We start from the raw sequence: 54,284 nt of genomic DNA, 5'->3' as shown, positions 1-54,284 counted from the left end.
CCACCAGGAAGATGAAGAACACCACCACGTGGGTCTTGTGGCGGCGATTGTCGTTGGCGCGCAACAGCGGGCGGATCAACAGCATCGAGGCGCCGGTGGTGCCGGTAAAGCTCGCCAGCAGCGTGCCCAGGCCGAGGAAAGTGGTGTTGACCAGGGGGGAGCCGTGCAGGTTGCCGCGCAGAAAGATGCCGCCGGCCACGGTGAACAGCGCCACCAGCAGGATGATGAACGGCAGGTATTCCAGCAGCAGCGTGTGCAGCAGTTCATGGCCGGTGGTGCCGGCGCCGTGCTGCAGGGCGAACGGTACGGCGAACAGCAGCGCCCAGCCGGCGGTGATCTTGCCGAAGTGATGGTGCCACAGGCTGGGCGCCAGCAGCGGCAGCGTGGCGATCGACAGCAGCAGGCCGGCAAACGGGATGGCCCAGACGCCGGAGAGCTCGGCGCCGTTGACGCTGGCGTGGGCGGCCAGCGGCAGCGCCCCCAGCAGCCAGGCCAGCGCCCCCCTGCGGGAGAGGAGAGAAAGCATGGGTAATGTCCCCTGTGTGGTGTTGTTCTAAAAAAAAGCGCCAGTGTAACAGGGGGCGAGGCGGGAGTGCCAAGCCGCAGCGTGGGGGATCTCTAGCGTGGCGGAGGCGAGTTGCGGGGAAGGTAAAAAAACAAAAAAGCACCAGCGTGGCTGGTGCTTTTTGCGGAATCCTGGCGTCCCCACGGGGATTCGAACCCCGGTTACCGCCGTGAAAGGGCGATGTCCTAGGCCTCTAGACGATGGGGACAGCTGGCGCACCCGGAGCGATTCGAACGCCCGACCCTCTGGTTCGTAGCCAGATACTCTATCCAACTGAGCTACGGGTGCGTTGTTGGCGTCCCCACGGGGATTCGAACCCCGGTTACCGCCGTGAAAGGGCGATGTCCTAGGCCTCTAGACGATGGGGACACTGCTGGCGCACCCGGAGCGATTCGAACGCCCGACCCTCTGGTTCGTAGCCAGATACTCTATCCAACTGAGCTACGGGTGCGCTGTTTCTCTTCAGACAGAGGCGTCTTTCGAGAGAGGCGGATTCTATAGAGCCCGCTTAAGGCTGTCAAGCGTCGTTGGGCATTTTGTGCGCGAGTCAGTACAATGAACGCAGCCCCATGTCGCGCCGATTCCTCCCATGACCTCCTGCTTCGCGCAAGTCGATTGCAACAACTTCTACGCTGCCTGCGAGCGGGTGTTCAACCCGGCGCTGGCCGGCCGGCCCGTGGTCGTGCTGTCGAACAACGACGGCTGCGTGGTGTCGCGTTCGGCCGAGGCCAAGCGGCTCGGCGTGCCGATGGGGGCGCCGTACTTCGCGATAAAGGCGCAGCTGCAGCGGGATGGCGTGGCGGTGTTCTCGTCCAATTACGCGCTGTACGGTGATCTCTCCAGCCGCGCGATGCGATTGCTGGCTGGCTACGCGCGGGCGCAGGAGGTGTACTCGATCGACGAGTGCTTCCTGGACCTGAGCGGCGAACCGGAACCGGCGGCACTGGCGCAACGCATGCGCGACGAGCTGCTGCGCGGTCTCGGCCTGCCGGCCTGTGTCGGGCTCGGCCCGTCCAAGACGCTGGCCAAGCTGGCCAATCATCTGGCCAAGCAGGATGCGGCGCTGGGCGGCGTGCTCGACTTGGGCGTGCTCGACGCGGCAGCGCGGCTGCAGCGCTTGGCCCCGGTGGCGGTGGAGGAGGTGTGGGGCATCGGCCGGCGTCTCGGCGAGCGGCTGCGGCTGACCGGTATCGGCACGGCACGACAGCTGGCCGAGACCGAGCGCGACTGGCTGCAGCGGCGCTTCGGCCTGGTGACGATGCGTATCGCCGACGAGTTGCGCGGGGCCTCCTGTCTGGCGCTGGAGTCGGTGCTGGAGCCGCGCCGCTCGGTGATGTCGACCCGTTCGTTCGGGCGTCCGGTCAAGGCGCTTTCCGAGCTGCAAGAGGCCGTGTCGATGCATGCCTGCCGCGTGGCCGAGCGCCTGCGTCGCCAGCGCTCTCTGGCGCACTTCCTGCGCGTCGGCATCCGTGCCGGTCTGCCCGGCAGCGGGCGCGGCGCCGACGCCAGCGAAACCGTGGCGCTGTTGCCGCCGTCCAACGATAGCCGGGTGCTGGCACGTGCGGCGCAACAGGTGGTGGCGCGGCTGTGGCGGGCCGGCGTGCGTTATCACAAGGCCGGGGCGATGGCGTTCGAGCTGGTGGAGGAGGGGCGGGCGCAGGCCGACCTGTTCGCCGGCGACCCGCTCGACGCCAAGGGCGCGCGCCTGATGCAGGCCATCGACGCCATCAACCAGCGCATGGGGCGCGGCACGGTGCGCCTCTTGGCCGAAGGCACGACGCAGCCCTGGCGCATGAAGCAAGACCATCTTTCCCCCTGTTACACCACCCGCTGGGACGACATCCCGGTGGTGAAAGCGAACTGAGCATGCTGTTTGAGCAACCCTGCGCCATTGTCGACCTGGAAACCACCGGCGGGCACATCACCCGCGACCGCATCACCGAGATCGGCATCCTGCTGATCGACGGCGAGCGCATCGAGCGCTACGAGACGCTGGTCAACCCCGGCCAGCCCATCCCGCCCTTCATCGAGAACATGACCGGCATTTCCGACGCCATGGTGGCCGAGGCGCCGCCGTTCGCCGAACTGGCCGCAACGCTGCTCGACAAGCTGCAGGGGCGGCTCTTGCTGGCGCACAACGCGCGCTTCGACTACGGCTTCCTGAAGAACGAATTCAAGCGCGCCGGTCTCGTGTTCCAGAGCGAGGTGCTGTGCACCGTCAAGCTGTCGCGCCGGCTCTATCCGCAGCATTTCAAGCACAGCCTCGACAGCCTGATCGAGCGCCACGGCATCGTGCTGGCAGACCGCCATCGCGCCATGGCCGACGCGCTGGCGGTGTACCACTTCCTCGAAGCGGCGACCGCCGAGCTGGGCCCGGAGGCGGTGCTGGGGGCGGCGACGGACCTGTTGGCGCCGACCGCCTTGCCGCCGGGACTCGACCCGGAACTGCTCGACAGCCTGCCGGACGTGCCCGGCGTGTACCTGCTGCTGGGCGACGACGAGCAGCCCCTGTACGTCGGCCGCGCCACCAATCTGCGCCGCCAGGTGCTGGCGCATTTTCACGCCGACAAGGCGCACGGCAAGCCGGTGCACATCGCCGAGCCGATCCGCCGCGTCGAATGGTGCGAAACGCTGGGGGAGTTCGGCGCCTCGCTGCTGGAGCTGCAATGGCTCCGCGTCTACCGGCCGCGCCACAACCGGCGTGGAGGAGTGGGCGACGAGCTGTGCTCGATCCAGTTGGGCGAGGGGGCGGACGGCTTCGTGCGGCCGCGCATCGTGCTGGCGCACGAACTCGACTTCAGCCGTACCGCCGACCTGTACGGCCTGTTCCGCCATCCGCGCGAGGCGCGCAAGATGCTGCAGGACATGGCTCGTGCGCAGGGCCTGTGCCAGGCCGTGCTGGGGGTGGAGCAGGTCACCAGCCGCAAGGGCGCGCCATGCGGCGGCTACCAGGCCGGGCTGTGCCGTGGCGCCTGCATCGGGCGCGAGCCGGCGATGCAGCACAATACCCGGCTGATGTCGGCGCTGGCCCGGGTGCGGGTGAAGAACTGGCCGTTTCCCGGTGCGGTGGCGGTGGTGGAGTGGGACGAGGTGACCGGCGAGCGCGTCGAGCACGTGTTCGACCGCTGGTGCTACCTGGGCACGCGCCATGCCGCCAGCGAGGAGCTGAGCGGCCGGCCGAGCTTCGATCTGGACAGCTACAAGCTGTTCAGCGCCTACATCAAGAAGGCCACGCCGGCGAGCGAGCTGCGCCTGCTCGACGAGGGCGAGCTGGTGTTTGCCGGCGTGATCGGCTGATCCCTGCTCGTCTTGGATGCGATGACCTTGTCGGTGTGCGTGGCATGCAGCCTCAGTCGTGCATGGCGAGGAAGCCGCGCAGCCGGTTCTCGATGATGCGCGGGTTCTCGCCGTGGCCGATGGCGACCAGCCCCTCGACGATCAACTCGCGCATCGCCACTTCGGCCGCCACCAGGTTCTTCAGCTTGTTGGCAATCGGCAGGAACAGCAGGTTGGCCGAGCCGACGCCGTAGATGGTGGCGACGAAGGCCACGGCGATGCCGGAGCCGAGCTTGGACGGGTCGGACAGGTTTTCCATCACGTGGATCAGCCCCAGCACCGCGCCCAGGATGCCCATGGTCGGCGCGTAGCCGCCGGCCGACTCCCAGATGCGCGTGGACTGTTTGCGCGAGTGTTCGAACATCGAGATTTCCACTTCCATCACCGAGCGCAGCGTCTCCGGCTCGGTGCCGTCCACCAGCATCTGCAGCGCCTTGCGGTTGAACGGGTCGCGCTGCTGGGCGACGTAGCCTTCCAGCGACAACAGGCCGCCCTTGCGCGCGCTCTGGCTCCAGTGGATGACGTCGCGGATGGTCTTCTCGTGATCGAATTGCGGCGGCTGGAACACCCAGCGCGCCATGCGCAGCCCGGTCATGAACTGCTTGGGCGTGCTCTGCAGCATGACGGCGCTGGCGGTGCCGCCAATGACGATCATGAAGGCGGTCAGTTGGAACAGCGAACCGATGTGGCCGCCCTCCAGCGCCTGGCCGACGACGATGGCGGCCAGCCCCCCGATGATGGCGATGATGCTGATCTTATCCAAGACGGGTTTCCGTTGTTGTGGTTGTTCTTGGTGGCGTCAGGTGGCGCTATAGCCACTCCCTGAGCTTGGCCCGCACGCGGGCGATGGCATGGCTATGCAACTGGCAGACGCGTGACTCGGAGACGCCGAGCACCGCGCCGATTTCCTTCAGGTTCAGTTCCTGTTCGTAATACAGCGCCATCACCAGCTGGTCGCGTTCCGGCAGCGCCTTGATGGCATCGACCAGCGCCGCACGGAAGTGGCCGTCGGCGAGGCTGGCGAGCGGGTCGACGGCGTTGTCGTCCGCCACGTTGGTCACGGCATCGCTTGCTTCGCCGTCGTCGTCCAGATCGCCGAAATGCTGCAGCGACACCCCCTTGCACTCGCCCAGCATGTCCTGGTACTCGGCCTGCGGCAGGCCGAGGAAGTCGGCGATTTCCGACTCCAGCGGCGGCCGACCTTCGCGCTGTTCCAGCTGATGGATGGCATCCTCGATCTGCTTGGCCTGGCGGCGTGCCTGGCGCGGCAGCCAGTCCTCGCGCCGCAACTCGTCCAGCATCGCGCCGCGGATGCGCTGGCTGGCGAAGGTGTCGAATTGTACTCCCTGCATCGGGTCGAATTGGCGCGCCGCCTCGATCAGGCCGATGATGCCGACCTGGATCAGGTCGTCCAGTTCGACCGAGGCCGGTAGCCGGGCAATCAGCAGTTTGGCGATCTTCTTGACCAGCGGGGCGTGGGCCTCGACGTCGATCTCGCCCTGGCCCAGGGTGCTGGCGTACGCCCTGCGTTTCAGCGATGGCAGGGTCATCGTGTCTTTCCTCCCTCGGCCCAGTCACGCGAGGCCGCGATCAGTACGTCCATGAAGCCGGCCTCCGGGCGCGTGGCTTCGGGTGAATGCCATTGCGGCAGCATCGCCGCCAGCTGGGAAAAGGCGATGGCCGACTCGCTGTCGGGGAAGGCCTCCATCAGCGGCCGGTGCAGGCTGCGGCTGCGCGTGACCGCGGCGTCTTCCGGCACGAAGCCGACCCAGCGCAGCGCTACATTGAGAAACTCGCCGGTGACGCCGGACAGCCGCCGGAACAGCTCGCGCGCCTCCTCCAGCTGGCGCACGCGGTTGACCAGCACGTTGAAGCGCTGGCGGCCGTACAGCGTGGCCAGCCGCTTGATGGTGGCGTAGGCCATGGTCAGCGATTCCGGCGCCGGCGTGAGCACCAGCACCAGGTTGTCGGCCACGCTGGCCGGTACCGGATCGTGTGCCGGGTTGGGTACATCCACCAGCAGCGTGTGGCAGTCGCGCTCCAGGGAGCCGAATTCGCTGCCCAGCCGCAGCCAGAGCTGGGCCGAGAAGCGCGCACGGTCTTCCGGCCGCGCGTACAGGTTGAGCAGGCTCACGCCATGGCGCGACTGCGTCATCATGGTGTCGAGCCCGCCCGGCCCGACCATCTGCGTCTCCAGCGTCGCGGTGGTCGGCACGCCGAGCCGGCGCGCCAGCTGCTGTCCCGCTTGGCAGTCGATCAGCAGCGGCCGGCAGCCGGCCCAGGCGAGCCCGGTACCGAGCCCGGCCACCAGCGTGCTGATCCCGCTGCCCTCGGCGCCGACAAAGGCGAAGCTGGGGGCGCGGACCGGCTGGGCGGCGAGACGGCGCAGACTGGCGGCTTGATCCTGCATGTCACAACCAGCCGGCCTGGGCGGCGTTCATGATCGGCAACTCGTCGCCTTGCAGCGCGAACGGCGAGTTCTGTTGCGGCGAGCGCATGGCGCGGTCGATCAGGAAGGCAGCGTTGGCCAGGTGCAGGTCTTCCGGCACGCGCTGGCCGTTGGTGATGTAGAACATCTTCAGCCGGTTGCGAATGATCACGTCCAGGGCTGGTCCCATCGCCACGCTCTCGTCGATCTTGGACAGGATGCAGCCGGCCAGCCCATGACCACGGTAATGCCGCACCACGTCTTCCAGCGTGTGGCCGTCGGCATTGGCGGCCATTAGCAGGATGCGCTGGATCTCGCGTCCGGCGCCGTCGAACATCTGGGTCTGGGCGGCGACGCGGGCATCGCGCTGGCCCATGCCGACGGTGTCGATGAACACGATGTGGCGCGAGGCCAGGTCGGCCAGCGTCAGCTGCAGCTCGGATTCGTTCTGGATCGAGTACACCGGCACGCCGAGGATCTTGCCGTAGATGCGCAACTGGTCCTGGGCGCCGATCCGGTAGCTGTCGGTGGTGATCAGCGCCACATGCTGCGCGCCGAACTTCATCGTGGCGCGCGCGGCGAGCTTGGCCACCGTGGTGGTCTTGCCGACCCCGGTCGGGCCGACCAGCGCGTAGACGCCGCCGCGTTCCATCACGTCGCGGTCGGCGTCGGCGCACTTGAGGTTGTGCATCAGCGCCGAGCGCGCCCATTTCAGCGTCACGTCGCCCTGGTACTGCGCCGGCATCTTGTCGATCAGCTGGCGGATCAGCGTGGCGCTCAGGCCGGCCGCCAGCAGGTGCTTGAACAGCTCGATGCGATTCGGCGTGCGCTCTTCCATGTCCGACCAGGCGAAGCTGGCGAGCTGGCTCTGCAGCAGGCTGCGCAGCAGCTTGATCTCTTCGCCGATGTGCTTGAGCTCCTGCGACACTTCCTCGGGCTCTTCCGCCGGGGGCGGAGAGGCCTTGACGGGTGCCGGCGCGGCCGGCGGCAAGGGCTGCTGCGGAGCCGCTGCCGGGGGCGGTGGCGTCTCCCGGCGCGGCGGGAAGGCGGCGCTGGCCGCGAGCTGGGCGGGGGTCGGCGCGGCGGGAGCGGGGGGCTCCAGCGGTTCCACCGGCAGCGCGTAGGTGCGCGCCAGGGCGCGGTTGACCGCGCCGCCTCCGGTCGGGGCGACCGGCGCCGGCACGTGGCGCGGCGGATGCTTGCTGGTCGACGTGGACAGGGTGGTCGCCAGGTTGGCGACATCGGCATCGGCCACGGCCATGATTTCCACCCCGCCGCCCATGGTCGGACGGTTGGACAGAATGAGCGCGTCGGCGCCCAGCTCCTCACGGACCTGTCTGAGCGCATCGCGCGTGGTTTTGCCGAAGAACTTTTTGACCACCATCTACCGTTAGCCTTTTGTCAGCCTTTGCTGCCCCCGATGACCGCAATTATACGAATGGATTTATTGTCCGGTATTTCATTATGCGAGATCACGCGCAACTGCGGGAGAGCCCGCCGCAAAAAACGCGCCAGCAGCGGGCGTAGCCCCGGCGGCGTGAGCAGCACCGGATTGTAGCCCTGGTTCTCCATCTGCTCCGATTGCTGGGCGGCGCTGGCCAGCAGGTTTTCGGCGAGGCCGGGTTCCAGCCCGCCGCCGGCCTTGGACTGCACCGCCTGCAGCAGCACGTTCTCCAGCGCCGGGTCGAGCGTCATCAGCGGCAGTTCCGCCTCGCCCGGGAACAGCTGCTGGATGATCACGCGCGACAGCGCGGTGCGCACGGCGGCGGTCAGCTCGTCGACGTCCTGCGTCACGCCGACGTGGTCGGCCAGCGTCTCGAGGATGGTGCGGAAGTCGCGGATGTGGATGCCGTCGGTCAGCAGGTGCTGCAGCACCTTCTGCAGCGTGCTCACCGACACCACCTTGGGCACCAGGTCCTCGACCAGCTTGGGCGATTCCTTGGCCTGGTGGCTGATCAGCGCCTGCACTTCCTCGCGGCCCAGGAGTTCGGCGGCGTGGGTGTTGAGCAGGTTGGAGAGGTGGGTGGCGACCACGGTGCTGGCGTCGACCACGGTATAGCCCAGCGTCTGCGCCTCGTCGCGCTTGCCCGCGTCGATCCAGACCGCCGGCAGGCCGAAGGCCGGGTCGGTGGTGGCCAGCCCCTTCAGCTCGCCGCTGACCCGCCCCGGGTTGATGGCGAGGAACTGGCCGATATAGGCCTCGCCGCTGCCGATCTCCACTCCCTTCATCAGGATGCGGTAGGCGTTCGGCTTGATCTCCAGGTTGTCGCGGATGTGCACCGCCGGCACCAGGAAACCCAGCTCCTGGGCGATCTTCTTGCGGATGCCGCGGATGCGCCGCAGCAGCTCGCCGTCCTGGTTGCGGTCGACCAGCGGGATCAGCCGGTAGCCGACTTCCAGCCCGAGCTGGTCGACGTGCTGCACGTCGTTCCAGCTGACTTCGGCCATCTGCTGTTCGCTGGGCGGCGGCGGGGCCGCCTTGGCGAGCTGCGCCTGTTGCTCTTGCGCGCGCTGGCGCTTTTCCATGGTCCAGCCGAGGCTGGCCAGCAGGCTTGCGATCAGCAGGAAGGCGAAGTGCGGCATGTTGGGAATCATGCCGATGATGCCGATCACCGCGGCGGTGATGTACAGCACCGACGGCTTGGTGAACAACTGGCCGAGGAATTGCTCGGACAGGTCGCGCTCGGTGCCGACGCGCGACACCACGATGCCGGCGGCGGTGGAGATGATCAGGCCGGGAATCTGCGCCACCAGGCCGTCGCCGATGGTCAGCAGGGTATAGGTCTCGGCGGCCCGGCTCACCGCCAGGTCGTGCTGCACCACGCCGACGATCAGGCCGCCGACGATGTTGATCAGAATGATCATGATGCCGGCCATGGCGTCGCCGCGCACGAACTTGGAGGCACCGTCCATGGCGCCGAAGAAGTTGGCCTCCTCGGCGATGGTGGAGCGGCGCTTGCGTGCCTCTTCCTCGCCGATCAGGCCGGCGTTGAGGTCGGCGTCGATCGCCATCTGCTTGCCGGGCATGGCGTCCAGCGTGAAGCGCGCGCTCACTTCGGCGATGCGGCCGGCGCCCTTGGTGATCACCACGAAGTTGATGATGGTCAGGATGACGAACACCACCACGCCGATGGCGACGTTGCTGCCGACCAGGAAGTGCGAGAACGACTCGATCACCTTGCCGGCGGCGTCGGGGCCGGTGTGGCCCTGCAGCAGGATCACCCGGCTGGAGGCGACGTTGAGCGACAGCCTGAGCAGCGTGGTGACCAGCAGCACCGACGGGAAGGCCGAGAAGTCCAGCGGCTGGCGCACGTTGATGCCGACCAGCAGCACGATCACCGACACCGCGATGTTGAAGGTGAAGAAGATGTCGAGGATGACCGGCGGCAACGGCAACACCATCATCGTCAGGATGAGGATGATCAGGACCGGGCCCGCCAGCCGGGTCAGATTGAAGCGTTTCAGTTGCTCGAGAATGGTATCCATGCCCGCTTAAGGGTTAGCTGTCGGCGCCGCATCTTGCTGGCGTTTGCTTTCGGGGTCAAGGTCGGCGGGCACCTCGACGTTCTCGGGGTAGACCGGCGCCAGTCCGCCGTTGTATTCGTACAGCTTGAGCTGGTAGACGTAGGCGAGCACCTGCGCCGCCGCGCCGTACAGGCGGGAGGGCACTTCGTCGCCCGGTTCGGCGTTGAAATACAGCGCACGGGCGAAGCTCGGCACGCGCATCACGGTGATGCGGTGCTCGCGGCCGGTCTCGATGATCTTCTCGGCCAGCTTGAGCCGGCCCTTGGCGACCACCTGCGGCGCGCGCATGCCCTCGGTGTACTTGAGCGCCACGGCGTAATGGGTCGGGTTGGTCACGATCACGTTGGCCGACGGAATCTCCTGCATCATGCGCCGCTGCGCGGCCTGGCGCTGCAGTTGGCGGATACGGCCCTTCACTTCCGGCGAGCCTTCCTGCTCCTTGTATTCCTGCTTGACCTCTTCCTTGGTCATGCGCAGCTGTTTGTGGTAGTTCCAGATCTGGAACGGCACGTCGACCACGACCAGCAGCAGCATGGCGCCGACCACCAGCAGGAAGGTGTGGAAGGTCAGTTCCATCATCTTGCCCAGTGCCGTTTCCAGCGGCATGGAAATCAGGCCGATCAGCTCGGTGCGCTCGTTCCAGATCACCCAGGTGGCCACGCCGCCGATCACCATGCTCTTCAGGATCGCCTTGAGCGCCTCGGTCAGCGCGCTGAGCGAGAACATGCGCTTGATGCCGTGGGCCGGGTTGAGCTTGGACAGCTTGGGCTCAATGCTCTTGAAGGTCAGGTTCCAGCCGCCGACCAGCAGCGGGACGACCGCCGCCACCAATGCCAGCCCGCCGAAAATGGGCAAGAGCTGCAGCAGGGTATCGATCAGGGATTCCTTGAAGCGCAGCAGCACTGGCTCGGTGTGCTGCACCATGTCGTGGTCGAAGGTGAACAGCCGGCGCATCAGTTGCATGATGAAGTCGCCCAGCCGTTCTCCCTGCATCATCAGCAGCGCCACGCCGGCCATGGTGACGGCGAACGTCGATAGCTCGCGCGAGCGCGGGATGTTGCCTTCTTCGCGGGCTTGTTGCAGTCGCCGTCCGGTCGCAGCTTCTGTTCGTTCGAGGTCGGAATCTTCTGCCATGGGGGCGTTATCGCTGCATCGTTATCTGGGGTAAGGGCGGCAGCCGCTAGCCTACCATGATTCATTCAATGAGCTATGGAGTTACCTTTTTTCCATTCAGTGCCTTGAACTGTTGGAATGGCGAAATGGCGCGCACGTTTGCAATCAATTGTTTTTTATGTTTTTTTATGTAAAATTTTTGATATAATTTGGGTTTTTGCGTCCCCCAAAAACCCAGTTGGCATGAGACAGTACCTCGACCTGATATCACATGTGCTTGAGCACGGTCATCAAAAATCCGATCGTACCGGCACCGGTACGCTGTCCGTTTTCGGCTATCAGATGCGTTTTGATCTGAAGGAGTGGTTTCCTCTAATAACCACCAAGAAGCTGCACCTGAAATCCATCGTGCACGAACTGCTGTGGTTCCTGAAGGGCGACACCAATATCCGTTACCTCAAGGACAACGGCGTGTCGATCTGGGACGAGTGGGCGGACGAGAACGGCGACCTGGGACCGGTCTACGGCTACCAGTGGCGGAGCTGGCCGGCGCCGGATGGGGGTCACATCGACCAGATCGCCAAGGTGGTCGAGATGATCCGCAAGAATCCGGATTCGCGCCGCCTGATCGTCTCGGCCTGGAACCCGGCGCTGGTCGACAAGATGGCGCTGCCGCCGTGCCACGCGCTGTTCCAGTTCTACGTCGCCGATGGCCGGCTCTCTTGCCAGCTCTACCAGCGCTCGGCCGACATCTTCCTCGGCGTACCGTTCAACATCGCCTCGTACGCGCTGTTGACGATGATGGTGGCGCAGGTGTGCGGCCTGAAGCCGGGCGAGTTCGTGCACACGCTAGGCGATGCGCATCTGTATCTCAATCACCTCGAACAGGCCAAACTGCAATTGCAGCGCGAACCGCGCCCGCTGCCGACGATGAAGATCAATCCCGACGTCACCGACCTGTTCGCCTTCCGCTTCGAAGACTTCACGCTGGAAGGTTACGATCCGCATCCGCACATCAAGGCCAAGGTGGCGGTATGACGACACCCTGCATCACCCTGGTGGCGGCGATGGCGGCCAACCACGTCATCGGCATCGACAACCGGCTGCCCTGGCATCTGCCCGAGGACCTCAGGCATTTCAAGGCGGTGACACTGGGCAAGCCGGTGATCATGGGCCGCAAGACCTACGACTCGATCGGTCGCCCGCTGCCGGGACGGCGCAACATCGTGGTGACGCGCCAGCAAGGCTGGTCGGCGGCGGGAGTGGAGGTGGCGCACAGCCTGGAGGCGGCCCTGGCGCTGGTGGCGGCGGCCGAATCGGCCTGCGTCATCGGCGGCGCCGAGCTGTACCGCCAGGCCCTGCCGTTGGCGCATCGTCTGGAGCTGACCGAGATTGCCGAGGCGTACCAGGGAGATGCCCATTTTCCGGCCTTCAGCACCGAGGAATGGCGCGAAGTGCAGCGCGAGACGCACCGCAGCGAGCAGGGTCTCGGCTACGCCTTCGTGAGCTATCAGCGCGCCTGAGCGCGCTAGCCCTACCGACAGCGCCGCCCTGGGCAGAGCCCCCCGGCGGTGTGCGCTCGTTCAGGCCACCCCTTCCAGCGCCTCGGCCGAGGCGGCGGCGAGCCGGCCGTAATCGGCGCCGAATTGACCCACCATCTCCTTGAGACGGGCGGTGTCGCGCGCGATGATGGTCTTCAACAAATCTTCCAGAAAGGCGTAGGTGCGCTCCAGTTGCGGCGAACCGGCGCGCAGGATGGCATACAGGCAGCGCTGGGTCAGCGGCAGCAGGTCGCGCAGCGTGCTTTCGATGTAGTGGTTGTCGGCAAAGCCGTACAGCGCCTGCAGGAACTCCACTCCCTGCTGGTAAAAGCTTTGGATGTCGTTGTTCTGGCGGCTGTGCTCCAGCTGTCCCAAGAGTTCGAAGAAGCGGGCCAGGTCGTCGTGCTGCCACTGCCGCGCCATATTCTCCACCACCGTCTCCAGCAGCAGGAACCACAGGCCGAAGAAATCGCGCACGTCCCTGGCGCTGATGCTGGCCACCATGGCGCCGCGGCGCGGATAGATGCAGACCAGATGGCGGCGCTGCAGGATCAGCAGCGCTTCGCGCACCGAACCGCGGCTGACGTCGAGCTCGCTGGCGATGCGCAGCTCCTGTATGCGTTCCCCCGGCTGCATTACGCCGAGGATGATCTGGTTGCCCAGGTGCTGGGCAATCTGCTCGGTAAGTAAATCGTTAGCCTTGAACCTCATGCGTGTTCTCCAGAAAAGAGCCTCGTGATCTGTCTTATTGTGCCCGGCAGGCAGGCCTCGGCTTCCCTGTCAAAGGGGGCTGCCGACCGGATGGATCGTCAAGGGCGATAGTGTAGCCGGAGCCGTGGCGGATGTGAGAGAAGGGGGGGCGATCGGGTCGGAAATGCCGACGTCGCTGTCGTTGCCAGGCAAAACGGCAGCGTCCGGCCGGGGCTCACTCGCCGATGAGCTGGCGGAAGGTGCGGCGTGCGAAGACCAGATCCTGCCAGCTCTTGGCCTTGTCCGGCAGGTTGCGCAGCAGGTAGGCCGGGTGGAAGCTGACGATCAGCGGAACGCCCTGGTAGCGGTGCAGCTTGCCGCGCAGGCGCGCGATGCTGTCGGTGCTGTCGAGCAGGGTCTGCGCGGCAAAGCGCCCCAGTGCCAGGATCAGGGTCGGGCGGATGTGCTCGATCTGCTGGCGCAGGTAGTCCTGGCAGGCGACGATCTCGTCGCCCGACGGGTTGCGGTTGCCGGGCGGGCGGCACTTGAGCACGTTGGCGATGTACACGTCGCGCTCGGTGTCGAGCCCGATGGCGGCCAGCATGTTGTCGAGCAACTGCCCGGCGCGGCCGACGAAGGGCTTGCCTTGCCGGTCCTCCTGTTCGCCCGGCGCTTCGCCGATGATCAGCCAGCGCGCCTGCGGATTGCCGCGGCCGAACACCGTCTGGGTACGCGTCTCGCACAGCCGGCAGCCGGTGCAGTTGGCGACCGCCTTTTCCAGCTCGGCCCAGCCGAGGAGCGGCTTGGTGGGCATAGCTGGAGTGGGAGAGGGCCGCTTGGCTTCTGCAACGGGCTCGAAGGCGGCCAACTGGGGGGCTGAGGTGCTGGCCTGGGTGGCTGCGGGAGCCGAGATCGCGGTCGGGGCGGGGGGCGTCTCTGCGGCGGTCGGCATGCCGGCCGGTTCTTCTGCCAGGGTATCGGCTGCAGGTGGCAGTCGCCGCGCCGGGTGATCGGCAAACCAGTTCCCACGCGCGAGCCAGTGCGGGCCGAGGCCGATGACATCGCCGATCAGCTGGCGGCGATTCATAGCCCGATCTCCATCAGCACGGCGTGTTCGCGACCGGTCGCCGTCGGGTAGTAGTGCTTGCGCAGGCCGGTTTCGGCAAAACCGCTCCTGGCATAGAGCGCACGAGCCGGACGATTGCTTTCCCGGACTTCCAGGAAGAGCCGGGTGCAGCCCTGGCGGCGCAGCCGCTCCCGCAGTTCGCCCAGCAGCACCCGTCCCAGCCCTTGTCCTTGCCGCTCTGCGGCGATGGCGATGGTCAGCAGTTCCGCCTCGTCCAGCACCGTCATGGTGACCGCGTGGCCGCCTAGCTCGCCGTCGATTTCAAGTAGCAGGAAGGCGTGGCCGGCCGCCAGCGAGTCATGGTACTGCCGCTCGCTCCAGGCATGGGCGGTGGCGGCCGCTTCCAGGGCGGCCAGTGCGGGCAGGTCGGCCGCGGTGGCCGGGCGGAAGGTGATCATCGCTGGCGCGCCTGCTGCTCACGGGTGGTCAGCGCCACCTTGTTGCGGACGTAGAGCAGATCCGCCTCGCGCGGGGGCAGGCTGGCGTAGCGCCCGCTCTGCGCCAGGCGCAGGTAGCTTGCGGCGTGCGGGCGGATGTCGGGGTGGATCGCACCCAGTTGCCGGCCCCAGCGGGTGTTCGTCAAGACCGGATAGGCGGCGAAGCCGTCGCCGGCCCCGACCCAGCCGTCGCCCGCCAGTGCCAGCTCGGCATCGGCCTGGTCCGGATCGATCAGCAGGATGGGGGACAGGCGGTGACCGGTGCCGAGGTCGTAGCTCGCCAGGTAGGCCTGCTGCATGCGGGCATCGGTGCAGGCCACGACGCGGGTCGCGCCGGCCTGTTCGGCCACGCTGTCGAGGGTGGGGATGGGAATGACGGGGAGGGAGGCGGCAAAGGCCAGTCCCTGAGCCAGGCCGCAGGCGATACGCAGCCCGGTGAACGAGCCTGGGCCCTGGCCGTAGACGACGCCGTCGAGATCGCGCAGCGTCAATTGGGCCTCACGCAGCAGTTCCTGCACATGGGGCAGGGCCTGTTCGGCATGTTTCTGGCCAACGCGCTCATGAAACACGACGGTCTCTCTATCGCTGGAGACGGCAAGCGACAGGAAGTCCGTCGAGGTATCGATGGCAAGCAGTTTCATGGCGTTTCCGGAAGGCCGACGGGGAAAAGCCATGAATTATAAGCCCAGTTCCTCCACCCAGGCGAGCGCGTCGACGTGCGCCTGATTGAACTGTGCCGGCGACAGCCCCAGTTCCCGGCACAGCAGGGGCACCTGGAGCATCTCCTTGTCCTCGCTGGCCTTGGCCAGGCGGAGGAAGGGGGTGAGGTTGTCCGGCTGGTCGAGGAGCACCTGTTTGAACTGCTCGGAGAGTTGGATGTGCTCCAGCACTGTGGGCATCGGCATGTCGAACAGCACGTCGAGCAGGCTGAACATGCCGATAACGAACAGTGATTCGCAGACGTCGTGGGATTGGCCGAGCGAAGCGCCCAGCAGCTCCATGAAGCGGGCCCGGGTGATGGCGGTCTTCTGCAGGGCCGGGGGCGTCTTGCCGTCTTCGTTGGCGGTGACCAAGAGCAGGGTCAGCCAGCGGTAGAGCCGCTTGTAGCCCAGCACGGTGACGGCATGGTTGAACGAGCTGATGGTGGTGTTGAGGCCCGCCGCCGCCGAATTCACATAGCGCAGCAGCTTGTAGGACAGCGCGACGTCACGCTTGAACACGGCCTCGACGTCCTTGACCTCGGCATCCATGCGCAGCAGGTTGAGCAATTCCAGCGTGTGCGCGAAAGAAGGATGGATCACTTTGGCCGACAAGGTTTCCGGCTTGGCGAAGTAATAGCCCTGGAAACCGTCCATGCCCAATTCGCGGCAGAGATGGAAGTGCTCGTGCGTTTCCACCTTCTCGGCGATGCGGATCACCGGGTAGCTGCGCACTTGGGCGGCCAGCATCTGGAAATCGCTGGCGCTATGCGCCTGCACGTCCAGTTTGACGTATTTGGCGTACTCCAGCAGGCTGGCCGACGGCGCTCCGAACGAGAAGCCGTCCATGGCGATGCCGAAGCCCTGCGCATGCAGGTACTTGATGCGGGCGATCAGCTCGTTGGAGGGGGCGATGTCCGGCGTCAGGTCGAGAATGACGCGGCGCGCCGGCAACAACTCCAGGAACTCGCTGGCCAGCATGGCCTCGCCGACGTTGATGAAAGCCAGCTTGTTGCCGATGAGCCAACTGGTGCCCATGTTGTGCAGGGTATTGACCAGGACCTGGGTATCGGCCTGGAGGGCGGCGAGCTGGCCGGCGTTTTCCGCTTCGAGAGAGGGGCGGAACAGCAGCTCGTAGCCGATGAGCTGCTGGTTCCGGTTCAGGACGGGCTGGCGTCCGATGAAGGCACTGGTTGTTGTCATTAGGTACCATTCAGATTGCTTTACTTCACAGCGTGATCAACTCGGAGGTCTTGACCACGCCTCCCATGCCGTCCTTCGCTGTCAGCAGGTCTTCCATATCGAGTACCAGCACCACCGAGCCGTCGCCCGACAAGGTGGCGCCGGCCACGCCTTTGGGGCGGATGTTCTGCAACGGCTTGATCACCACGTCGTCGCGGCCGACGAAGGAGTCGATGGCCAGGATGAAGGAGCGCTCCGCCGACTGCATCAGCACGCCGAAACCCGGTCTCTGGGTCGGTGCCCAGCCGAGCAGGCCCGCCAGGGTCTTGAGCGGCAGGATCTCGTCGCGCACGACGATGGTGGGATTGCCGGACACTTCCTGGATCGCTTCCGGATCGATGGTGATGATCTCCCGGACCATGGCCAGCGGCACGGCGAACGGCTGGTTGCAGGCGCGCACCACCAGCACCGGCAGGATGGCCAGCGTCAGCGGCAGCGAGATACTGATGCGGGTGCCTTCGCCGGGGATCGAATTGATGTCGATGCGGCCGTTGAGCTTCTGGATGTTGGTGCGCACCACGTCCATGCCGACGCCGCGGCCCGAAACGCTCGAAATCTGGTCCTTGGTCGAGAAGCCGGGCAGGAAGATCAGCTGCAGGCACTGTTTTTCGTCCAGCGAGTTGGCCGTTTCGGCATCGATCAGGCCTTTCTCGACCGCCTTGCGGCGCAGTGCGTCGGCGTTCATGCCGCGGCCGTCGTCGGTGATCTCGATCAGGATATGGTCGCCGACCTGCTCGGCGGTCAGCTGGATCAGCGACTGCGGCTTCTTGCCGGCGGCGATGCGCTCCTCGGTGGATTCGACGCCGTGATCGACGGCGTTGCGCACCAGGTGCACCAGCGGATCGTTCAGATCCTCGATCATGGTCTTGTCGAGTTCGGTCTCCTCGCCGCTGAGCACCAGCTCCACTTCCTTGCCGAGCTGGCGCGCCAGGTCGCGCGCCAGGCGGGGATACTTCTGGAACAGCCGGCCGATCGGCTGCATGCGGGTCTTCATCACCGCGTTTTGCAGGTCCCCCACCAGGAGGTCGAGCTGGCTGATGGCCTCGTCCAGCGAGCGCAAGGTATTGCTGTCGTTGTTGCCCTGCAGGATCTCGGTACGCAACGTGGTGAGGCGATTCTTGGTCAGGCCGATCTCGCCGGACAGGTTGAGCACCATGTCCAGGCGATTAGTGTCGATGCGGATGGTATTTTCTTGCCCGCCGCCGGCCGATTTGGGGACGCCTACGGTCTTGGCAGGTGCCGGCGCCCGGCTGGCTGCCGGCGCGGCGGCAGCCGCCGGTTCGTGCTCTGTTACCAGTGCGACGGCCGGCACCTCCACCGCGGGGCGGGCCGGGGCGGCGGCAGGCGCAGGAGCTGGGCTGCTGGCTGCGGGGATGACGGCCTGATAGAGCGTATTCCAGTCCGGCTCGCCGCTACGCTGGGGTGCGCTGGCCGCCAGCGGCGGTGCGGCAGGCGCCGCTTGCTGGGGTGGCATCCGGCCGGACAGGACGGCGTCCAGCGCCGAGAGCAAGCCGCCGTCGGCGTCCCTGGGCATCAGTCCCTGACCGAGGGTGCCGAACATGTCGCGCACCGTGGCCGTGGCGTCCAGGATCACGTCCATGACTTCGGGGTTGAGCTGGAGTTCGGCGTTGCGCAGCTTGTCGAACAGGTTTTCCGTGCGGTGGCACAGCGTCACCATCGGGGCCACGTTGAGGAAGCCGGCGCCGCCCTTGATGGTGTGAAAACCGCGGAAAATGTCGTTGAGCAAGGCGCGGTCTTCCGGTCTTTTTTCCAGTTCGACCAGCTTGTTGTCAACGTCCGAGAGGAGGTCGTTGGATTCCATCAGGAAGTCCTGCAACAACTCTTCCATGCCGCCGAATTCGCTCATTTTTTACCCCGCACCGTTATTGTCATGTTCTTGTTGCGACCCGCAGGGCTCAGAAGCCGAGGCTTTCCAGCAGGTCGTCGACTTGTTGTTGGTTGGTGACCACGTCGCTGCGCCCTTCCGGGTTGACCACCGGGCCGTTCAGCAGGGTCGGGTCGATTTCCGTTTTCTTTTCTTCCGGTGAAAATTCGATCAGGAAGGCCACGAGGTCGGTCTCGATGGCCTTGACCATGTCTGTCATCTTCTTGATGACCTGGCCGGTCAGGTCCTGGAAGTCCTGCGCCATGACGATGTCGAGCAGTTGCGCGCTGGTGGCCTGGGTCCGGTCCGGCACGTTCTGCAGGTAACGATGGGTGTCTTGGCTCAGCTGGCGGAACTCGTCGACCGATAACTGGTTGGCGAACAGCCGGCTCCAGCGGTCTGACAACCGCTTGGCGTTGCTTTCGAGTTCGTCCTGGATCGGCTTGGCGATGTCGGTGGCGTTGAGCACCCGTTCCGCCGCCGATTCGGTCAGCGTGGAGATGTAGGAGAGGCGGTCGCGGGCGTCGGGAATGGCGTTCGCGACGCGTTCGAGCGATTTGTCGTAACCCATGTCGCGCAGCGCACTGTGTAGTTTGCGGGTCAGTTGCCCGATCTGTTCGTACATGACCGACGGGTTGCCCTCGGGGGCCGAGGCGGATGCCGCGCTGCTGTCGGCCTCGCTGGCGATAGATGGCGTGCCGGCCTGGTGTTGCTTGGCGATGCTGTCAAACAGCGCCTCGAGATCCGGGCTGTCTCCGCTTTCCAAAACGTGGTTTGGCACGATAAATCCTCCTGAATACTGGCCCGACAAGCCGTGCAGTGGTTTTTATTTGTTTATTGCCTGAAAGATCTTGTTCAGTTTTTCTTCCAGCGTGGCGGCAGTGAAGGGCTTGACGATGTAGCCGCTCGCCCCAGCCATGGCCGCTTCGATGATGTTCTCGCGCTTGGCTTCCGCCGTGATCATCAGGAACGGCAGGGGCTTGAGCTGCTGGTCGGCGCGAACGGCCTTCAGGAGCTCGATGCCCGTCATGTTGGGCATGTTCCAGTCGGAAACGATGAAGTCGAAATGTTGCGTCTTGAGCTTGTGCAGAGCGACTTGGCCATCCTCGGCTTCATCGACGTTGGTAAATCCGAGTTCCTTGAGCAGGTTGCGCACGATGCGTCTCATGGTCGAGAAGTCGTCCACCACAAGGAAGCGAAGATTCTTGTCTGTCATCGAGGGTTATCCTGAAGTTGTCAATGATTCCTGGCCGCTATTGTAGCGATTACCTTTGCAGGAATGGAATCAAGGTTTCGGCCAAGACGGCAGGGTCGAATTTGGCGACATAGGCATCGACGCCGACGCTCGAACCCATGGCGCGGTTGGCGTTGGACGACAACGAGGAATGCATCACGACCGGGATGCCGTTGAAGCGGTGGTCGGACTTGATCAGACGGGTCAGCACGTAGCCATCCATTTCCGGCATTTCGGCGTCCACCAGGATGGTCTTGAGGTTGTCGTGCAGCGGTGTGCCGTCGCTCTGGTGGCGGTTGGCCAGTGCCTGCAGGCGTTCCCAGGCTTCGCGCCCGTTGCTGGCTTGCTGGAACTTGATGCGCATCTTCTCCAGCACGCCGGTGATTTCCTTGCGTGCCACCACGGAGTCGTCGACGAAGAACACGTACTGGTCGGCCTCCAGCTGGGCGGTCGGCAGTTCGGGCAGGCGCGGTTCTCCCACCACGCTGGCCAGGATCTGCTCGACGTCGAGGATCGAGACCAGCTTGCCGTCTTCCAGTTCGGTGATGGCCGTGATCAGGTTCATGCCGTTGGCCGAAATCCCCTCGGCCGCCGAGGCGCTGCTGCCCATCATGTTGTCGGGCGAGCGGACCTTGTCCCAGTCGACGCGGATGATCCGGTCCACCGAGTCCACCAGGAAGGCCTGGGTGCTCTTGTTGAACTCGGTGACGATCATCGTTTCGTACTTCTTGCCGGGTTCGTTCGCGCCGATGAAGCGGGCCAGGGAAATGATCGGGATGATGTTGCCGCGCAGCGAGAGCACGCCTTCGACGCCGAACGGCATGTTCGGAGTCTTGGTGATGGCGGGGGTCTGCGAGACCTCGCGCACCTTGAAGACGTTGATGCCGAAGGTTTCCCGCGTGCCCAGCGAGAACAGCAGGATCTCCATCTTGTTGGAGCCGACCAGCTTGGTGCGGGCATCGATATTGGCGAGCAGGGTAGCGTCGGTTGACATGTCGAACCTTTCCCGATTTTTTGAGTACGATCGTCAGGCGCGGGTTATTTGCCGATATGCAGCATTTCGCGCAGCTTGATCGCCAGTTTTTGTGCTTCGAATTTGGACACGTAGGAGTCGACGCCGACCGATTCGCCGAGCTTCTGGTTGGAATTGCCCGACAGCGAGGAGTGCATCAGCACCGGGATGCCGGCAAAGCGCGGGTCGCTCTTGATGAGCTTGGTCAGCATGTAGCCGTCCATTTCCGGCATTTCCACGTCGGTGAGAACCAGGTGGATGATGTCGCAGAGCTTGCGGCCGGACAGGTCAGCCTGGGCGGCCATCTTCTGCAGTTCATCCCAGGCGCGCATGCCGTTGATGGCGTAGGCGTATTTGACACCCATGGCCTCCAGGGTGCGTTCGATCTGCTTGCGCGCGACGACCGAGTCGTCGGCGAAGAAAATCATGCGTTCTTCCTTGATCGGCTCGATGTTCAGGAAATGATGGGCGTCGTCGGAGAGCGAGGTCTCGGCCAGGACTTTTTCCACGTCCATCATCATGACCAGGGTGTTGTTGAGCTCGGTCACGGCGGTGACCAGGCCGCCCATGCGGTTGGTGATCATTTCCGGCGGCACGCGCATGGCGGACCAGTCCAGCCGCAGGATGGTGTCCACGGCCTCGACCAGGAACCCCTGGGTGTGGCCGTTGTATTCGGTCACGATCATGATCTCGGGCTTCTTGTCGGTGACGATGCCGGCGTACTTGGCCAGATCGATGATGGGCACGAGCGCGCCGCGCAGGCTGACCATGCCTTCCACCGAGGAGGGCATTTCCGGAGCGGAGGTGATCTCAGGGGTGCGCATGACCTCGCGCACCTTGAACACATTGATCCCGAAAACTTCCTTGCGCCCGGTCCGTTGGTCTTCTCCGAGAGAGAACAGCAGGATTTCGAGCTTGTTGGTGCCAGCGAGCTTGGTGCGGGCATCAATTTTTTTTAGAAGTTCTGACACGGAAACCTCCGCTGCATCGTGTTTTTGGGGGTATCGTCGAAGTCTCGATACGCCAGTTATTCGGGTGTCTCGGGGGCCATGGGCGCCGATCAATATGGCAAATGTACCCCAGATTGGCTTAACCGGTTTGGATAATTATCATACCGATTAATCGATTTTTACAAATGTGTCGGAGTAAATGACAAAAATTGTTTCAAACTTGCACGACCAGCAAACCCTGGAGCAGGCCTTTGCCCAGTTCAACGCCGTTTCCGGCCAGCTGATCGACGCCTACAACCAACTGCAGGGGCAGGTCAACGTACTGAATGCCCAGCTGGACGAGGCCAACAACGAGCTGAGGCGGCAGCTGTCCAACAATGCCGCGCTGGCCGAGCGGCTCGGCATGCTGCTGGAGGCCCTGCCGGCCGGCGTGGTCGAGCTGTTGGCCGATGGCCGGGTGCATACCGAGAACTCCGCCGCCGAGACGATGCTAGGCGCCTCGGTTCGAGGCCGGCTCTGGGCGGAGGTGCTGGCCGGCTTTCTGCCGACCGGTATTGATAACACCTTCTTGTTACCGCGTTGCGGCGAGCAGCCGGCGCGGCGCATCACACTGCAGTATCAGGATCTACCCGAACTGGGCGGTCAGATTGTGTTGTTGCATGACGTGACCCATCTGCATCAGCTGTCCAGCGAACTCGCGCAGCAGCAGAAGCTGGCCTCGATGGGCAGCATGGCGGCGTCGCTGGCGCATCAGCTGCGCACACCGTTGACGACCGCCATGCTCTACACCGCCAACCTGCGTCAGCCGGGCTTGGGCGAGGCGGAGCGCGAGCGTTTCATCGACAAGAGCCTGGCCCGTCTCAAGGCGCTGGAGGGCCTGATCCAGAACATGCTGGGCTTTGTCCGGGGGCAGGTATCCGAGTGTGAATTGCTCGACATGGCCGGCTTGGTGGAAGAGGTGCGTGCCGTGGTGCAGCCGCACTACGCCGCCCGGGCGGTTCGGCTGGAGTGTGACTTTGCGCTGGATTCCGAGGCGCGGGTTGCCGGCGATCGCAAGGCGCTGGCCGGGGTGCTGGTCAATCTGCTGGATAACGCCCTGCATTTTTCCGGCGAGGGCCAGCGGGTCGGTCTGAGCGCACGGCAGGAGGGGGGCGAGGTGCTGGTGAGCGTGGATGACGAGGGACCGGGGGTGGCCGACGAACTGCTGGAGCGGGTGTTCGAGCCGTTTTTCACCACGCGCTCGGGGGGCACCGGACTGGGGCTCGCCATCGTCAAGAAAGTGGTCGAGGAACTGCACGGCAGCGTGCACGCGGGCAACCTTGACGCTGGCGGCGCTTGCTTCACGGTGCGCCTGCCGCTGGCGTGAGCCGCGCCGCGAGCTGATCCTAACTCCGCGGATCTTACTCTTCCAGGTATTGGGTCTTGTCGGTGACCTTGGCCCAGTCCTCGTGATCGGGCAGGGGGTCTTTCTTGGTGGCGATGACCGGCCAGACCTTGGCCAGCCTCTCGTTGATTTCGATGAAGTGCAGCTGATCGGCCGGCACGTCTTCTTCGGCGTAGATGGCTTCGACCGGGCACTCGGCGACGCACAGCGTGCAGTCGATGCACTCGTCGGGGTCGATGGCGAGGAAATTGGGACCTTCGTGGAAGCAATCGACCGGGCAGACGTCGACGCAGTCGGTGTATTTGCATTTGATGCAGGCTTCGGTTACAACGTAGGCCATCGCGGTTTCCTCTGGCTGTTCAACGCTACTATTCCACAGTCTAGTCAATTTTGCCGCCGTTTGATTTTCCCGGCCGTTCCCGATGACCTCTTCCTTCGTTCCTTCCGTCCCCTACCGTGGCCGCTTTGCGCCCAGCCCGACCGGTCTGTTGCACGCCGGCTCGCTGACCACCGCCGTCGGCAGTTATCTCGAGGCATATAGCCGGGGGGGTGAATGGCTGCTGCGCATGGAAGACCTCGACCCGCTGCGCGAGATGGCGGGAGCGGCGTCGGCCATCCTGCACACGCTGGAGGCGCTGGGCTTCGAATGGGATGGCGAGGTGGTGTACCAGAGCCGGCGCCATGAGCTGTACCGCGCCGCGCTGGATCAGCTGATAAGGGATGGCTTGGCGTACGCTTGCGCCTGCACCCGCAAGGAGATCGCCATGCACGCCCAACGCGGGGTGGATGGCTTCGTCTACCCGGGTACCTGCCGTGATGGCTGCCCATCGGATCGCCCCGGCCGGGCCTGGCGCTTGCGTGTGGCGCCGGGCGAGACGGTCTTCGTCGACCGGCTGCAGGGGGAGTACCGCCAGGAACTGGAGCGCGACATCGGCGACTTCGTGCTGCTGCGCGCCGACGGCTTTTGGGCTTATCAACTGGCGGTAGTGGTGGACGACGCAGAGCAGGGGGTGACCGATATCGTGCGCGGGGCCGATCTCTTGGTGTCGACGCCGCGCCAGATCGCCGTGCAACGGGCGCTGGGGGTGGCGACGCCGAGCTATTGCCACCTGCCCCTGATGGTCAACGCCGCCGGCGAGAAGCTGTCCAAGCAGACGCTGGCGCCGGCGATATCGCCTGAGGCGGCGGCCGAGGAGCTGCGCCGGGCGCTGGTCCGGCTCGGCCATGTGCCGCCGGCGGAGTGCCATGATCTCGCCGAACTGTGGGCATGGGCGCGGACCAACTGGTCGCTCGCGCGGGTGCCGGTGGGGCCGGTAGCGGTGTGAACCGGGTTTCGATCATACTGGCGCGCCAAGGGATTCGGACGTAGGAATAAGGCAAAATGACGTGGCGTCGCGCCGACATAATCGCGCTTGCTGCCGTGTTCGGCTTGCCAGACCGGCGGCCAGCGCCGATAATCTGGCCCCATCTAGCAGGAGAGAGTGGCCGCACAAGCCGGCCACCGCCGAAGGCGCAAGTGCACCCGCAATCGCTCAGGCAAAAGGACTGCGAGGATCGGGCCGTCGCTCCATGAGCGGCCCGCCGAATCTGGAGAGCGGCGCCTGGTTCCAGGCGTCCACCGAAGGGGCTAACGGCCGTGCTGCAGCGGCCGGAAAATCTCAGGTGTAGGGACAGAGGGGTGTATTGAAGGATGAACGCACCCTTAAGGACTCCGCATGACGGCCCCGAAACGTACCCCCCTGTTTGACGAACACCTCGCCGCCGGCGCCAAGATGGTCGACTTTGCCGGCTGGGAAATGCCCATCCACTACGGCTCGCAGCTGAAAGAGCACGAGCAGGTGCGTAGCGACGCCGGCATGTTCGACGTCTCCCACATGACGGTGATCGACATCACCGGCGCCGACGCCAAGGCCTGGCTGCAGAAGCTGATCGCCAACGACGTCGCCAAACTGGGCTTCGAGGGCAAGGCGCTGTACTCCGGCATGCTCAATGCCGATGGCGGCGTGGTCGATGACCTGATCGTCTATCTCACTTCCTACGGCTATCGCATGGTGGTCAACGCCGGCACCACCGACAAGGACCTGGCCTGGATGGAGCAGCAGAAGGCCGGTTTCGACGTGAGCCTGAACGTGCGCCGCGATCTGGCCATGCTGGCGGTGCAGGGCCCCAACGCCATTGCCAAGGTCTGTGCGGTCAAGCCGACGCTGGCAGACGCTATCAAATCACTGAAAGTCTTCCAGGGTTTGCCTGCAGGCGACTGGTTCTTTGCCCGAACCGGCTATACCGGCGAAGACGGCCTGGAAATCATGGTGCCCGCCGCCGAGGCGCCGACCTTCTTCCGCGAACTCTTGACCGCCGGCGTGGCGCCGATTGGCCTGGGTGCGCGCGACACGCTGCGCCTGGAGGCCGGCATGAACCTGTACGGCCACGACATGGACGAGACCGTGTCGCCGCTGGCCGCCGGCATGGGCTGGACCATCGCCTGGGAGCCGGCCGAGCGCGATTTCATTGGCCGCCGCGCGCTGGAAGCGCAGAAGGCCGCCGGTGTCGCCATGAAGCAGGTCGGCCTGGTGCTGGAAGGCCGCGGCGTGCTGCGCGAGGGCCTGAAGGTGGTGGTCGAGGGTGCCGGGGAAGGCGTCATCACCAGCGGTACCTTCTCGCCGACGCTGAAGCATTCCATCGCCATCGCCCGCGTGCCGGCCGCCACCGGCGAGACCGCGCTGGTCGATCTGCGCGGCACGCTGACCGAGGTGCGCGTGGTCAAGATGCCGTTTGTTCGCAACGGCAAAAAAGTCTTTAATTAAGCCGAAGTATCCGGACTGAGTGGAGGCTGGCGCGGCCGGCTTCCGGACAAGGCCGCAAGACCTTGTCATGACCCCTTTTTTTACATTGGAGATGCAGTAATGAGCCAGATTCCCGCCGAATTGAAATACGTATCCAGCCACGAATGGCTGCGTCTGGAAGAGGACGGCACCGTGACTGTGGGCATCACCGAGCACGCCCAGGAGCTGCTGGGCGACATCGTGTTCGTCGAGCTGCCGAAAGTGGGCGCCGCCCTGGGCGAAGGCGAGCAGGCCGGCGTGGTCGAATCGGTCAAGGCCGCTTCCGATATCTATTCGCCGATCGAAGGTGAAGTGGTGGAGGTGAACGAGGAGCTGGAAGCCGCGCCGGAACTGGCCAACAGCGAGCCGTACGGCCAGGGCTGGTTCTTCAAGCTCAAGCCGGCCAACGCCGCCGACCTCGACAAGCTGCTGAGCGCCGACGAGTACGCTCAGGAAATCGGCGCCTGATCGAGCCGTGCCGGCCTCGCGCCCCTGGGCGTGGGGCCTTTGCTTTTACGGGCCGGCAGCGCCGGTCCATAGTCTTCTTGCATCCGGATACTTGCAACATGACACTCTCTACCCTGTTTAATCACGACGAATTCATCGCCCGCCACATCGGCCCGTGCGAGACCGAAAAGGCGGAAATGCTGGCCGCTGTCGGCGTCAGCTCGCTGGAAGAGCTGGTGGCCCAGACCGTGCCGGCCAACATCCGTTTCAACCGCGCGCTGGACCTGCCGCCGGCCGAGCGTGAAGCCGACGCGCTGGCCGATCTGAAAGCGATCGCCGGCAAGAACGTCGTCAACAAGTCCTTCATCGGCCTGGGCTACTACCCGGTGCTGACCCCGGGTGTGATCCTGCGCAACGTGCTGGAAAACCCGGGCTGGTACACCGCCTACACCCCGTACCAGGCCGAAATCGCCCAGGGCCGCCTGGAAGCGCTGCTGAACTTCCAGCAGATGATCATCGACCTGACCGGTCTGGAAGTCGCCAACGCCTCGCTGCTCGACGAAGCCACCGCCGCCGCCGAAGCCATGGCGATGGCGCGCCGCGTGTCCAAGTCCAAGTCCAACCAGTTCTTCGTCGACCGCCGCGTGCTGCCGCAGACGCTGGACGTCATGAAGACCCGCGCCGAGTACTTCGGCTTCGAACTGGTGCTGGGCCATCCGGAAGAAGCGGGCAACGGCGACTACTTCGGCGCACTGTTCCAGTACCCGGGCGAGAGCGGCGAGCTCTTGGACCTCACCCCGTACATCGCCGCCGCCAAAGCCCGTGGTGCGCTGACCATCGTCGCCGCCGACGTGATGGCGCTGGTGGCGCTGAAATCGCCGGGCGAGATGGGCGCCGACGTGGCGGTGGGCAACACCCAGCGCTTCGGCGTGCCGATGGGCTTTGGCGGCCCGCACGCCGCCTACTTCGCGTTCAAGGACGACATGAAGCGCTCGGCGCCGGGCCGCATCATCGGCGTGTCGGTCGACGCCAAGGGCAAGACCGCGCTGCGCATGGCGCTGCAGACCCGCGAGCAGCACATCCGCCGCGAAAAGGCCAACTCCAATATTTGTACCTCGCAGGTGCTGCTGGCTAACATCGCCGGCATGTACGCGGTGTACCACGGCGCCGAGGGCGTGAAGCGCATCGCCGCGCGCATCCACCGTCTGGCCGCCATCTTCGCCCATGCGGTGAAGGCTGCCGGCGGCAAGCTGGTGTTCGACCGCTTCTACGACACCGTGCAGGTCGACCTGGGTGCCAAGGCGGCCGAGGTCTACGCCGCCGCGCTGGCCGCCGGCATCAACCTGCGTGACGCCGGCAACGGCGTGCTGGGCGTGGCCTTCCACGAAGCCGCCAGCGAAGCCGACCTGGCCCAGTTGATCGAGATCTTCACCGGCAAGACGGCCGACATCGCCGCGCTGGATGCCGCCGCTGCCGACGCCATTCCGGCCGCCTTGAAGCGCGAATCGGCCATCCTGACCCACCCGGTGTTCAACACCCATCACAGCGAACACGAGATGCTGCGCTATCTCAAGAAGCTGGAGAACCGCGACCTGGCGATGAACCACTCCATGATCAGCCTCGGCAGCTGCACCATGAAGCTCAACGCCACCAGCGAGATGATCCCGATCACCTGGCCGGAATTCGCCGACATGCACCCGTTCGCCCCGCGCGACCAGGCCGCCGGCTACCTGGAAATGATCGAGGGCCTGCAGCAGCAGCTGATGGCCATCACCGGCTTCGACGCCATCTCGATGCAGCCGAACTCTGGCGCGCAGGGCGAATACGCCGGCCTGTTGGCCATCCGCCGCTACCACGCCAGCCGTGGCGAGGCGCACCGCACCGTGTGCCTGATCCCGCAATCCGCGCACGGCACCAACCCGGCCACCGCGCAGATGCTGGGCATGCAGGTGGTGGTGGTGAAGACCGACGAGAACGGCAACGTGGACATGGCCGATCTCAAGGCCAAGGTCGAGCAGCATGCCGCCAACCTGGGCGCGCTGATGATCACCTATCCGTCCACCCACGGCGTGTTCGAGGAAGGCATCAAGGATATCTGCGAGATCGTGCATGCGGCCGGCGGCCAGGTGTACATGGACGGCGCCAACATGAACGCGCAGGTGGGCCTGACCCGCCCGGCCGACATCGGCGCCGACGTGCTGCACATGAACCTGCACAAGACCTTCTGCATCCCGCACGGCGGCGGCGGCCCGGGCATGGGGCCGATCGGCATGAAGGCCCACCTGGCGCCGTTCATGGCCAACCACGTGGTGTCCGAGGTGCCGGGGGCCGTGGCCGGCCAGAGCGCGGTGTCCGCTGCGCCGTTCGGTTCCGCTTCCATCCTGCCGATTTCCTACATGTACATCCGCATGATGGGTGCCGAGGGCATGAAGCATGCCACCGAAATGGCCCTGCTGAACGCCAACTATCTGATGCAGAACCTGTCGGCGCACTACCCGGTGCTGTATACCGGCCGCAACGGCCGCGTGGCGCACGAGTGCATCATCGACCTGCGTCCGCTCAAGGCCGCCTCCGGCATCACCGAGGTGGACGTGGCCAAGCGCCTGATGGACTACGGCTTCCACGCTCCGACCATGAGCTTCCCGGTGGCCGGCACGCTGATGATCGAGCCGACCGAGTCCGAGTCCAAGGCCGAGCTGGACCGTTTCATCGCCGCAATGGTGGCCATCCGCCAGGAAATCGACAAGGTGCAGAACGGCGTCTGGCCGCTGAACGACAACCCGCTGGTGAACGCCCCGCACAGCAAGGCCGACATCGCCGGCGACTGGGACCGCCCGTACAGCCGCGAGGAAGGCTTCTTCCCGCTGCCGTACGTGCTGGAGAACAAGTTCTGGCCGAGCGTGAACCGCATCGACGACGTCTACGGCGACCGCAACCTGGTGTGCAGCTGCCCGTCGGTCGAAGAGTACGAGTAAGTTGTCAGGATAGGGCGAGGCAGGCTTCCATTCTGCCTCGGCCCGCCTTTGCCGCTGCAACGGCTCCCCTCGGGGAGCCGTTTTCGTTGGTGGGGTCCGACCTTGCCGGGGGCTGCCGCCGGGTCTAGTCTGCAAAAATCCCTTTGGTGTCTGTTGTCCGCCTGCCCTTGTGGCCGCGCTCCGGCAAGGAGATTCCGCATGACCCAGTCTACCCACGAAGTCTTCAACCAGCCGCCGCCTCTGGTCGACTACAACCTGTTCACCAGCGATGCCGCCTTGCAGGAAGGCATCGTGCGCGAAGGTGCGGCCTGGGCGCGCGAGCAGCTGAGCTACTGTGGTGCCGAACTGGGCCGCCGCGAGAGCTTCGAGCAGGGGCGGCTGGCCAACCTGTATCCTCCGCTGCTGCACTGCTTCGACGCCCAGGGTTTCCGGCGCGACGAGGTGGAGTTCCACCCCGCCTGGCACGCGTTGATGCGCGGCATCGTCGACCGCCGCCTGCACTGCGCGCCGTGGGTTGATCCCCAGCCGGGCGCGCACGTGGCGCGCGCCGCCGCCTTCCTGCTGCAGGCCCAGGTCGAGGCCGGCACGCTGTGTCCCACCACCATGACCTTCGGCGCGATTCCCGTGCTGTCGCAACACGCCGGCCTGACGCTGGACTGGCTGCCGACGCTGTGCAGCCGCGACTACGACGAGCGCGACCTGCCGTTCGGCCAGAAGCGCGGCGGGTTGATCGGCATGGGCATGACCGAGAAGCAGGGCGGCTCCGACGTGCGTGCCAACACCACGCGGGCCGAACCGACGTCCGACGGCAGCTACCGCCTCACCGGCCACAAGTGGTTTTTCTCGGCGCCGCAGAGCGACGCTCACCTGGTGCTGGCGCAGGCTCCCGGCGGCTTGTCGTGCTTCTTCATGCCGCGCTGGCTGCCCGACGGCCAGCGCAACGCGATCCGGCTGCAGCGTCTCAAAGATAAGCTCGGCAACCGCTCCAACGCTTCGGCCGAGGTGGAGTTCGAGGCTGCCTACGGTGTGCTGCTGGGCGAGGAGGGGCGCGGCGTGCCGCTCATCCTCGAGATGGGCGGCCATACCCGGCTCGACTGCGTGCTCGGCACCGCCGGGCTGATGCGCCAGGCGCTGTCGCAGGCGGTGCATCACTGCCGCCATCGCCGGGCCTTCGGCCAGAAGCTGGTGGAACAGCCGCTGATGCAGAACGTGCTGGCCGATATGGCGCTGGAGGTCGAGGCCGCCATCGCCCTGGCCCTGCGCCTGGCACGCGCCGGCGATGCGCCGGACGACGAGGGCGAGACGCTGCTGCGCCGCCTCTTGATCCCCGCTGCCAAGTACTGGGTGTGCAAGCGCGGGCCGGAGCTGGCGGCCGAGGCGATGGAGGCGATGGGCGGCAACGCCTACATGGCGGAGAGCGTGATGGCGCGCATCTACGCCGAGATGCCGGTCAATTCGATCTGGGAAGGGGCGGGTAACGTGATGTGCCTCGACGTGCTGCGTACCCTGGCCAAGTTGCCGCGCGCGCTGGACGCGCTGCTGGCGGAGCTGGCGCGGGTGCCGGGGCGCCATCCTGCTTACCGCCACGCGCTGACGCGGCTGGCCGACGGCCTGCGCCGGCCAGCGCTGCAACAGGAAGCCGACGCCCGGCGCCTGGCGCGCCAGTTGGTGCTGCTGATGCAGGCGAGCCTGCTGCTGCGCTACGCGCCGGAGCCGCTGGCCGAGGCGTTCTGCACCTCGCGCCTGGGCGAGGACTGGGGCGGCGGCTTCGGCGCCTTGCCGCCCTCGCTGGCGCTCGCGCCCATCGTCAAGCGGGCGTTGCTCCTCTGAGCCGAAGACGGCAAGGGATTGGGATCGGCGGCCGGGCTCAGCCCGTCCTCAGCCAGAGCAGCAGGCTGGCCAGGGCGACCGCCAGATGCAGCCAGGCGCGCCAGCGGAAGGCGCGGGCGTTGTCCCGCGGCGAACGCGTGGCGATCAGGTAGGGCCGGCCGTCGGCCGGTGGCTGCAGGTGCAGCGTCAGCGGGGTGGCGGCGAGTTCCCGCTGCTGTTGCCGCACCTCGCGTTCGGCGGCGGCGCGTGCCGCCAGCCATTCCTGCTCGTCGAGGGTGCCACTGCGGTCGAGATCGAAGCGGCGCAGCAGCGCCGGCTGGTCGCGCTTCCACTCCGACAGCCGCTCGGACACGTCGCGCCGTGCGAGGTCCGCCGATGTGTCGCCGCCGATGGCGATCAGCTCGCCGATGACGTAGAGTGGGTCGTCGTCGGCGATCCATTCCTCGCTACAGAGGTATTCCTTGTCCCGCCAGCGCGTGCGGTGGGCGGCGTGAATCTCGGCCCGTTCCGGGTCGACCACCACCTCGCCACGGCCGTCCTGCAGCAGGAAGGTGGCGTGGCTTTCCTCCCGCTGCTCCGGCTCGAGCGGGCTTTCCCGGCTGGCATGGCGGCGTTCCCAGCGGTACCAGACGCAGCGCCGTCCGCTCAGCGTGCTGCAGAGCGGCGCGCGTTCGTGACTGCGTGCGCGGCCGAACAGTTCGACGTAGCCCAAGGCCACCGAACCGGTACGCGAGGTGGGGGTGTCGGCGATCAGCCGATAGCGGCGGTAGTTGAGCCACCAGGCCGTGAGGCCGAGCATCATGCACAGTGACAGGGCGAGCGGATAGGGCAGGGCGGGCTTGAGCTTGGCACCGAGCCACAGAAGCGCGGGGTAGCCGGTGAAGGCCAGCCAGCCATGGCCGGTCAGGCGGCGGATCAGCTGTCGTTTCACTTAACGCTGGAACAGTGCTGTCAGATCGACATCGCGCGTCTCGGCGGCGGCAAAGCGCAGCGGCGTGGCCGGACGGAAACCGAACAGCCGGGCGACGAACACGTCCGGGAACTGTTCGATGCGCACGTTGTTGAGGTTGACCGCTTCGTTGTAGAGTTCGCGCCGGTCGGCGATGTTGTCCTCCAGTTGGCTGATGCGTTGCGCCAAGTGGGAAAACTGCTGGTCGGCCTTGAGCTCCGGGTAGGCCTCGGCCACGGCGAACAGCTGGCCGAGCAGGCCGGCCAGTCCGCCTTCCAGTTCGCCGAGCCGGCCGATGTTGCCGGCACGCGCCGCTTCCGAGATGGCGGCGCGCGCCTCCATCACCTTGATCAGCGTGGTCTGTTCGAACTGGGCATACTGGCGGCACACTTCGACCAGCTTGGGCAATTCGTCGTGACGCTGCTTGAGCAGCACGTCGATGTTGGCCCAGCACTTGCCGACCTGATGCTTGAGGCCGACCAGCGCGTTGTAGAGGAGGGCCGCGTACGACAGCGGCAGGGCGAGCAGCAGCAGGAACAGGATCAGTTTCATGGGCTATATCCATTCGGGGAAATCAATCATGTCATTGGCAGTATGGCATGACGCTGCGCTGATGCGCAGAGCATGCGAGGAGAGGCTATGCCCAGCCTGAGCATCATCGGTGCCGGCCGGCTGGGGCGCACGCTGGGTCGGCTGGCGCGTGATGCCGGTTATACCGTGGTCGACGTGCTGTGCCGCGACGCCGTGCATGCCCGTGACGCCGCCGGCTTCATCGGCGCCGGGCGCGCCGTAAGCCAGTTGACCCAGCTGGCGCCGGCCGAGCTCTACCTGCTGGCCGTGCCGGATGCGGCGATCGCCGACACGGCACACGCGCTGGCTGAAGTCGGCGTGCTGCCGGCCGGGGCGCTGGTGTTCCACGCCAGTGGTGCCGGCGAGGCGAGTCTGCTGGCGCCCTTGGCCGAGTGCGGGGTACGCATCGGCAGCCTGCACCCGGCATTCTCGTTCGCCGAGCCAGCGCGTGCCGTGACGGGATTCGGCGGCACGCTGTGCGCGTTGGAGGGGGAGGAAAGCGTCTGCAGCGAACTGGAACGGCTGGCCGAAGCCCTCGGCGGACGCCCGTTCCGGCTGGCGCCGGGCGGCAAGGCGGCGTACCACGCCGCGCTGTCGATGGCGTCCAACTACCTGGTGACGCTCAACGCCCTGGCGCTGCAGGTGGCCGCCGGGGCGGGCATCGACGCGGCGGTGGCATCGCAGCTGGTCGGCGGGCTGATGCGCCAGACGCTCGACAACACGCTGGCGCTGGGACCGGCTGCGGCGCTGACCGGACCGATCGTGCGCGGCGACGCCGGCACGGTGGCGCGCCATCTCACCGCCATCGGCGACGCGCTGTGTGCCGATGCCTACCGCGCCATGGGGCGGGCGACGCTGCGGCTGGCGGGAGAGCGGCTGGATGAGGCGGCGCGGGAGAAGCTGGCGGGGCTGCTTGCACCCCGTGCGGGCTAACGGACAGCTTGGCTGAAGTCTTGGACCAAGCTGGCGTCGGCGAGGGCTCAGCCGGCGTGGATCACGAACAGCGCCGGGCGCTTGTGGAAGTCCGGCGCGTCCTTCGGCCAGTCCTTGACGCGCCGGCTGACGATGGTCTGGCTGGGCAGCGTCAGGTCGGCCGCCACGCACAGCCGCGTCGCCGGGCTCAGCGTCTCGCGCAGCTGTTGCAGCAGCGCGTTGTTGCGGTACGGCGTCTCGATGAAAATCTGCGTCTCGTTGCGCTGGCGCGAGCGCTGCTCCAACTCCTTCACCGCCTTGGCGCGCTCGGCCGCGTCCACCGGCAAATAGCCGTGGAAGGCGAAGCACTGGCCGTTGGCGCCGGACGCCATCAGCGCGAGCAGAATCGACGACGGCCCGATCAACGGCTCCACGCGGAAGCCCTTCTCGTGCGCCAGCGCCACCAGCTGTGCGCCGGGGTCGGCCACCGCCGGGCAGCCGGCTTCTGACACCAGGCCCAGGTCGTGGCCCTCGGCCAAGGGTTGCAGCAGCGCCGCCACCTCGGCGGGCTTGGTGTGCTCGTTCAGCGTGGACAGCGTCAGCTCGCGGATCGGCGTGGTCACGCCGAGCGCCTTGAGGTGGCGGCGCGCGGTCTTCTCCGCCTCCACCACAAAATGGGTGATGTGCAGCACGCGGGCGCGCTCCGGCTCGGGCAGCCAGGGCGTGGCCTCGTCGCCGAGCGGGGTGGGGATCAAAAACAGCGTGCCGGCCATCACAGGATCTCCACGCCTTCGTTGTTCAGCATCGTCACCAGCTCGAACAGCGGCACGCCGATCAGCGAATTGGGATCGTCCGACTCGATGCGGGCGATCAGCGCGCCGCCCAGCCCCTCGCTCTTGGCGGCGCCGGCGCAATGCAGCGCGTCCGGCTCGCGCGTCAGGTAGTGGCGGATCTGCGTCTCGGACAGCTCGCGCAGCGTCACGCGCGTCAGCCCCACCGTCTCCTGTACCCGGCCGGTGGCGGTATTCACCAGCGCCAGCGCCGAATGGAACAGCACGGTACGGCCGCTCATCCACTTCAGCATCTCCACCCCACGCTCGAACTCGAGCGGCTTGCCGATCTGCTGGCCGTCGAGCAGCGCCACCTGGTCCGAGCCGATGATCAGCGCCGCCGGAAAACGCCCTGCCAGCGACTCGGCCTTGGCGCGCGCCAGGCGCGTGGCGGTCATGAGCGCGGTCTCGTCGGGTAGCGGGGTTTCGTCGCAATGCGGCGCCACGGCCTCGAACGGCAGGCCCAGGCGCGCGATGATCTCGCGACGGTAGGGAGAGGTGGAAGCGAGGACAATCTGCATGGTGTGAATGCTTGATTCTTTTGACAAATCGGGGAGGCGAATTATATCATGCGAGGTTTATGTCTAAACCGATTTTGATCGATCCGCTGAAGTTTGCCCGCGAGGGCCGCTCGCAGACTGGCACCCTGGCCATCGCGGCGCTGGATCCGCGCGTGCACGACGATCTGTCCGATACGGGCGGTGAGGTAGTCTATACCCTCACCGGCCATGTCGACGCCTTGCGTCGTGCCGTGCTCAGACTGACACTCGACGCCACGATCTCCGTGCGCTGCCAGCGTTGTCTGTCCAGCATGCCATATGTGCTCAAGACCGACTCCTCGGTGACGCTGTTCACCGACGAGGAGAAGCTCGAGGCGGCCTGCGAGGCCGACGAAACGCTCGACGCCATCATGGCCGAGCCGGAGTTGGACGTGGTTCGGCTGGTCGAAGACGAAATCATCATGGGCTTGCCGCTGTCGCCGAAGCACGACGATTGCGGTACGGATGCCCTGGAGCGCGCCAAGGCCGACAAGCCGAATCCGTTCGCGGTGCTGGCGGCGCTCAAGGGAACCAAGTCCGAATAAACCGGATTCGTGTAATAGAATCTACTTGAAATTCTTAGGAGTTGACCATGGCCGTTCAACAGAACAAAAAGTCCCCGTCCAAGCGTGGCATGCACCGCGCCCACGATTTCCTGACCGCCCCGGCGCTGGCCGTTGAGCCGACCACCGGTGAAGCCCACCTGCGTCACCACATCAGCCCGAACGGTTTCTACCGTGGCCGCAAAGTCGTAAAGACCAAGGGCGAGTAATCGCTTTTTCCCCGCACAAACTTTACCTGTCAGATAACAACAGGTAGGTTCACTACCGTACACGTTGATGACTATCACCGTAGCGGTTGATGCAATGGGCGGTGACGTTGGCCTCAAGGTCACCGTCCCGGCATCGATCCAGTTTCTCCAAGACCATCCCGACGCTCGACTCATTCTTGTAGGTGACCAGACCGCCCTCGAGGCGGAATTGGCGCTGCATGCCGCCGTCGCGCGCGACCGTCTGCGCATCCATCACGCTTCCCAGGTGGTGGGCATGGACGAATCGCCGCAGCTGGCCATGAAGAACAAGAAAGACTCGTCGATGCGGGTGGCGATCAACCTCGTCAAGGAAGGCGAGGCGCAGGCGGCCGTGTCGGCCGGCAACACCGGTGCGCTGATGGCCACCGCGCGCTTCGTGCTCAAGACCATTCCCGGCATCGACCGTCCGGCCATCGCCAAGCTGTTGCCCACAAGCAAGGGCACCAGCTGCATGCTGGACCTGGGCGCCAATGTCGACTGCACCCCGGCGCAACTGCTGCAATTCGGCATCATGGGCTCCGAGCTGGTGTCCAGCCTGTCCGGCAAGGCCAGCCCCACGGTGGGCCTGCTGAACATCGGCTCCGAAGACATCAAGGGCAACGAGACCGTCAAGCAGGCCGCCGAGCTGCTGAAAGACGCCGAACTGAATTTTTACGGCAACGTTGAAGGCAACGACATCTACCGCGGCACGGTGGATGTGGTAGTCTGCGACGGATTTACCGGCAACGTGGCGCTGAAGACCTCCGAGGGTCTGGCGCACATGATTGCCTCCTTCCTGCGCGAAGAATTCACCCGAAGCTGGTGGACCCGGTTGTGTGCGCTGGCCGCCATGCCGGTCCTGAACCACTTCAAGAAACGGGTGGATGCCCGCCGCTACAACGGCGCGAGCCTCTTGGGCTTGCGCGGTATCGTGGTGAAAAGCCACGGCGGCACCGACGCGCTGGGATTCCGGTACGCGCTGGAACAGGCTTGCGAGGAGGCCGGTTCCAACGTGATTGCTCACATCGCCGAGCGGGTTGCACAGCAACTAGAACACATCAAGCAATCCGAGGCAGCAGCGAACTGAGACACATGGCCTATTCACGCATTCTCGGCACCGGCAGCTACCTGCCGCCGACCGTGCTTACGAATGCGATGCTGGCTGAGCGCGTCGACACCAGTGACGAGTGGATCGTTTCCCGTACTGGTATCCGCGCCCGCCACATCGCCGACGAGCAGGAAAAAACCAGCGACCTCGCGCTCAAGGCGGCCCGGGCCGCGCTGGCCGACGCGGGCGTCGCAGCCGATGAGATCGACCTCATCGTGGTGGCGACCACTACCCCCGACATGGTGTTCCCCAGCACCGCCTGCCTGCTGCAGGAAAAGCTCGGCGTGCACGGCTGCGCCGCGTTCGACGTGCAGGCGGTGTGCGCCGGCTTCATGTACGCGCTGATTACCGCCAACAACTACATCAAGTCCGGCATGGCCAAGAAGGCGCTGGTGGTCGGGGCCGAGGTGATGTCGCGCATCCTCGACTGGGAAGACCGCCGCACCTGCGTGCTGTTCGGTGACGGCGCCGGTGCCGTGGTGCTGGGCGAGTCGGACGAGCCCGGCATCCTGCACGCCAAGCTGGCGGCGGACGGGCGCTACAAGGACATCCTGAACACCCCGGCGCAGATCGCCGGCGGCAAGATCCAGGGCATGCCCTACCTCAACATGGATGGCCCGGCGGTGTTCAAGTTCGCCGTCAAGGCACTGTCCGACATCGCCGAGAAGACCCTGGCCGAGGCCGGCGTGAGCAAGGATCGGGTCGACTGGCTGGTGCCGCACCAGGCCAACCTGCGCATCATCGAATCGACCGCCAAGCATCTGGGGCTGCCGATGGAGCGCGTGGTGGTGACGCTGCCCGAGCAGGGCAACACCTCTGCCGCCTCGATCCCGCTGGCGCTGGACGTTGCCGTGCGCGACGGCCGCATCAAGCGTGGCCAGACCGTGATGCTGGAGGGCATCGGCGGCGGCTTCGCCTGGGGCGCGGTACTGCTCACCTTCTGATGACACAAGCACGCCAAGGCGTGCGCCTCCCGAGGTTGACGCGCCGCGCGCGTCGGGACGGCGCCCCTTGGCGTTCCTCGTTCCTGACGTTTTCTTGGGAGATTCACCATGTCGTTTGCCTTCGTTTTCCCGGGCCAGGGCTCGCAAAGCCTCAACATGATGGATGGCTTTGCCGACCTGCCGGTGGTGAAGCAGACCTTCGACGAAGCCTCGGCCGTGCTCGGTGACGACCTGTGGGCCATGCTCAAGGCCGAATCGGCCGACGCCATCAACGCCACCATCAATACCCAGCCGCTGATGCTGGCGGCCGGCGTCGCCACCTGGCGTGCCTGGCAGGCCGTTGGCGGCGCGCAGCCGGCCGTGGTAGCCGGCCACAGCCTGGGCGAATACAGCGCGCTGGTCGCCGCCGGGGCTTTGAGCTTTGCCGACGCGGTCAAGCTGGTGCGCCTGCGTGCCCAGGCGATGCAGGAAGCGGTGCCGGCCGGCGAAGGCGCGATGGCCGCCATCCTTAACCTGTCCGACGACGACATCCGCGCGGCGTGTGCCGAGGCGGCGCAGGGTGAGGTGGTGGAAGCGGTCAACTTCAACTCGCCGGGCCAGGTGGTAATCGCCGGCGCCAAGGCCGCCGTCGAGCGCGCCATGGAGCTGTGCAAGGCCAAGGGCGCCAAGCGCGCGCTGCCGCTGCCGGTGTCGGTGCCGTCGCACTGCGCGCTGATGAAGCCGGCAGCCGAGCGCCTGGCCGCCGCGCTGGCCGAGGTGGAGATCAAGGCGCCGGCAATTCCGGTGCTGCACAACGCGGACGTGGCGAGCTACAGTGACCCGGCGCAGATCCGCGATGCCCTGGTGCGCCAGCTCTACAGCCCGGTGCGCTGGACCGAGACGGTGCAGAAAATGGCGGCCGACGGCATCGTGCAACTGGCCGAGTGCGGTCCGGGCAAGGTGCTGGCGGGCTTGGCCAAGCGCATCGACGGCAACGTCAAGGGCCTGGCGCTGACCGATGCGGCGGCGCTGGAAGCGGCGCGCCAAGAGCTGCAGTAAGCCTCTGGTTTGCGGTAAAAAAGAGACACTTTCCCCGCTGCCGTCTGGAATGTGCGGCGGGGCATTTCGAGGAGAGAGTTGATGAGTCTGCAGGGTAAAGTGGCGCTGGTGACCGGCGCTTCCCGCGGCATCGGTGCGGCCATTGCCGACGCGCTGGCGGCCGAGGGTGCCAAGGTGATCGGCACCGCCACCTCCGAGAGCGGTGCCGCCGCGATCGGCGAGCGCCTGGCGGCGCAGGGCGGCGTGGGCATGGTGCTCAACGTCGGTGAGGAAGGCGCCATCGAGGCGCTGGTCGACACCATCGCCAAGGAGCATGGCGACATCGCCATCCTGGTCAACAACGCCGGCATCACCCGCGATGGCCTGTTGATGCGCATGAAGGACGAAGACTGGGACGCCATCATGGACACCAACCTGAAGTCGGTGTTCAAGGCCTCCAAGGCCGTGCTGCGTGGCATGATGAAGGCGCGCTGGGGCCGCATCGTCAACATCGCTTCGGTGGTGGGCGCGATGGGCAACGCCGGCCAGGCCAACTATGCCGCCGCCAAGGCGGGCATCATGGGCTTCACCAAGTCGATGGCGCGCGAAGTGGGCAGCCGCAACATCACCGTCAACTGCGTGGCGCCGGGCTTCATCGATACCGACATGACCCGCGCCCTGCCGGAAGCGCAGCGCGAGGCGCTGGTGCAGCAGATCGCCCTGGGCCGCCTGGGCGATGCCAAGGATATCGCCGACGCCGTGGCCTTTTTGGCGTCGGATCGCGCGGCCTATATCACGGGCCAGACTTTGCATGTAAATGGTGGCATGCTGATGCCCTGAACCTCCCTTTCATGGGCGGTTGGAGCATTTAGGTAGGCTACTCTAAATTTTTTTTGTAGAATACTCGGGTTTTGTTATCCCGAATCAGAAAGGTAAAGGGTTAATACAAATGGAAAACATCGAACAGCGCGTCAAGAAGATCGTTGCCGAGCAACTGGGCGTGAACGAAGCCGAAGTGAAAACCGAGTCTTCCTTCGTCGACGATCTGGGCGCTGACTCCCTGGATACCGTTGAACTGGTGATGGCTCTGGAAGAAGAGTTCGAGTGCGAAATTCCGGATGAAGAAGCCGAGAAGATCACCACCGTTCAGCAAGCGATTGACTTCGTCAACGCTCATCTGAACAAGTAATTCTTTTTGCTGTACCCAGGGACCTCTGCCCGATAGCGCCTGGCGCTCGCAGCAGAGGTCCTTTTTGTTGGCGGCTTCGAAACGGGTGCCTGTGTGCGCCCCGGTTTTGTCTGACCTGGGTGCGGCCGTTTCGAAACAATCGGGAGAACGCCCTCCCTGCCTTTGCGGAGAAAGCCCCGTGACCAAACGTAGAGTAGTAGTAACCGGCCTTGGCCATGTGTCCCCGGTGGGCAACGATGTTGCGTCCGGCTGGGCCAACCTGCTGGCCGGCAAGTCCGGCATCGGCACCATCACCCGCTTCGATGCCAGCGACCTGGCGTGCCAGATCGCCGGCGAAGTGAAAGATTTCAATATCGGCGACTATATTTCGCCGAAAGACGCGCGCCGCATGGACGTGTTCATCCATTACGGCATCGCCGCGGCGTTCCAGGCGATCGCCGACGCCGGGCTCGAGGACATTCCCGACCTCGACAAGACCCGTGTCGGCGTCAACATCGGTTCCGGCATCGGCGGCTTGCCGCTGATCGAGGAGACCGGCGTGGCGTTGATGGAAGGTGGCCCGCGCAAGATCGGCCCGTTCTTCATTCCCGGTTCGCTGGTCAACCTGATCGCCGGCCACGTGTCGATCATGAAGGGCTACCAGGGACCGACCTACGGCATCGTTTCGGCCTGCACCACCGGCGCGCACTGCATCGGTGACGCGGCGCGCCTGATCCAGTACGGCGACGTCGACGTGATGGTGGCCGGCGGCGCCGAAGGCGCCATCTCGCGCCTGGGCATCGGCGGCTTTGCCGCGATGAAGGCGTTGTCGACGCGCAACGACGATCCGGCCTCCTCGTCCCGCCCGTGGGACAAGGGCCGCGACGGCTTCGTGATGGGCGAGGGCGCCGGCGTGCTGGTACTGGAAGAGTACGAACACGCCAAGAAGCGCGGCGCCACCATCTACGCCGAGCTGGTCGGCTTCGGCATGAGCTCGGATGCGTACCACATCACCGCGCCGAACAGCGACGGTCCGGCACGCGGCGTGAAGAACGCCCTGCGCGACGCCGGCATCAATCCGGACGAGGTGGATTACGTCAACGCGCACGGTACCTCCACCCCGTTGGGTGATGCCAACGAGACCACCGCGCTGAAGATCGCCTTCGGCGACCACGCCAAGAAGCTGGTGGTGAACTCGACCAAGTCGATGACCGGCCACCTGCTGGGCGGCGCCGGCGGCGTCGAGGCGGTGTACTCGGTGCTGGCGCTGCACCACCAGGTGTCGCCGCCGACCATCAACCTGTTCGAGCAGGATATCGAAGGCGGTTGCGATCTGGACTACGTCGCCAACACCGCGCGCGAGATGCCGATCCGCGTGGCGATCTCCAACTCGTTCGGCTTCGGCGGCACCAACGGCACGCTGGTCTTCAAGCGCGTCTGAGCGCTCTGAGCTTCGATTGACAGTCAAAACCGCTGCGTTACACTCGCAGCGGTTTTTCTTTTTCGGCCCGCGTCGACCCGACGCGGGCCCAGGACCGGTCATGTTTACCGAACGACTCGACTTTTCCCCCGATCTCCTGGCCTTGCACGCCGCCGATCGGGCGCATTTCCCCTACCTGCTGATGTCCTCCGGCGAGCAGGGCTGGGATATGCTGTTTGCCCTGCCGGGAGAGACCCGGCTGTTTTACGACGGCGAGGGCGGCGCGTTCCTCGACGCGGTGCGCGCCATCACCCCGCAGCCGGTGGTCAATCCGCACGGCCTGCCCTTCGTCGGCGGCTGGTTCGTGTTCCTCGGCTACGACCTGCTGTCGGAGTTCGAGCCCAGCGTGCCCACCGGCGTGCCGGACAGCTTCCCGCTGGCGGCGCTGGCGCGCGTGCCGGCCGCCGTGCTGATCGACCGCGCCACGCAGCAAGGCTGGCTGGTGGCCGAAAGTGCCGAAGGCTTGCAGGCCTTGCGCGCCAAGATGGCGGCGGCGGAGCCGTTCACGCCGCGCCCGGTGGCCTTGCAGCATCTCAGCGAGGGTGACCCGTCCTGGTATACCGACGCGGTGGTGCGCCTCAAGCGCTACATCCTCGAAGGCGACGTGTTCCAGGTCAACATCTCGCGCGGCTGGCGTGCCACGCTGGCGGACGGGGTGCGCGCCGCCGACCTGTTCGCCGCGCTGCGCTGCGCCAACCCGGCGCCGTTCTCGGCGCTGGCCGACTTTGGCGCTGCCCAGATCGTCAGCTCGTCGCCGGAGCGGCTGGTACGGGTCAAGGACGGCTGGGCCGAGACGCGGCCGATCGCCGGCACCCATCCGCGCTCGCCCGATCCGGTCGAGGACGCGGCGCTGAAGCAGCGCCTGATTTCCAGCACCAAGGAACGCGCCGAGCACGTCATGCTGATCGACCTCGAACGCAATGACTTGGGCCGCATCAGCCAGCCCGGCACGGTGGAAGTCAACGAGCTGATGGCGGTGGAAAGCTACGCCTACGTGCACCACATCGAATCGAACGTGCGCGGCAAACTGCGCCCCGAGGTGGCGCCGGTCGACGTGTTCCGCGCGCTGTTCCCCGGCGGCACCATCACCGGCTGCCCCAAGGTGCGCACCATGCAGATCATCCGTGAGCTGGAGGCCGGTGCGCGCCGTGCCTACACCGGCAGCCTGGGCTACCTGAACCGCGATGGCAGCATGGACCTGAATATCCTGATTCGCACCTTCATGCAGGAGGGCCAGCAACTGCGCTTCCGCGCCGGCGGCGGCATCGTGGCGGATTCCGATCCCGAGCGCGAACTGCAGGAGACGCGCCACAAGGCACGCGGCCTGTTGCGTGCGCTCGGGGTGGAGCAAGCCTGATGACGGTGCTGATCGACGGTGTGCCGGGCGAGCAGGTCTCGGCGCTGGACCGCGGCCTCGCTTATGGCGACGGTGTCTATCGCACGCTGGAACTGGTCGCTGGCCGCCCGCGTTTGTGGCGCTGGCAATGGCAGAGGCTGGCCGACGATTGCGTGCGACTGTGCCTGCCGTTGCCGGATGAGTGTCTGGTCCTGGCTGAATTGGAGCAGGCTGCGGCCGGCCTCGAGCGCGCCGTGGCCAAGATCGTGCTGACGCGCGGTGCCGGTCGGCGCGGCTACGCCATGCCGGCTGATGCGGTGCCGACGCGCATCGTCTCGGCCAACGCCTGGGCCGGCTATCCGACCGAGCTGGCCGAGCAGGGGGTGACGGTGCGTCTGTGCGAGCTGCGCCTGGGGCTGCAGCCGCGGCTGGCCGGCATCAAGCACCTCAACCGGCTGGAGAACGTGCTGGCGCGTTCCGAGTGGAGCGATCCGGCCATCCACGAGGGGCTGCTGCTCGACAGCGAGGGCTATCTGGTCGAGGGCACCATGAGCAATCTGTTCCAGCTGCGAGGCGGAGAACTCGTTACCCCCTTGCTCGATCGCAGTGGCGTGGCCGGCGCGCTGCGCGCCTGGGTGTTCGACAACGCCCCGGCGCTCGGCCTGGTGGTACGCGAGGCGCGCCTGACGCTGGACGATCTCGACAGCGCCGAGGCGGTTTTTCTCTGCAACAGCCTGATCGGACTGTGGCCGGTGGTACGGCTGGACGGGCGGACCTGGCAGATACCGGAAATCCTGCGAGCGCTGGCCGCACGTCTTGCCGTGGCCAGTTGAGTGGCGGAGCGGCTAGCCGCGGTCATTTCACCGCATTGAGCACTCTTCCGGGGGGGGGGGGGGGGGGCTGGCTTGCAGGCCGCGGCGCTTAGGGTGCCCGTGGCAGGTCGTCGAAACTTGCCGCATTACGCAGAGATCCGTCAGCTTCTCTCCAGCGTGCCATCCACCCCATCGAACGGCTGAAACCACTCGGCATGGCGCGCACCGACCAGCGCGCTGATGCCGTGGCGCTGCTCCGCCTCGACCAGCGCGGCGGCGAACGCCGTGTCATCGACGATGCCCTCGTACACTTCCATCCAGGTGGACGGATCGTCGCGTCGGCGCAGCAGCCGCGCCGTCACCCCGCAGCGGGCGCCCAGTTCCTGCTGCAGCGCCAAGAGACGCCGGTGCAGGTCGGCGTCGAAGCCGGCCACCTTGTAGTACAGGTACAGCGCATGTGTCATCGTGTTCTCCCTGTGCAGTGGATCGGCTACGGGCCGGCAGCCGTGCCGCAAAATCGCTTATGATAGACCCTTTAGAGCCTGTTCAAGGTCTTTTTGCGGCTGCGGCCGGGTTCTGCCGGATGCAGCGCGAGAAGAGAGTCCCGCCGCAGTGTCATTCACTGCCAGGGACGAACGACAACGCGATGCGCTGGCAGTACCCGGCCCCGAAGGGCTGGCCCGGCAAACAGCCAGCTGCGGTGTTGGACGTCTTGACCTTAGAATGACTAAGGTCTGCGCCGTCCGCCTAGCATCTGGCCATTTGCCGGGCCAGCGCAGTCGAAAAAAGACCTTGAACAGGCTCTTCCGATAGTTCATGCGCCGCGCCGGCCTGCCGGGGTGGCCTTGCCGGGTTGAAGGGGAAAAACGGTGCAGCAAGGCATCAGGACCTTGGTGGTGGTCGGAGTCGGTCTGATCGGCGGCTCTTTCGCGCTGGCGCTCAAGCGCGCCGGCCTGGTCGAGCGCGTGATCGGCGTCGGCCGCACGCTGGACAACCTGCAGCGCGCGCTGCAGCTGGGGGTGGTCGACGAGATCAGCCAGGATCCGGGCGCGGCGGTACAGCAGGCCGACATGGTGCTGCTGGCCACGCCGGTCGGGCAGATGGGCGCGCTGCTGGCGGCCATGGCCGACACCCTGCCGGCGCACACGATCGTCACCGACGCCGGCAGCACCAAGAGCGACGTGGTTGCGCTGTTCCGCCAGCACCTGCCGAACCAGCTGGCGCGCTGCGTGCCGGCGCATCCGATCGCCGGTTCCGACCTGTCCGGCGCCACCGCCGCCCAGTACGGCCTGTACGAGAACCGCAAGGTGGTGCTGACGCCGCTGGCCGAAACCAGCGCCGACGCCAGCGAACAGGTGAGCCGCTTGTGGCAGGCCTGCGGCGCCAAGGTGCACGTGATGAGCGCGGCCGAGCATGACGCCGTATTCGCTGCGGTCAGCCACCTGCCGCACCTCTTGGCCTTCGCCTACGTCGACATGATCGCCGGCAAGGACGACGCCGCGCGCTGCTTCGACTTCGCCGCTACCGGTTTCCGCGACTTCACCCGCATCGCCGGCAGCCACCCGGAAATGTGGCGCGACATCAGCCTGGCCAACCGCGACGCGCTGCTGATGGAGCTCGATGCTTATCGTGCGGCGCTCGACCGGCTGCAGGCCCTGCTCGCGGCGGGGGACGGCGAGGGGCTGGCCGAGGTGTTCGACACGGCGCGCGCGGCGCGCGTGGCGTGGAACCAGCGCTTCGTGCGCCAGGGTTAGGCTGTGCTGGAGGAAAGATCATGACGATCTGGGTGGATGCCGATGCCTGTCCGGCGGTGATCAAGGACATCCTGTACCGCGCCGCAGACCGGACCGCTACGCCACTGGTACTGGTGGCCAACCGGGCGTTGGCCACGCCGCCATCGCCACATATCCGCGCGGTGCAGGTGCCGTCCGGATTCGACGTGGCTGACAACTACATCGCGCAGCAGGTGCAGGTCGGCGATCTGGTGGTGACGGCGGACATTCCTTTGGCGGCCCAGGTCGTCGAGCGCGGAGCGTTGGCGCTCAACCCGCGCGGCGAGTTGTACAGTGACGCCAGCATCCGTGAGGCGCTGGCGCTGCGTAATTTCATGACCGAGCTGCGTGATAGCGGCATCGTGACCGGCGGGCCGGCGGCCTTCGGTCAGCGCGAGCGACAGGCCTTCGCCGCCCAGCTCGACCGGCTGCTGGTGAAGCGCCGCTAGCGCCCGGTGGGCAACGCGGCGCGGATCACCCCTTCCTTGTCGGCCGGCTGCCAGCCGTCCGGCTTCAAGATCTTGCCGTCGGCACGCCGCCGCACTTGGCCGTCGACACATTTGCGCAGGTTGGCGGCGTGGATTTCCCGTGCCATCTCGGCCACCGGCAGCCCCTGCGACAGCAGCAGCCCGGTCATCACGTTCATCACATCCACCCCTTCGGCGGCGAGCTCGGCCATGCGTCGGATGCGTTCCTCCTCGTCCGCGCCGTCCAGGGCCCGGTACTCGGCGAGCGCCTGCCAGAACTCGGCCAATTCCTCGCGCAGCATGGTTTCCCACAGCGCCAGGTCTTCCGGCCGCGGCGTGGGCTGTTCGGGCGGGGTCAGATCGAAGCGCTGCATGAATTCGCGGCGCAGGGAGAAGAAGTCGGTCATGGTGCGGGCTGGACAATTTTGATCAACATATTGTCATCGATTTGATGGTTGATAACAACATGTGCTGTTATGACGTAAAAAAAGCGCCCGGAATCCGGGCGCTTTCCGCATCGGGGGATCGGGCACTCAGCGTGTCAGCGAGGCCAGTACCTCGAAGTAGTCGGGGAAGGTCTTGGCGACGCACTTGGGATCGTTGATCACCACCGGCGTGCCCATCAGCGCCACCAGCGAGAAGCACATCGCCATGCGGTGGTCGTCGTAGGTGTCGATCTCGGCGTTGGGCGTCAGCGCGGCCGGCGGGATGATGCGGATGTAGTCGCGGCCTTCCTCCACCGTGGCGCCGACCTTGCGCAGTTCGGTGGCCATGGCGGACAGGCGGTCGGTTTCCTTGACGCGCCAGCTTTCCACGTTGCGGATGGTGGTGGTGCCGTCGGCCGCCAGCGCCGCCACGGCGATGGTCATCGCGGCATCGGGGATGTGGTTGAGGTCGACGTCGAGCGCCTTGAGGCCGTCCGCCGGGGCGCTGGCTTCGATCCAGTTGTCGCCCATGCTGATGACGGCCCCCATCTCGCGCAGCGTGTCGGCGAACTTCACGTCGCCCTGGATGCTGTCGCGGCCGACACCCTCCACCCGCACCGGCCCGCCGGCGATGGCCCCGGCGGCGAGGAAATACGAGGCGCTGGAGGCGTCGCCCTCGACGTGGATCTCGCCCGGCGAGAGGTAGCTCTGCCCGGCGGCGATGGTGAAGCGCTGCCAGCCCTGGCGCTCGACGGTGACGCCGAAGCGCGCCATCAGATTGAGGGTGATCTCGATATAGGGTTTGGAAATCAGCTCGCCGACTACCTCGATGGTCACCGCCTCGCCGGTCAGCGGCAGCGCCATCAGCAGCGCGGTGAGGAACTGGCTGGAGACGTTGCCCTTGACCGGGATCACCCGGCCGGCGTCAATCGTCGCCGGGGAGATGGCCAGCGGCGGGAAGCCTTCGTTGCCGAGGTAGCGGATGTCGGCGCCGGCCACCCGCAGGGCATCGACCAGGTCGCCGATCGGGCGCTCGTGCATGCGCGCAACGCCCGAGAGCTGGTACTCGCCCTGCATCAGCGCCAGCGCCGCGGTCAGCGGACGGAAGGCGGTGCCGGCGTTGCCGAGGAACAGCTCGGCCTGTTTCACCGGAAACGCGCCGCCCACGCCGTGCACCACGAAGTCGCGGCTATCGCCGACCTGCTCGATGCCGACACCCAACAGCCGCAGTGCGCCCAGCATGTAGCGGATGTCGTCGGAGTCGAGCAGCTCGCGCACCAGCGTCTTGCCCTCGGCCAGTGCGGCCAGCAGCAGGGTGCGGTTGGAAATGCTCTTGGAGCCGGGCAGGCGGATGGTGCCGGACAGGCGGGGGGAGGGCGAAAGATGCAGCTGTTCCATGGGTCGGATTCTTGAACGGTTCGGTCTGGGTCATCGCGGCATTGCCGCGGGGGCATGCCATGTTTTGCACTCCACTGTACCCGCGCCGCCACGGTCTAGGCAAACCGTTGCGCTCTTCGTGTCGTGCCAGCGCCCCGGCCGGGTGTCGGCTGCGCTAGAATAAACCCTTTTTTCAGGTCCGCTTCGGCCGGCCTTATCAGCTCAGGTTTTTCTCGACATGACCGTACCCGTCATCACCATCGACGGACCCTCCGCCTCCGGCAAGGGTACCGTGGCCGCGCTGGTGGCCGCCCAGCTCGGCTTCCACTATCTCGATTCCGGCTCGCTCTACCGGCTGGTGGCCCTGCTCGCTCTACGCCGCGGCATTGCCCTGGACGACGAGGCGGCGCTGGCCGAGGCGGCTCGCCACCTGCCGGCTGAGTTTTCCGACGGCACGGTCTGGCTCGAGGGCGAGGATGCCGGCGACGCCATCCGCGGCGAGGACGTCGGCATGGGCGCCTCGCGCGTCGGCGCGCTGCCGGCGGTGCGCGCGGCCTTGCTCGAACGCCAGCGCGCCTTCCGCCTGGCGCCCGGCCTGGTCACCGACGGCCGCGACATGGGCTCGGTGGTGTTCCCGACCGCCACGCTCAAGGTTTTCCTGACCGCCAGCGCCGACGAGCGTGCCCGCCGGCGCTATAAGCAGTTGATCGACAAGGGGGAATCTGCTAACCTCCAAAAGATTAAGCAGGACATAGTCGATCGCGACGCGCGCGATGCCGCCCGAACGGTCGCCCCCCTGCGACAAGAGCCGGATGCCAAACTGCTTGATACCACGGAGCTGACGATCGACCAAGCAGTCGATGCAGTCGTGCGGTGGTTCAAGGAGCGACAGGTCTCCGGCCTCTGATTTTTTTGGCCCCGTCTTTGCCACGGTGCAAAGACCTTATCTCAACCACTAACCCGCATGCCGCAAGGCATGCACGTGTGAGTAATCTTAATGACTACCCTCGCTATGGAAAACTTCGCCCAGCTGTTCGAAGAAAGCCTCACCCTTCACGACATGCGCGTAGGCGAAGTGATCACGGCCGAAGTCGTTGCCGTTGATTCCAACTTCGTAACCGTCAACGCCGGCCTCAAATCCGAGTCCCTGATCAGCGTCGACGAGTTCAAGAACGACAAGGGCGAAGTCGAAGTCGCCATCGGCGATTTCGTTACCGTGGCCATCGACGCCCTGGAAAACGGCTTCGGCGAAACCAAGCTGTCGCGCGAAAAAGCCAAGCGCCTGGCCGCTTGGATCGAGCTGGAAGAAGCCCTGGAAGCCGGCACCATCATGTCCGGCCTGATCAGCGGCAAGGTCAAGGGTGGTCTGACCGTTATGGTCAACGGCATCCGCGCCTTCCTGCCGGGCTCCCTGGTTGACGTACGTCCGGTGAAAGACACCACCCCGTACGAAGGCAAGCAAGTCGAATTCAAGGTCATCAAGCTGGACCGCAAGCGCAACAACGTGGTGGTATCCCGCCGCGCCGTGCTGGAAGAAACCCTGGGCGAAGAGCGCAAGGCTCTGCTGGAAACCCTGTGCGAAGGCGCCGTGGTCAAGGGTATCGTCAAGAACATCACCGACTACGGTGCGTTCGTTGACCTGGGCGGCATCGACGGCCTGCTGCACATCACCGACCTGGCCTGGCGCCGCGTCAAGCACCCGTCCGAGGTGCTGGCCGTGGGCGACGAAGTCGAAGCCAAGGTCCTCAAGTTCGACCAGGAAAAGAACCGCGTTTCGCTGGGCCTCAAGCAGCTGGGCGACGATCCGTGGGTGGGTCTGTCCCGCCGCTACCCGTCCGGTACCCGCCTGTTCGGCAAGGTGACCAACCTGACCGACTACGGTGCGTTCGTTGAAATCGAACAGGGCATCGAAGGTCTGGTGCACGTGTCCGAAATGGACTGGACCAACAAGAACGTACACCCGTCCAAGGTGGTTCAGGTTGGCGACGAAGTCGAAGTCATGATCCTCGAGATCGACGAAGACCGCCGCCGTATCAGCCTCGGCATGAAGCAGTGCATGGCCAACCCGTGGGACGATTTCGCTGCGACCTACAAGAAGGGCGACAAGCTGGTCGGCGCCATCAAGTCGATCACCGACTTCGGCGTGTTCGTCGGTCTGCCGGGCGGCATCGACGGCCTGGTTCACCTGTCCGACCTGTCCTGGAGCGAAGCTGGCGAAGAAGCCGTGCGCAAGTTCAAGAAGGGTGACGAGGTTGAAGCCGTCGTGCTGTCCATCGACGTGGAAAAAGAGCGTATCTCCCTGGGCATCAAGCAGCTCGAAGGCGATCCGTTCAACAACTACGTTGCCATGAACGACAAGGGCGCTCTGGTCAAGGGTACCGTGAAGTCGCTGGACGCCAAGGGCGCCGTGATTCAGCTGGACGGTGACGTCGAAGGCTACCTGCGCGCTTCCGAAGTTTCCCGCGACCGCGTGGAAGACATCCGCACCCACCTGAAGGAAGGTGACGAAGTTGAGGCCGTGATCATCGCCATCGATCGCAAGAGCCGCAACATCAGCCTGTCCATCAAGGCCAAGGATGCCCAGGAAGAAGGCGCTGCCCTGCGCTCCCTGGCTGCCAGCGACGCCAACGTCAGCGCTGGTACCACCAGCCTGGGCGCCCTGCTGAAAGCCAAGCTGTCTTCGGGCAACAACGCTGAGTAATGGCATCATGACCAAATCTGAGCTGATTGCCAGGCTGGCGGAACGTCTTGCCGAGCGCAATTCTCAGTTGGTCTACAAGGATGCTGAGCTGGCCGTCAAGACCATTCTGGACGCGATGGCCGGCAGCCTGGCCAGCGGGCAGCGCATCGAGATCCGCGGTTTCGGCAGTTTCGATCTGAACTACCGTCCGCCGCGGGTCGGGCGCAACCCCAAGTCGGGTAGCAGCGTCTCGGTTCCTGAGAAGTTTGTGCCGCATTTCAAGGCGGGCAAGGAACTGCGCGAACGGGTCGACCTCGCGCTGCTTGCCCAGGAGCAGGTCTGAGTGCCTGCCCTTGCCGCCTTACCGCTCAAGCAAAGCGCCGCTGCCTGCGGCGCTTTTTTCTTGGCGGCTTGGGTTGTGTCAGCCAATCGTTTAAACTTGCACTCCGGCTCACTTTATCTCGCGAGAAACCATGCGCTACGTGCTGCGTATCATCGAACTTGTCCTGTTGGTGCTCTTGATCGCCGTGACGGTGCAAAACAGCCATCCGGTCGATTTCAAGCTGTTCTTCGGACAGGTCTGGAGCGCGCCGCTGATCGTGTTTCTGCTGGTGTTCTTCATTGCCGGCGCAGCTGTCGGTCTGCTGGCAACCTTGTCCTACTACCTGCGCCTGCGCCGCCAGCTGTCGCTGCTGAAAAAAGAATTGCGCAACCGGCCGCCGTCACCGCGAGTGGTCCACGACCCCAGTGACGCGTTGGCCGATTGATGTTTGCCTTTGCCAGCTGCCGCCCTTCCGGGCGGCAGCGGTATTTTTGTCGTTGAAGTGAAAGGATGGCCTTGGAGCTCGATCTGTGGTGGTTGCTGCTGTTCCCCGCCTTTTTTGCGCTGGGCTGGCTGGCGGCGCGCGTCGACATGCGCTCGGTGCTGAGGCAGGCCAAGGAAGTGCCGGCCGGATTCTTCCGCGGCCTGGATGCGCTGGTGGAAGAGGACAGCGGCGGGGCGGTCAAGGCCTTGGCCGAAGTGGCCCGGCAACAACCGGCGGTGCAGGAGCTGCCGCTGACCCTGGGCAAGCTCTACCGCAAGCGCGGCGAGAACGACCGCGCCATCCGGCTGCACCAGCAGATGCTGGAATCGACCGACCTGCCGTCGGAACAGCGTGACGCGGTGCGCTTCGAACTGGCGCAGGACTTCCGCAAGGCTGGGCTGGTCGACCGTGCCGAGGAAATCCTGCTCAAGCTGTTGGATGGCAACATGGGCCTGGCGGCGCGCCGCCAACTGCTCGATATCTACCAGCAGGACCGCGACTGGGAAAAGGCCATCGCCACGGCCAGGGAATTGCGCAGCGACGCCCATTCTTACCAGCACGAGGTGGCGCAATACCACTGCGAGCTGGCTCAGGGCGAGTTGTACAAGTCCAACTATGCCGAGGCACGACGCCACGTCGTCGAGGCGCTGGCGGCCAACCGTAAATGCGTGCGTGCCAGTCTGATCCTGGGCGACATCGAGTTCGCCGAAGGCCGGCTGGAAGAGGCCATCGCCGCCTGGCAGGGCATCGAGAAGCAGAACTTCGAATACCTGTCGATGGCCGCCGAGCGGCTGTTCGACGCCTACGAGAAGCTCGGCAAGCCGGGCGAAGGGATCGCGCTGTTGCGCGGCTACCAGAAAACCTTCCCGCAATTGGAGCTGACCGACTTGCTGTACCAGAAGGTCGCTACCTACGAGGGCGAGGCCCGCGCGCTGGAAGCGGCGCGCGAAGCGGTACATGCGCGCCCCAGCCTGAACGGGGTGTACCGGCTGATCGAGTCGCAGATGGACGGGCTGACGCCGGAAGGGCGCCTCGACGCCGAAGTCATCCGCGCCTTGGTGTTCAAGCACGCCCAGCGGCTGACCGTGCATCGTTGCAAATGCTGCAATTTCCGTTCGCGCGCCTTCTTCTGGCATTGCCCGGCCTGCGGCGAGTGGGAGAGCTTTACCCCCAACCGCTCGGAGATTCACTAAGCGCCTGTGCCTTGGGCGGCGTGCCGGCATGACCGCTTTGGTTCGCTCGCCTGTTGCTACGGGCTTTAAATCGTTTCAGGAGTCTGTATGAATCCTCTGGTTTCGGCCAACCTGTCGGGGGCCCCTACGTCCCCGGTCATCGTCGCGCTGGATTTCGCCGACGCCAACAGCGCGCTGGCCTTCGCCGCCCGCCTCGATCCGGCCGAATGCCGCGTCAAGGTTGGCAAGGAGCTGTTTACCGCCTCCGGCCGCGCGCTGGTGGAGAGTCTCACCGCACGTGGCTTCCAGGTGTTTCTCGACCTCAAGTTCCACGATATCCCCAACACCGTGGCGCATGCCTGCAAGATGGCCGCCGAAGCGGGGGTGTGGATGGTCAACGTGCACGCCTCGGGTGGGCGGCGCATGATGAGTGCCGCGCGCGAGGCACTGGAGCAGTACAGCCAGCGCCCGCTGTTGATCGCCGTCACCGTGCTGACCAGCATGGAAGCATCCGATCTGGCCGAAATCGGCATCACCGTGCCGCCGCAGGAACAGGTGCTGCGCCTGGCGCGGCTGACCCGCGACAGCGGGCTGGATGGCGTGGTGTGTTCGGCCCAGGAGGCGAGCCTGCTCAAGGGTGAACTGGGTGCCGAGTTCAAGCTGGTCACACCGGGCATCCGCCTGCCGGATAGCGCCGCCGACGATCAGCGCCGGGTGATGACGCCGACCGCCGCGCTGGCCGCGGGGGCGGACTACCTGGTGATCGGCCGCCCGATCACCAAGGCCGCCGAACCGCTGGATGTGCTGCGCCAGATCAACCAGGATATCGCTCAATTCCGGACGACCCAAGCATGAAAATCACCGTAATCGGATCGGGCTATGTCGGCCTGGTCACCGGCACCTGCCTCGCCGAAGTCGGCAACGAGGTGTGCTGCCTCGACGTCGATCCGGCCAAGATCGCGCTGCTGCAGGCCGGCGGCATCCCCATCTACGAACCGGGGCTGGACGAGATGGTCCGCCGCAACGTGGCGGCCGGCCGTCTCTCCTTTACCACCGACGTGGCCGAGTCGGTCGCCTTCGGCGACATCCAGTTCATCGCCGTCGGCACCCCGCCGGACGAGGACGGTTCGGCCGACCTGCAGTATGTGCTGGCCGCCGCCCGCAACATCGGCCGCCACATGGACGGCTACAAGGTCATCGTCGACAAGTCCACGGTGCCGGTCGGCACCGCCGACAAGGTCAAGGCGGCGATCGCCGAAGTGCTGGCCGAGCGCGACGCCCACATCGACTACAGCGTGGTCTCCAACCCGGAATTCCTCAAGGAAGGCGCGGCGATCGAGGACTTCATGAAGCCCGACCGCATCGTGGTCGGCGCCGAGGACGAGCGCGCCGTCGAGATGATGCGCCGGCTGTACGCACCGTTCCAGCGCAACCACGAGCGCATCCTGTTCATGGACGTGCGTAGCGCCGAGCTGACCAAGTACGCCGCCAACGCCATGCTGGCGACGCGCATCTCGTTCATGAACGAGCTGGCCAACCTGGCCGAGACGCTGGGCGCCGACATCGAGCTGGTGCGCCGCGGCATCGGTTCCGACCCGCGCATCGGCTACCACTTCCTGTACCCGGGCGCCGGTTACGGCGGCTCGTGCTTCCCCAAGGATGTCAAGGCGCTGATCAGCAGCGGCAAGGCCAACGGCCACACGCTGCGTGTGCTGGACGCGGTCGAGGCCGCCAACGACGCGCAGAAGCTGCGCCTGGTGGAGAAGGCCGTGGCGCGTTTCGGCGAGGACCTGTCCGGCCGCCGTTTCGCGCTGTGGGGCCTGGCGTTCAAGCCCAACACCGACGACATGCGCGAGGCACCGTCGCGGGTGATCGTGGCCGAGCTGACGC

Annotated in this window: 55 protein-coding genes, 4 tRNA genes and 2 riboswitches (2 of these 61 running past the window's edge); of the genes, 30 read left to right on the top strand and 29 right to left on the bottom strand. The window is 65.7% G+C overall.

Annotated elements, in window-relative coordinates:
• From PSEMAI1_RS0115895 to PSEMAI1_RS0115875, 5 genes are all read right to left on the bottom strand, one after another.
• A protein-coding gene (locus tag PSEMAI1_RS0115895; protein WP_024303819.1) for a sodium:proton antiporter crosses the window boundary here: on the bottom strand, positions 1-526 show its 5' portion. It extends 887 nt beyond the left edge of the window; 526 of the gene's 1,413 nt are visible here — the first part of the coding sequence; its start codon is at positions 524-526; its stop codon lies beyond the left edge, outside the window.
• A gap of 171 nt (positions 527-697) precedes the next feature.
• A tRNA-Glu gene (locus PSEMAI1_RS0115890) sits at positions 698-773 on the bottom strand.
• Between the two features lie 3 nt (positions 774-776).
• A tRNA-Arg gene (locus PSEMAI1_RS0115885) sits at positions 777-853 on the bottom strand.
• A 5-nt stretch (positions 854-858) separates the two neighbouring features.
• A tRNA-Glu gene (locus PSEMAI1_RS0115880) sits at positions 859-934 on the bottom strand.
• A 5-nt stretch (positions 935-939) separates the two neighbouring features.
• Positions 940-1,016: transfer RNA gene (locus PSEMAI1_RS0115875), tRNA-Arg, on the bottom strand.
• A 138-nt stretch (positions 1,017-1,154) separates the two neighbouring features.
• Between PSEMAI1_RS0115875 and PSEMAI1_RS0115870 the strand changes: the two genes are divergently transcribed.
• Complete coding sequence (locus tag PSEMAI1_RS0115870; RefSeq protein WP_024303818.1) at positions 1,155-2,429, top strand: Y-family DNA polymerase; 1,275 nt, start codon at positions 1,155-1,157, stop codon at positions 2,427-2,429.
• A gap of 2 nt (positions 2,430-2,431) precedes the next feature.
• Entirely contained in the window at positions 2,432-3,862 is a 1,431-nt protein-coding gene (locus PSEMAI1_RS0115865) for an exonuclease domain-containing protein (RefSeq protein ID WP_024303817.1), read from the top strand.
• Positions 3,863-3,914: 52 nt separating this feature from the next.
• On the opposite strand, the gene PSEMAI1_RS0115860 is transcribed toward PSEMAI1_RS0115865, so the two are convergent.
• Genes PSEMAI1_RS0115860 through flhB form a run of 6 tightly spaced genes read right to left on the bottom strand, consistent with a single transcriptional unit; the run spans position 3,915 to position 10,988 of the window.
• Entirely contained in the window at positions 3,915-4,664 is a 750-nt protein-coding gene (locus PSEMAI1_RS0115860) for a flagellar motor protein (protein ID WP_024303816.1), read from the bottom strand.
• A 46-nt stretch (positions 4,665-4,710) separates the two neighbouring features.
• Entirely contained in the window at positions 4,711-5,451 is a 741-nt protein-coding gene (locus PSEMAI1_RS0115855; protein WP_024303815.1) for an RNA polymerase sigma factor FliA, read from the bottom strand.
• Complete coding sequence (locus PSEMAI1_RS0115850) at positions 5,448-6,311, bottom strand: flagellar synthesis regulator FleN (RefSeq protein WP_024303814.1); 864 nt, start codon at positions 6,309-6,311, stop codon at positions 5,448-5,450. Before PSEMAI1_RS0115850 ends, PSEMAI1_RS0115855 begins: the two co-directional genes overlap by 4 nt.
• 1 nt (position 6,312) lies before the next feature.
• Positions 6,313-7,713 carry a flagellar biosynthesis protein FlhF gene (gene flhF / locus PSEMAI1_RS0115845; RefSeq protein WP_024303813.1) on the bottom strand — a complete coding sequence of 467 codons (1,401 nt, stop codon included), beginning with the start codon at positions 7,711-7,713 and terminating at the stop codon, positions 6,313-6,315.
• 17 nt (positions 7,714-7,730) lie between these two features.
• Positions 7,731-9,815 (bottom strand): flagellar biosynthesis protein FlhA, encoded by a 2,085-nt coding sequence (gene flhA, locus PSEMAI1_RS0115840; protein WP_024303812.1) that lies wholly within the window; start codon positions 9,813-9,815, stop codon positions 7,731-7,733.
• A gap of 6 nt (positions 9,816-9,821) precedes the next feature.
• Positions 9,822-10,988, bottom strand: coding sequence for a flagellar biosynthesis protein FlhB (flhB, locus tag PSEMAI1_RS0115835; protein ID WP_024303811.1), 1,167 nt, complete (start codon positions 10,986-10,988; stop codon positions 9,822-9,824).
• A 222-nt stretch (positions 10,989-11,210) separates the two neighbouring features.
• Here flhB and PSEMAI1_RS0115830 point away from each other — a divergent pair, with 222 nt between their 5' ends.
• Positions 11,211-12,005 (top strand): thymidylate synthase, encoded by a 795-nt coding sequence (locus tag PSEMAI1_RS0115830; RefSeq protein WP_024303810.1) that lies wholly within the window; start codon positions 11,211-11,213, stop codon positions 12,003-12,005.
• Positions 12,002-12,490 (top strand): dihydrofolate reductase, encoded by a 489-nt coding sequence (locus PSEMAI1_RS0115825; protein ID WP_024303809.1) that lies wholly within the window; start codon positions 12,002-12,004, stop codon positions 12,488-12,490. The genes PSEMAI1_RS0115830 and PSEMAI1_RS0115825 overlap by 4 nt, the downstream gene beginning before the upstream one ends.
• 60 nt (positions 12,491-12,550) lie before the next feature.
• Here the strand turns inward: PSEMAI1_RS0115825 and PSEMAI1_RS0115820 are convergent, their stop codons facing one another.
• The 10 genes from PSEMAI1_RS0115820 to PSEMAI1_RS0115775 all read right to left on the bottom strand — a co-directional run bounded on the left by PSEMAI1_RS0115820 (position 12,551) and on the right by PSEMAI1_RS0115775 (position 21,803).
• Complete coding sequence (locus PSEMAI1_RS0115820) at positions 12,551-13,219, bottom strand: GntR family transcriptional regulator (RefSeq protein WP_024303808.1); 669 nt, start codon at positions 13,217-13,219, stop codon at positions 12,551-12,553.
• A gap of 214 nt (positions 13,220-13,433) precedes the next feature.
• A complete protein-coding gene (locus PSEMAI1_RS0115815) occupies positions 13,434-14,285 on the bottom strand; it encodes a uracil-DNA glycosylase family protein (protein ID WP_024303807.1) in 852 nt (283 codons plus the stop codon).
• Complete coding sequence (rimI, locus tag PSEMAI1_RS0115810; protein ID WP_024303806.1) at positions 14,282-14,722, bottom strand: ribosomal protein S18-alanine N-acetyltransferase; 441 nt, start codon at positions 14,720-14,722, stop codon at positions 14,282-14,284. The genes PSEMAI1_RS0115815 and rimI overlap by 4 nt, the downstream gene beginning before the upstream one ends.
• Positions 14,719-15,402, bottom strand: coding sequence for a tRNA (adenosine(37)-N6)-threonylcarbamoyltransferase complex dimerization subunit type 1 TsaB (gene tsaB, locus PSEMAI1_RS0115805; protein WP_024303805.1), 684 nt, complete (start codon positions 15,400-15,402; stop codon positions 14,719-14,721). Before tsaB ends, rimI begins: the two co-directional genes overlap by 4 nt.
• Before the next feature lie 36 nt (positions 15,403-15,438).
• On the bottom strand, positions 15,439-16,662 hold the full coding sequence (locus tag PSEMAI1_RS0115800; RefSeq protein ID WP_024303804.1) for an EAL and HDOD domain-containing protein: 1,224 nt from the start codon (positions 16,660-16,662) through the stop codon (positions 15,439-15,441).
• Between the two features lie 25 nt (positions 16,663-16,687).
• Entirely contained in the window at positions 16,688-18,568 is a 1,881-nt protein-coding gene (locus PSEMAI1_RS0115795; RefSeq protein WP_024303803.1) for a chemotaxis protein CheA, read from the bottom strand.
• Between the two features lie 49 nt (positions 18,569-18,617).
• Entirely contained in the window at positions 18,618-19,367 is a 750-nt protein-coding gene (gene cheZ, locus PSEMAI1_RS0115790) for a protein phosphatase CheZ (protein WP_024303802.1), read from the bottom strand.
• A 45-nt stretch (positions 19,368-19,412) separates the two neighbouring features.
• Complete coding sequence (cheY, locus tag PSEMAI1_RS0115785) at positions 19,413-19,802, bottom strand: chemotaxis response regulator CheY (protein WP_024303801.1); 390 nt, start codon at positions 19,800-19,802, stop codon at positions 19,413-19,415.
• Between the two features lie 49 nt (positions 19,803-19,851).
• Positions 19,852-20,814, bottom strand: coding sequence for a chemotaxis protein (locus PSEMAI1_RS0115780; protein ID WP_024303800.1), 963 nt, complete (start codon positions 20,812-20,814; stop codon positions 19,852-19,854).
• Between the two features lie 44 nt (positions 20,815-20,858).
• Positions 20,859-21,803: a chemotaxis protein gene (locus PSEMAI1_RS0115775; protein ID WP_024303799.1), complete on the bottom strand. Its 945-nt coding sequence runs from the start codon at positions 21,801-21,803 to the stop codon at positions 20,859-20,861.
• 199 nt (positions 21,804-22,002) lie between these two features.
• Between PSEMAI1_RS0115775 and PSEMAI1_RS0115770 the strand changes: the two genes are divergently transcribed.
• Positions 22,003-23,148 (top strand): PAS domain-containing sensor histidine kinase, encoded by a 1,146-nt coding sequence (locus tag PSEMAI1_RS0115770; RefSeq protein WP_024303798.1) that lies wholly within the window; start codon positions 22,003-22,005, stop codon positions 23,146-23,148.
• Positions 23,149-23,182: 34 nt separating this feature from the next.
• Here the strand turns inward: PSEMAI1_RS0115770 and fdxA are convergent, their stop codons facing one another.
• Entirely contained in the window at positions 23,183-23,506 is a 324-nt protein-coding gene (gene fdxA / locus PSEMAI1_RS0115765; protein WP_024303797.1) for a ferredoxin FdxA, read from the bottom strand.
• An 82-nt stretch (positions 23,507-23,588) separates the two neighbouring features.
• Here fdxA and gluQRS point away from each other — a divergent pair, with 82 nt between their 5' ends.
• The 5 genes from gluQRS (at position 23,589) to PSEMAI1_RS0115740 (ending at position 31,240) form a co-directional block, all read left to right on the top strand.
• Positions 23,589-24,491 carry a tRNA glutamyl-Q(34) synthetase GluQRS gene (gluQRS, locus tag PSEMAI1_RS0115760; protein ID WP_024303796.1) on the top strand — a complete coding sequence of 301 codons (903 nt, stop codon included), beginning with the start codon at positions 23,589-23,591 and terminating at the stop codon, positions 24,489-24,491.
• A gap of 137 nt (positions 24,492-24,628) precedes the next feature.
• A riboswitch (glycine riboswitch) is annotated at positions 24,629-24,724 on the top strand.
• Between the two features lie 19 nt (positions 24,725-24,743).
• Positions 24,744-24,850, top strand: a riboswitch (glycine riboswitch).
• Between the two features lie 31 nt (positions 24,851-24,881).
• Complete coding sequence (gene gcvT / locus PSEMAI1_RS0115755) at positions 24,882-25,970, top strand: glycine cleavage system aminomethyltransferase GcvT (RefSeq protein ID WP_024303795.1); 1,089 nt, start codon at positions 24,882-24,884, stop codon at positions 25,968-25,970.
• A gap of 99 nt (positions 25,971-26,069) precedes the next feature.
• Entirely contained in the window at positions 26,070-26,456 is a 387-nt protein-coding gene (gene gcvH, locus PSEMAI1_RS0115750; protein ID WP_024303794.1) for a glycine cleavage system protein GcvH, read from the top strand.
• Positions 26,457-26,554: 98 nt separating this feature from the next.
• Complete coding sequence (gene gcvP / locus PSEMAI1_RS0115745; RefSeq protein ID WP_024303793.1) at positions 26,555-29,410, top strand: aminomethyl-transferring glycine dehydrogenase; 2,856 nt, start codon at positions 26,555-26,557, stop codon at positions 29,408-29,410.
• A 198-nt stretch (positions 29,411-29,608) separates the two neighbouring features.
• Complete coding sequence (locus tag PSEMAI1_RS0115740) at positions 29,609-31,240, top strand: isovaleryl-CoA dehydrogenase (RefSeq protein WP_024303792.1); 1,632 nt, start codon at positions 29,609-29,611, stop codon at positions 31,238-31,240.
• Positions 31,241-31,277: 37 nt separating this feature from the next.
• On the opposite strand, the gene PSEMAI1_RS0115735 is transcribed toward PSEMAI1_RS0115740, so the two are convergent.
• Complete coding sequence (locus PSEMAI1_RS0115735; protein ID WP_024303791.1) at positions 31,278-32,171, bottom strand: hypothetical protein; 894 nt, start codon at positions 32,169-32,171, stop codon at positions 31,278-31,280.
• Positions 32,172-32,741: a LemA family protein gene (locus tag PSEMAI1_RS0115730; RefSeq protein ID WP_024303790.1), complete on the bottom strand. Its 570-nt coding sequence runs from the start codon at positions 32,739-32,741 to the stop codon at positions 32,172-32,174. It lies immediately after the preceding gene.
• Between the two features lie 87 nt (positions 32,742-32,828).
• Between PSEMAI1_RS0115730 and PSEMAI1_RS0115725 the strand changes: the two genes are divergently transcribed.
• On the top strand, positions 32,829-33,692 hold the full coding sequence (locus PSEMAI1_RS0115725; protein ID WP_024303789.1) for a Rossmann-like and DUF2520 domain-containing protein: 864 nt from the start codon (positions 32,829-32,831) through the stop codon (positions 33,690-33,692).
• Between the two features lie 47 nt (positions 33,693-33,739).
• Here the strand turns inward: PSEMAI1_RS0115725 and PSEMAI1_RS0115720 are convergent, their stop codons facing one another.
• Both PSEMAI1_RS0115720 and PSEMAI1_RS0115715 read right to left on the bottom strand, forming a co-directional pair.
• On the bottom strand, positions 33,740-34,444 hold the full coding sequence (locus PSEMAI1_RS0115720) for an SAM-dependent methyltransferase (protein WP_024303788.1): 705 nt from the start codon (positions 34,442-34,444) through the stop codon (positions 33,740-33,742).
• Positions 34,444-35,022: a nucleoside triphosphate pyrophosphatase gene (locus PSEMAI1_RS0115715; RefSeq protein ID WP_024303787.1), complete on the bottom strand. Its 579-nt coding sequence runs from the start codon at positions 35,020-35,022 to the stop codon at positions 34,444-34,446. The genes PSEMAI1_RS0115720 and PSEMAI1_RS0115715 overlap by 1 nt, the downstream gene beginning before the upstream one ends.
• Before the next feature lie 59 nt (positions 35,023-35,081).
• Between PSEMAI1_RS0115715 and PSEMAI1_RS0115710 the strand changes: the two genes are divergently transcribed.
• The 10 genes from PSEMAI1_RS0115710 (at position 35,082) to pabC (ending at position 43,716) form a co-directional block, all read left to right on the top strand.
• The gene (locus PSEMAI1_RS0115710) at positions 35,082-35,585 is read left to right on the top strand and encodes a DUF177 domain-containing protein (RefSeq protein WP_024303786.1); all 504 of its coding nucleotides are present in this window, start codon (positions 35,082-35,084) and stop codon (positions 35,583-35,585) included.
• A 47-nt stretch (positions 35,586-35,632) separates the two neighbouring features.
• The gene (gene rpmF, locus PSEMAI1_RS0115705) at positions 35,633-35,812 is read left to right on the top strand and encodes a 50S ribosomal protein L32 (protein WP_024303785.1); all 180 of its coding nucleotides are present in this window, start codon (positions 35,633-35,635) and stop codon (positions 35,810-35,812) included.
• A 67-nt stretch (positions 35,813-35,879) separates the two neighbouring features.
• The gene (gene plsX / locus PSEMAI1_RS0115700; protein WP_024303784.1) at positions 35,880-36,917 is read left to right on the top strand and encodes a phosphate acyltransferase PlsX; all 1,038 of its coding nucleotides are present in this window, start codon (positions 35,880-35,882) and stop codon (positions 36,915-36,917) included.
• A 5-nt stretch (positions 36,918-36,922) separates the two neighbouring features.
• On the top strand, positions 36,923-37,882 hold the full coding sequence (locus PSEMAI1_RS0115695) for a beta-ketoacyl-ACP synthase III (RefSeq protein WP_024303783.1): 960 nt from the start codon (positions 36,923-36,925) through the stop codon (positions 37,880-37,882).
• A gap of 108 nt (positions 37,883-37,990) precedes the next feature.
• The gene (gene fabD, locus PSEMAI1_RS0115690) at positions 37,991-38,920 is read left to right on the top strand and encodes an ACP S-malonyltransferase (protein ID WP_024303782.1); all 930 of its coding nucleotides are present in this window, start codon (positions 37,991-37,993) and stop codon (positions 38,918-38,920) included.
• A gap of 81 nt (positions 38,921-39,001) precedes the next feature.
• On the top strand, positions 39,002-39,739 hold the full coding sequence (gene fabG / locus PSEMAI1_RS0115685) for a 3-oxoacyl-ACP reductase FabG (protein WP_024303781.1): 738 nt from the start codon (positions 39,002-39,004) through the stop codon (positions 39,737-39,739).
• Positions 39,740-39,848: 109 nt separating this feature from the next.
• The gene (gene acpP / locus PSEMAI1_RS0115680) at positions 39,849-40,088 is read left to right on the top strand and encodes an acyl carrier protein (RefSeq protein ID WP_024303780.1); all 240 of its coding nucleotides are present in this window, start codon (positions 39,849-39,851) and stop codon (positions 40,086-40,088) included.
• A 178-nt stretch (positions 40,089-40,266) separates the two neighbouring features.
• Positions 40,267-41,508 (top strand): beta-ketoacyl-ACP synthase II, encoded by a 1,242-nt coding sequence (gene fabF, locus PSEMAI1_RS0115675; RefSeq protein WP_024303779.1) that lies wholly within the window; start codon positions 40,267-40,269, stop codon positions 41,506-41,508.
• Between the two features lie 100 nt (positions 41,509-41,608).
• Entirely contained in the window at positions 41,609-42,904 is a 1,296-nt protein-coding gene (locus PSEMAI1_RS0115670; RefSeq protein WP_024303778.1) for an aminodeoxychorismate synthase component I, read from the top strand.
• Positions 42,904-43,716, top strand: a complete 813-nt coding sequence (gene pabC / locus PSEMAI1_RS0115665) for an aminodeoxychorismate lyase (RefSeq protein ID WP_024303777.1) — start codon at positions 42,904-42,906, stop codon at positions 43,714-43,716. The genes PSEMAI1_RS0115670 and pabC overlap by 1 nt, the downstream gene beginning before the upstream one ends.
• Positions 43,717-43,856: 140 nt before the next feature.
• Here the strand turns inward: pabC and PSEMAI1_RS0115660 are convergent, their stop codons facing one another.
• Entirely contained in the window at positions 43,857-44,159 is a 303-nt protein-coding gene (locus tag PSEMAI1_RS0115660) for a DUF4936 family protein (RefSeq protein ID WP_024303776.1), read from the bottom strand.
• Positions 44,160-44,564: 405 nt separating this feature from the next.
• On the opposite strand from PSEMAI1_RS0115660, the gene PSEMAI1_RS0115655 reads away from it, so the two are divergent.
• Both PSEMAI1_RS0115655 and PSEMAI1_RS0115650 read left to right on the top strand, forming a co-directional pair.
• Positions 44,565-45,449: a prephenate dehydrogenase/arogenate dehydrogenase family protein gene (locus PSEMAI1_RS0115655; RefSeq protein WP_024303775.1), complete on the top strand. Its 885-nt coding sequence runs from the start codon at positions 44,565-44,567 to the stop codon at positions 45,447-45,449.
• A 20-nt stretch (positions 45,450-45,469) separates the two neighbouring features.
• Positions 45,470-45,916, top strand: a complete 447-nt coding sequence (locus PSEMAI1_RS0115650; protein WP_024303774.1) for a YaiI/YqxD family protein — start codon at positions 45,470-45,472, stop codon at positions 45,914-45,916.
• Here PSEMAI1_RS0115650 and PSEMAI1_RS0115645 read toward each other — a convergent pair.
• Entirely contained in the window at positions 45,913-46,341 is a 429-nt protein-coding gene (locus PSEMAI1_RS0115645; protein WP_024303773.1) for a nucleoside triphosphate pyrophosphohydrolase family protein, read from the bottom strand. The genes PSEMAI1_RS0115650 and PSEMAI1_RS0115645 overlap by 4 nt on opposite strands.
• 126 nt (positions 46,342-46,467) lie before the next feature.
• Positions 46,468-47,757, bottom strand: a complete 1,290-nt coding sequence (gene aroA / locus PSEMAI1_RS0115640) for a 3-phosphoshikimate 1-carboxyvinyltransferase (RefSeq protein WP_024303772.1) — start codon at positions 47,755-47,757, stop codon at positions 46,468-46,470.
• A gap of 217 nt (positions 47,758-47,974) precedes the next feature.
• On the opposite strand from aroA, the gene cmk reads away from it, so the two are divergent.
• From cmk to PSEMAI1_RS0115605, 7 genes are all read left to right on the top strand, one after another.
• A complete protein-coding gene (gene cmk / locus PSEMAI1_RS0115635; protein ID WP_024303771.1) occupies positions 47,975-48,643 on the top strand; it encodes a (d)CMP kinase in 669 nt (222 codons plus the stop codon).
• A 90-nt stretch (positions 48,644-48,733) separates the two neighbouring features.
• Positions 48,734-50,437: a 30S ribosomal protein S1 gene (gene rpsA, locus PSEMAI1_RS0115630; protein ID WP_029770766.1), complete on the top strand. Its 1,704-nt coding sequence runs from the start codon at positions 48,734-48,736 to the stop codon at positions 50,435-50,437.
• A 7-nt stretch (positions 50,438-50,444) separates the two neighbouring features.
• The gene (locus PSEMAI1_RS0115625; RefSeq protein ID WP_024303769.1) at positions 50,445-50,759 is read left to right on the top strand and encodes an integration host factor subunit beta; all 315 of its coding nucleotides are present in this window, start codon (positions 50,445-50,447) and stop codon (positions 50,757-50,759) included.
• A 130-nt stretch (positions 50,760-50,889) separates the two neighbouring features.
• On the top strand, positions 50,890-51,183 hold the full coding sequence (locus PSEMAI1_RS0115620) for a lipopolysaccharide assembly LapA domain-containing protein (RefSeq protein WP_024303768.1): 294 nt from the start codon (positions 50,890-50,892) through the stop codon (positions 51,181-51,183).
• 71 nt (positions 51,184-51,254) lie between these two features.
• A complete protein-coding gene (lapB, locus tag PSEMAI1_RS0115615; RefSeq protein ID WP_024303767.1) occupies positions 51,255-52,415 on the top strand; it encodes a lipopolysaccharide assembly protein LapB in 1,161 nt (386 codons plus the stop codon).
• An 87-nt stretch (positions 52,416-52,502) separates the two neighbouring features.
• Positions 52,503-53,249 (top strand): orotidine-5'-phosphate decarboxylase, encoded by a 747-nt coding sequence (gene pyrF, locus PSEMAI1_RS0115610; protein ID WP_024303766.1) that lies wholly within the window; start codon positions 52,503-52,505, stop codon positions 53,247-53,249.
• Positions 53,246-54,284, top strand: the 5' portion of a protein-coding gene (locus tag PSEMAI1_RS0115605) for a UDP-glucose/GDP-mannose dehydrogenase family protein (RefSeq protein WP_024303765.1). Its footprint extends 281 nt past the window's final position; 1,039 of the gene's 1,320 nt are visible here — the first part of the coding sequence; the start codon lies at positions 53,246-53,248; its stop codon lies beyond the right edge, outside the window. The genes pyrF and PSEMAI1_RS0115605 overlap by 4 nt, the downstream gene beginning before the upstream one ends.

Origin of the sequence: Pseudogulbenkiania sp. MAI-1 (assembly GCF_000527175.1) — a bacterium.
In the GTDB taxonomy this organism is placed as follows: Bacteria; Pseudomonadota; Gammaproteobacteria; order Burkholderiales; family Chromobacteriaceae; genus Pseudogulbenkiania.
Note: the sequence above shows the minus strand (reverse complement) of the source record. Positions and strands in the feature narration are given on the sequence as shown.

What these genes read in the sequence shown, in the direction of transcription:
- PSEMAI1_RS0115660 (WP_024303776.1), bottom strand. Translation starts at nt 44,159, where the DNA reads ATGACACATGCGCTGTACCTGTACTACAAGGTGGCCGGCTTCGACGCC.
- gcvP (WP_024303793.1), top strand. Translation starts at nt 26,555, where the DNA reads ATGACACTCTCTACCCTGTTTAATCACGACGAATTCATCGCCCGCCAC.
- PSEMAI1_RS0115650 (WP_024303774.1), top strand. Translation starts at nt 45,470, where the DNA reads ATGACGATCTGGGTGGATGCCGATGCCTGTCCGGCGGTGATCAAGGAC.
- PSEMAI1_RS0115725 (WP_024303789.1), top strand. Translation starts at nt 32,829, where the DNA reads ATGCCCAGCCTGAGCATCATCGGTGCCGGCCGGCTGGGGCGCACGCTG.
- plsX (WP_024303784.1), top strand. Translation starts at nt 35,880, where the DNA reads ATGACTATCACCGTAGCGGTTGATGCAATGGGCGGTGACGTTGGCCTC.
- PSEMAI1_RS0115855 (WP_024303815.1), bottom strand. Translation starts at nt 5,451, where the DNA reads ATGACCCTGCCATCGCTGAAACGCAGGGCGTACGCCAGCACCCTGGGC.
- PSEMAI1_RS0115715 (WP_024303787.1), bottom strand. Translation starts at nt 35,022, where the DNA reads ATGCAGATTGTCCTCGCTTCCACCTCTCCCTACCGTCGCGAGATCATC.
- rpsA (WP_029770766.1), top strand. Translation starts at nt 48,734, where the DNA reads ATGACTACCCTCGCTATGGAAAACTTCGCCCAGCTGTTCGAAGAAAGC.
- PSEMAI1_RS0115820 (WP_024303808.1), bottom strand. Translation starts at nt 13,219, where the DNA reads ATGAGGTTCAAGGCTAACGATTTACTTACCGAGCAGATTGCCCAGCAC.
- PSEMAI1_RS0115795 (WP_024303803.1), bottom strand. Translation starts at nt 18,568, where the DNA reads ATGAGCGAATTCGGCGGCATGGAAGAGTTGTTGCAGGACTTCCTGATG.
- PSEMAI1_RS0115830 (WP_024303810.1), top strand. Translation starts at nt 11,211, where the DNA reads ATGAGACAGTACCTCGACCTGATATCACATGTGCTTGAGCACGGTCAT.
- PSEMAI1_RS0115720 (WP_024303788.1), bottom strand. Translation starts at nt 34,444, where the DNA reads ATGGCCGGCACGCTGTTTTTGATCCCCACCCCGCTCGGCGACGAGGCC.
- flhB (WP_024303811.1), bottom strand. Translation starts at nt 10,988, where the DNA reads ATGGCAGAAGATTCCGACCTCGAACGAACAGAAGCTGCGACCGGACGG.
- flhA (WP_024303812.1), bottom strand. Translation starts at nt 9,815, where the DNA reads ATGGATACCATTCTCGAGCAACTGAAACGCTTCAATCTGACCCGGCTG.
- PSEMAI1_RS0115740 (WP_024303792.1), top strand. Translation starts at nt 29,609, where the DNA reads ATGACCCAGTCTACCCACGAAGTCTTCAACCAGCCGCCGCCTCTGGTC.
- PSEMAI1_RS0115825 (WP_024303809.1), top strand. Translation starts at nt 12,002, where the DNA reads ATGACGACACCCTGCATCACCCTGGTGGCGGCGATGGCGGCCAACCAC.
- PSEMAI1_RS0115780 (WP_024303800.1), bottom strand. Translation starts at nt 20,814, where the DNA reads ATGTCAACCGACGCTACCCTGCTCGCCAATATCGATGCCCGCACCAAG.
- PSEMAI1_RS0115695 (WP_024303783.1), top strand. Translation starts at nt 36,923, where the DNA reads ATGGCCTATTCACGCATTCTCGGCACCGGCAGCTACCTGCCGCCGACC.
- PSEMAI1_RS0115625 (WP_024303769.1), top strand. Translation starts at nt 50,445, where the DNA reads ATGACCAAATCTGAGCTGATTGCCAGGCTGGCGGAACGTCTTGCCGAG.
- aroA (WP_024303772.1), bottom strand. Translation starts at nt 47,757, where the DNA reads ATGGAACAGCTGCATCTTTCGCCCTCCCCCCGCCTGTCCGGCACCATC.
- gcvT (WP_024303795.1), top strand. Translation starts at nt 24,882, where the DNA reads ATGACGGCCCCGAAACGTACCCCCCTGTTTGACGAACACCTCGCCGCC.
- fabD (WP_024303782.1), top strand. Translation starts at nt 37,991, where the DNA reads ATGTCGTTTGCCTTCGTTTTCCCGGGCCAGGGCTCGCAAAGCCTCAAC.
- cmk (WP_024303771.1), top strand. Translation starts at nt 47,975, where the DNA reads ATGACCGTACCCGTCATCACCATCGACGGACCCTCCGCCTCCGGCAAG.
- PSEMAI1_RS0115710 (WP_024303786.1), top strand. Translation starts at nt 35,082, where the DNA reads ATGTCTAAACCGATTTTGATCGATCCGCTGAAGTTTGCCCGCGAGGGC.
- pabC (WP_024303777.1), top strand. Translation starts at nt 42,904, where the DNA reads ATGACGGTGCTGATCGACGGTGTGCCGGGCGAGCAGGTCTCGGCGCTG.
- PSEMAI1_RS0115645 (WP_024303773.1), bottom strand. Translation starts at nt 46,341, where the DNA reads ATGACCGACTTCTTCTCCCTGCGCCGCGAATTCATGCAGCGCTTCGAT.
- gcvH (WP_024303794.1), top strand. Translation starts at nt 26,070, where the DNA reads ATGAGCCAGATTCCCGCCGAATTGAAATACGTATCCAGCCACGAATGG.
- PSEMAI1_RS0115670 (WP_024303778.1), top strand. Translation starts at nt 41,609, where the DNA reads ATGTTTACCGAACGACTCGACTTTTCCCCCGATCTCCTGGCCTTGCAC.
- PSEMAI1_RS0115620 (WP_024303768.1), top strand. Translation starts at nt 50,890, where the DNA reads ATGCGCTACGTGCTGCGTATCATCGAACTTGTCCTGTTGGTGCTCTTG.
- PSEMAI1_RS0115850 (WP_024303814.1), bottom strand. Translation starts at nt 6,311, where the DNA reads ATGCAGGATCAAGCCGCCAGTCTGCGCCGTCTCGCCGCCCAGCCGGTC.
- fabG (WP_024303781.1), top strand. Translation starts at nt 39,002, where the DNA reads ATGAGTCTGCAGGGTAAAGTGGCGCTGGTGACCGGCGCTTCCCGCGGC.
- acpP (WP_024303780.1), top strand. Translation starts at nt 39,849, where the DNA reads ATGGAAAACATCGAACAGCGCGTCAAGAAGATCGTTGCCGAGCAACTG.
- PSEMAI1_RS0115800 (WP_024303804.1), bottom strand. Translation starts at nt 16,662, where the DNA reads ATGACAACAACCAGTGCCTTCATCGGACGCCAGCCCGTCCTGAACCGG.
- PSEMAI1_RS0115815 (WP_024303807.1), bottom strand. Translation starts at nt 14,285, where the DNA reads ATGAATCGCCGCCAGCTGATCGGCGATGTCATCGGCCTCGGCCCGCAC.
- PSEMAI1_RS0115730 (WP_024303790.1), bottom strand. Translation starts at nt 32,741, where the DNA reads ATGAAACTGATCCTGTTCCTGCTGCTGCTCGCCCTGCCGCTGTCGTAC.
- PSEMAI1_RS0115865 (WP_024303817.1), top strand. Translation starts at nt 2,432, where the DNA reads ATGCTGTTTGAGCAACCCTGCGCCATTGTCGACCTGGAAACCACCGGC.
- rpmF (WP_024303785.1), top strand. Translation starts at nt 35,633, where the DNA reads ATGGCCGTTCAACAGAACAAAAAGTCCCCGTCCAAGCGTGGCATGCAC.
- gluQRS (WP_024303796.1), top strand. Translation starts at nt 23,589, where the DNA reads ATGACCTCTTCCTTCGTTCCTTCCGTCCCCTACCGTGGCCGCTTTGCG.
- PSEMAI1_RS0115870 (WP_024303818.1), top strand. Translation starts at nt 1,155, where the DNA reads ATGACCTCCTGCTTCGCGCAAGTCGATTGCAACAACTTCTACGCTGCC.
- fdxA (WP_024303797.1), bottom strand. Translation starts at nt 23,506, where the DNA reads ATGGCCTACGTTGTAACCGAAGCCTGCATCAAATGCAAATACACCGAC.
- rimI (WP_024303806.1), bottom strand. Translation starts at nt 14,722, where the DNA reads ATGATCACCTTCCGCCCGGCCACCGCGGCCGACCTGCCCGCACTGGCC.
- flhF (WP_024303813.1), bottom strand. Translation starts at nt 7,713, where the DNA reads ATGGTGGTCAAAAAGTTCTTCGGCAAAACCACGCGCGATGCGCTCAGA.
- pyrF (WP_024303766.1), top strand. Translation starts at nt 52,503, where the DNA reads ATGAATCCTCTGGTTTCGGCCAACCTGTCGGGGGCCCCTACGTCCCCG.
- cheY (WP_024303801.1), bottom strand. Translation starts at nt 19,802, where the DNA reads ATGACAGACAAGAATCTTCGCTTCCTTGTGGTGGACGACTTCTCGACC.
- tsaB (WP_024303805.1), bottom strand. Translation starts at nt 15,402, where the DNA reads ATGAAACTGCTTGCCATCGATACCTCGACGGACTTCCTGTCGCTTGCC.